A 57671-nucleotide genomic window follows, 5' to 3' on the forward strand; every position below is an offset into this window, starting at 1 on the left:
ATAGTAGGAGTTATTTTATCATTACTTTCTTTCACTGTTATCGAACCTGTAGTTGGTGGAATATCTACTGGCTTAGGAAGTGCTGCTACAGCAATAACTAATATGGGACTACTGCCTGTAATCGCTGTAATAGTAGAACCTGCAAAAATACTATTTTTAAATAATGCAATAAACCATGGGGTATTCTCTCCATTAGGTATTCAACAAGTACAGGATTTAGGTAAATCAATATTCTTCTTACTTGAATCTAATCCAGGTCCAGGACTTGGAGTGCTTTTAGCTTATATGCTATATAGTAAGGGATCAGCTAAACAATCTGCACCGGGTGCTGTTATAATACACTTCCTTGGTGGAATACATGAAATATACTTCCCTTATGTTTTAATGAAGCCTCTTTTAATATTAGCTGTTATAGCTGGTGGAGTAGCTGCAGATTTAACCTTTGTTCTAACTAATGCGGGATTAGTTGCTACACCTTCACCAGGAAGTATAATTGCTCTCATGGCTATGGCTCCAAAGGGTGGTCAGTTACCTGTATTAGCAGGGGTTGTTGTTGGTGCAGCAGTATCATTCCTAGTTGCAGCAGTTATTATTAAGAGAAGTCCTAATAGCGAAGAAAGCTCAGATGATTTAGTAGAAGCTCAAACTAAAATGAAACAAATGAAAGCTGAAAGTAAAGGTAAGAATGATAGTGAAGCTAAGAATATTGATAAGTCTGATATCAAATTAATAGTTTTTGCTTGTGATGCTGGTATGGGATCGTCAGCAATGGGAGAGACTATACTCAGAAAAGCATTAAAGGATGCGGGAATAAACGATATCACAGTAAAACATTCTCCAGTAGATAGTGTACCTTCTGAAGTTGATGTGGTATTTACGCAAGAAAATTTATATGAAAGAGCTAAAAAATCAGCTGCAAACGCTCATATAATAACTGTAAAGAATTTCTTAGATCGCTCAAGATATGATCAGTTTATAAATGAATTAAAAAAATAGATTAGTAAGCTAGGTGAGTATAATGGATAATTTAACTCCTAGACAACAGTTTATATTAAGTAAAGTATTAAATGAAGGCCCTTTTAACATAAAGGGCCTGGACAAACAACTTGATATAAGCACAAGGACTATTTTAAGGGAAATTTCTTCTATTAATAAGTATCTAAAAAAATACAATGTAAGCATATATAATGATGAAGATATGAATCTTATAATTTCTGGTAATAAGGAAGGGATAGAGGAAATTAAAGTATCTCTTAATTCAGTTCCAATTCAATGGTTGTTTAGTAAAGAGCAAAGACAAATAGTAATTGGTTGTGAATTGTTGACTGCAAAGGAACCTTTAAAAGCTTCTTACTTTGGTCATAAATTTAATGTAGTAATGGGAAGTATAAGTCTTGATTTAGATAGCATTGGAAAGATATTTGTTACTAAAAACTTATGTTTAATTAGAAAGAGAACTCATGGTATAAGTGTTGAGGGGTCTGAATGGAATAAAAGAAATGCTTTAGTAGAATTACTTTTCAACTTTAAGCCCTTTGAAGAGTTAGTAGGATTTCTCTATGATGAAAAGATTGATCAAACAGTTAACTCACTTTTCAATATAGTATTTGGAACTCAGATTATAAGTATGGTAAAAGCTATATTAAATGAACCAGAGCTTAGCTGTTTTAAGGCAAATGATGTAAAATATTTTAGTCTATTCCTACAAATACTTTTAGCTATAAAAAAGACTGAAAATTATGATAACTTATCCTTGCCGGACAAGATTAAAGATGAAATATCATCATTAGAAGACTATAAAAAAATAAAAGTTCTTGATGAAATGTTAAGAGAAAATGGTGTAAATTTACCGGATGATGAATTAGCCTATTTGTGCTTACACTTAGGAGATTATAGATATCTATTAAACAAAAATAATAATTTTACAGAGCCAGACATTGACTTTCGAGATATGGCAATAGAAATCATCTCAGAAGTATCGAAAAAAATGAAGATTGATATTTCAAAGGATACTCAACTGATAAAAGATTTATCACAGCATATTAGGCAATCATTTTATATGTTAAACCTAGGAATAAAGGTTATTAATCCATTAATTAATGAAATACAAGAACATTACCCTAAATTGTATAAGGTTATAAATAAAACCTGTAGGTTAATATTTTCAAGGTATAATCTTAAAATTCCACCTGAAGAGGTGGGTTATATAACCATGCATATAGATGTTGCGATGCAAAGGCAGCAGGCTATTTTAAGAAAAATAAAGGTGCTTATTGTATGTCCAGGAGGAATAGGCACTGCAAGAATATTATGTAGCAAGATACAATCACTTTTTCCTGACATAGGTAGCCTTACTGTAGGCTCATTAAATGACGTAAGTCCTAAAAGTGATAATGATAAATATGATTTAATTTTATCAACTGTACCTATAAGTTTAAAAAACTATAGTAACACACTTCAGGTATCTCCTTTTGTGACTAAGAATGATATAGAAAAAATAAATGACTTCATATTTAACTTTAAAGTTGCTAATCAGGAGATGTTTATGAATTCAACCTATGAATCAAATTCTGAAAATATTACAGATGATGAGTATGAATTAGTGAATACTATGCTTAAAAATTTTGAACTGAAAAAAACAAAAGTTAACTCTTTTGTTGATTTAATAGACTTTATTGTAGATGACATTTACAACATTAATGTTACTAATAATAAAGAAGTAATAAGAGATCTTATATTTAAAAGAGAAGAGAAGGGAAATGTAGTTGTTCCAGGAACAAATATAGCATTAATACACACTAGAAGTGATGAAATGTTTACTCCTTTCGTAGGGGTATATCGTATAGAGAAACCTCTGCGTATGGAAAGTATAGGTTTTACAACTGAAGATGTAGATACTTTTATTGTAATAATTGCACGTAGTAATGAAAGCAATTATATACTCCAAAGCTTAGGAAAAATAAGTATTGCATTAATTGAAAAAGAAGAATTTATTGAAGTATTAAAATTAGGTAGTGTGACAGAAATTAGAAATTATTTAGTAGAAATTATTGATAAATTGGAGGAAGATTAAAATGGCAAAAGAAGTTTTATGTAAAGAAAATATTGTATTAAATGTTGATAGAGAATCTAAGGAAAAGGCTATAGAGAGAGTTGGCAGGATGTTAGTTTCCAGAGGATATGTAAATGAAAATTATATAGAAGGTATGATGGCTAGAGAAAACGAAGTTACGACATATATGGGAAATGGAATTGCTATCCCTCATGGAATGAATGAATATAAGAAACAAATAATAGAATCTGGGATTACTATAGCACAATATCCTAATGGAGTTGATTTCGGTGATGGTAATATCGCCTATATAGTAATAGGTATTGCTGGAAAAGGTGATGATCATATAGAAATATTATCAAAAATAGCTTTAACAATTCAGTATGAAGCAAATGTTGAAAGACTTAAAAATGCAAAAACTCCTGAAGAAATTATAGAAATAATAGAAGAAGGTGAAATGTAAATGAAAGCTATTCATTTTGGTGCTGGAAATATAGGAAGAGGTTTTATCGGATATTTGTTATCGAAATCAGGATATGAGGTTACTTTTGTAGATATTGCAGATTCTTTAGTAGATGCAATTAATAAATATAAGGAATATACGGTTATAACGTTAAATACTTCAGCAGTTAAAGAAAAAGTAAGAAACGTAAATGCAATTCATCTGAAAAATGTAGAAGAGTTAAAAAATGCGGTAAGGGATGCTGATCTAATTACTACATCCATAGGGGCTAATAATTTAAAGAGTACTGGTAGTTTGCTAAGAGAATTGCTAAAGGAAAGGATGGCAAGCAGTACAAAAAAACTTGATATAATTGCTTGTGAAAATGCATTATTCGCTACTAGTATGCTTAAAGAGGCAATAATGGAAAATTCAAATTCAGAATTTACAGAATATTTGGAAAATAATGTAGGGTTTCCTAATAGTGCAGTAGATAGAATTGTACCTAATGTAAATATTGAAAAAGAACTACCGATTGATGTTGCAGTTGAGGATTTTTATGAATGGGACATAGAAAAAGGAGCTATTAAAATTAATAATAATATACAGGGTGCAGAATTTGTTGATAACTTAGAGCCTTACCTTGAAAGAAAGCTATTTTTACTTAATGGAGCACACGCTACAATAGCATATTTAGGATATCTTAAAGGATATAAATTTATACATGAGGCAATAAATGATGAATTTATAAGAAATACTGTTATAGATTTTCACTTAGAGGCAGTGAATGCATTAAGTATCAAGCATAAAATAAGTGTACAAGCACTGAAGGACTATTCTAAAAAGTTAATAGGCAGATTTGAAAATGCTTATTTGCAGGACGAGCTATTCCGTGTAGGACGAGATCCAATGAGAAAGTTATCATTTAACGATAGATTAATTACTCCATTAAGAATATGTAATGAATTAGATATAGAGCCTAAAAACATACTCTGTGGTATAGGTGCTGGATTTTTATTTAACTATATAGATGATGATAAAGCACAGGAAATCCAAAATAGAATAAAAAATAATGGGATTAAAAATGCAATTTCCGTTGTATCAGGTTTAGCTGAAGATGATTCTTTAGTTAGCAAAATAGCGGATAAATATGAAGAATTAAAGAACTTATTAGTTAGTTAACTAATCATTTTGAAGGGGAATTAATCCAATTTCCCTTCATTTATATGTGTTATATACTAAAAATTATCATATTCAATTTTAAATTAAGAAAAATAAATATAATAAGTGATCACATGCACAAATTATTTGACTTGTAATATAATATAAAATATAATGTTATGGAAGCTTGTAGCCGAAGTATTTATTGCACGCAAATTTGAAATTTTAGAAAGGAGTGAGCAGTGAAGAGAGATTTAGTACTGAATTAAAATTAAATATTTAATTTATAGTTTAAAGCGCTAGAGGTTAAGAAAATCTCAGGTTTAGAGATACTTAACTTGACGAGGGTGGGGAGTATCGAAGTTTTCAGCGGATGCCCCACGGTATGAGTACTACCGTTAAAGACTGACAAACCTAAAAAGTGATTTTTAGAACAAATTCAGTTGGGTACTCTTGCACAAGCTTCCTTTAATAAAAGGCGTGTAGGATGATTACAATAATAAATAATTAGATTGAAAGGAAGATTAATATGTGTGGAATAGTAGGATATTTAGGAAAGAAAAAAGCAGTGTCAATTCTGATAGAGGGATTAAGTAAACTTGAATATAGAGGATATGATTCAGCAGGAATAGCACTAATAGAAGATGGGGTTGTAAAAGTTCAAAAGCGTAAAGGTAGACTTGCTAACCTTGGAGAAACACTTAAAGATACCGAACTTAATTCAAAAATAGGAATTGGACATACTAGATGGGCTACACATGGAGAGCCATCAGATTTAAATTCACATCCTCATGTAAATGGAGATGGTACAATAGCAGTAGTTCATAATGGAATTATTGAAAACTATATTGTATTAAAAGAATGGTTAGTATCAGAAGGATATAAGTTTGTGTCAGAGACAGATACAGAAGTTATACCTCATCTTGTTGATTACTACTACAATGGAAACCTTGAGGATGCGGTTATAAAAGCAACTCAAAAGATGGAAGGTAGTTATGCATTAGGAGTTATTTCAGAAAAAGAGCCAGGCAAAATTGTAGCAGTAAGAAAAGACAGTCCACTAATAGTAGGGGTTGGAGAAAATGAAGGCTTTATAGCATCCGATATTCCAGCAGTTTTAAATCATACGAGAGACGTGTATTTATTGGAAGATAAAGAATATGTAGTAATTACAGAAGATGGAATAAAGATTATGAACTCTAAAAAAGAGGAAATTAAGAAGGAAATATTCCACGTTACATGGGATGTAGATGCTGCGGAAAAAGGTGGATATGAGCATTTCATGTTGAAAGAAATACACGAACAACCTAAGGCAATTAAAGATACTTTAACTTCTAGAATAGTTAAAGGAGAAAAAATAAAATTAGACAGTATAAGTCTTACAAAAGAACAGTTGGAGAATATAGATAGAATCTATATAGTAGCATGTGGAACAGCGTATCACTCAGGTGTTGTTGGAAAATATGTAATTGAAAGATTAGCAAAAGTACCAGTTGAGATTGATATTGCTTCTGAATTTAGATATAGAAATCCACTTATAAATGAAAGAACACTTATGATAGCAATAAGCCAATCCGGTGAAACGGCTGATACTTTAGGAGCACTTAGATTAGCAAAAGAAAAGGGTGCAAGAATTATTGCTATAACAAATGTAGTTGGAAGTTCAATATCAAGAGAAGCAGATGATGTACTTTATACATGGGCAGGACCAGAAATAGCAGTAGCATCAACTAAAGCATATACAACAATGCTAATAGCATTATATATAATCTCATTATACATGGCTGAAATCAAAGGAACTGTAAAACAAAGTGAAATAGAAAAAGTAAAAGATGGACTACTAAATCTTTCAGAAAAAACAGTAGAAATATTAAATAATACTGAAAAAATAAAGAACTTTGTTGAAAAAGTATATGATCAAAGAGATGTATACTATTTAGGAAGAGGCTTAGACTACGCAATCGCAATGGAAGGTTCCCTAAAGCTAAAGGAAATATCATATATTCACTCAGAAGCTTATGCTGGTGGAGAACTTAAACATGGAACAATAGCGTTGATAGAAGAAGGAACAACAGTAATAGCACTTGCAACTCAAGAAGACTTATTTGAAAAGATGGTAAGTAACATTAAAGAAGTAAAAACAAGAGGAGCAAATGTGTTAGGAATTGCAATGGAAGGACATGACTATATAGAGAAAACTGTAGATGAAGCAGTTTATATTCCAAGAGTTATGCCAATACTTGCACCAGTGTTATCAGTTATACCGCTACAAGTTTTAGCTTACTATACAGCAGTTAGAAAAGGCTGTGACGTAGATAAGCCAAGAAACTTAGCAAAATCAGTTACTGTTGAATAATTATATATAACTGGGGTTATAAATGTGACGTTGCTTAAAAAAGTCTTAAACTGTTTAAAAAACTTTTAAACTAGCACGAGATAGATTTTCTAAAAAAGTCTTAAAATATAGAGACAAATTAAATATCTATGTAGTGATGTTTATAAATATTCATAAAGTAAAAAGTCAGATTAAACTAAGGTATAAATTAGTTTAATCTGACTTTTGTTTTATGGTTAAAGTATAAATAAACTAAAGTAAAAAGATATTATAACCTATAGGCCTAAAATAAGGCATAAGCTATTAATTACTTTGACCCTATAATCAATATATTTATTTCATTGAATACAGTATTTAATATTTGATAATAATAGAAGTTATATTGAGTTAAGTTTTAGGAAATGGAGTGAAATTAGATGTCTGAAGATTTAGAAGTAATTTTAATAACTATAGGTGGGGGGAATCGCAATGGGAGTTATAGCATTTGTATTCATAAAAATTATGATTAATACAATTAAGCATACAAATTGAAAAGATGTGTGGGTTATATCACTAATTATAATTAATATTGGCATCGAATTATAATTAATAATGACAAAGATTATAAGTATCTTCTATAATAATGAAGAAGGAGAATCCTCTGATGATGGGGGGACTTCTTCTTTTATTTTGTTTACTATTAAGATTTAAATATAAAAAATTAAGGGAATTTAGTTTATGGAGGCATTTGCATTAAATCCATATTATGGTGAGATGCATTCTAAAACAGAAGGTATCAGAGATATATTTACAGATGTCATTGCAGGACAAATTAAAGAAATAGACATTCCGGATGTAGTAATTAAAAATGAAACCGGAAATCGGAAATGTACCTGTAGAGATTGATTTTTGTAATATCCAAACCACTATTTTGTTATCTATGGATATTTTAGGATATCAGAGAAATTTAAAGCAATTTTGAAATAAATTAATAGTAGTTTAGGATAAAGCACATATAAAGTCGTATATGAAGAAAGAAAGGTTGAAAACATATTTGATGGTATTATATACTATATTATATAATTTAGGTGAGTATTAAATCTGTATTAGATAATTGTAAAGGGGGAAAAATATGAGCACAATTCATTTTTTAAATGTAAAACAAGGTGATTGCACTTGGATAAGGCACAATTCAGGCAACATAACTGTTATTGATGTAAACAATGCGCAAAAGGTACAAGCTGAGAAAAGCTATGGAAGTATTGTGGAATCTGCAGAATATAAAGCTATTCAAGGAAATTATAACAGAAAAGCGTATCCTGTAAACCCTATAGAATATCTCAGTAAGCTTGGAGTTTCTAGTGTATTTAGGTTTGTAGTAACACATCCAGATATGGACCATATGGGAGGGATAAAAGAGTTTTTTAATACCTTTAAAGTTACAAATTTATGGGATACAAATAATAATAAAGAAATAGGCAGCTTTGAAGGAAGCCCTTATTCAGAAGATGATTGGAATTTTTATAAACAATTAAGAGATGATACAAATAATGATTTAACAAGGCTTACTCTTTATTCAGGGGCAAGAGGTAAGTTTTATAATATAAATGAAAATGATGAATCTGGTGGAGATGGATTATATATATTAGCTCCAACAGAAGATCTTGTGAAAGAAGCTAATGAAAAAAAGGATTACAATGATTGTTCATATGTTATTTTATACCGTACTGGTAATGGGAAAAAGATAGTATTTGGTGGAGATTCTGATAATAAGACGTGGGAACACATACTAAATACTTATAAAGACGATGTAACAGATGTTGATATCTTAATCGCTCCACATCATGGAAGAGATTCTGGAAGAAGCTATGAATTTTTGGATGTTTTAAAACCTAAGATGACTTACTTTGGTAATGCAAAATGTGAACATTTGGCCTATGATGCATGGAATAATAGAGGACTTCCTAAGATAACTAATAATCAAGCTGATTGTATTATAACTGATATAGTAGGAGATACAATTAATATTTATGCTACTTATGAAACTTTTGCAAAGGGCTATAATGAACACACTTATTATGATAGTAATTTTAAAGCATGGTTTTTGTGCTCAATATAAGGAGGGGAGCTTATGGCAGAAAATAAAAATTTAAAGGATTATGATAAGCAATTAGTAACCTTTTTCATTGTAAATATTGTTATATTCTTGTGTTTTGTTATAAATAAAAATATTAGCATTGATGCTTTAAATCAAGGATATAAGAATATTAATTTAAGTGAGGGTATAATAGCTGGTGGGGCAGGCTCTATTGCTGTATTTATATTAAGAGGAATATTATCAACTAATTTTAAAGCAATTTTGGTATTTTGGCGTATAAAAAATCCATTGCCAGGTTGCAGGATCTTCACGGAAATAGGTAAAAAGGATTGTAGAATTGATTTTGATGCTTTAGAGAATGAACATGGAGAATTGCCTAAAGATCCACAGGAACAGAATGTTTTATGGTACAGACTTTCACAAAAGCATAAGGATGAGGAAATGGTACATAAATCACATCGAGACTTCTTATTTTCAAGAGATTTAACGGCATTATCCTTTTTATTTCTTATATTTTATTCAGCTGCAGCTATTTTTGTAAGTAGAGATTTAAAAAGCATATGGTATTACTTGATGCTTTTGGTTCTTCAATATGTAATTTTTTCCATAGTAAGCCGTAATTATGGAGTACGTTTTGCTTGCAATGTATTAGCTAAAGAATCATCAAGCTTAAAATAAAATGTAAACTACATTTTATTTTTACTAACATTTATTTCAATATTTTAAGGAGGGTAAAAAGACATGGCAAAGGTTTCAAAAATCAACCAGATAGCATTTTTTCACGTGGGTAATGGTGACACCATTCTACTTTCGCTTAAGGACGATACCAACATACTTATAGACTGTAATATTACAAAGGATTCCTGTGATCCTGATGTAGAAGAAAAGTATGATATAGTAGGGTATTTGCTAGAGAAGTTACCTAGAGATAGTAACGATAGACCTCATTTAGATGTATTTATTCTTTCACACCCGGACATAGATCACTGTAGAAGTATAGCAAAGTATTTCTATATGGGTGATCCTGATAAATATGGAGAGAAAGATAAAGACAAGATAATAATAGACGAGCTATGGTTTGCTCCAAGGGTATTTAATGAGCATAAGAATGACTTAAATAATGATGCTAAAGATTTTAGAAAAGAAACTGAAAGAAGAATCAAATTATATAAAAAGGAAGAAGGAGATGAGGATGTACACGATACTGGAGTAGGTAATAGGGTGAGAATAATAGGATCTACTGATAATGAAAAATTAGAAGATTTAAAGAATGTTACTACACCAGCTGGTCAGTATGTAAGTATTTTTAACAGTAAAGAACAGGAAGAGTTTAAGTTCTTTGTACTTGGCCCTGTAAAAGCAGAATCAGATGATACAGAGGCAGAAAGAAATGAATGCTCAATAATATTAAAAGCTGAATTTAATATTAACTCAAAGGAAACTAATAACGTGGTAATCCTTGCAGGTGATAGCCGAATTGAAAATTGGAGGAGAATTATGAATTTAAACTCAGAAGAGGATTTGAGATTTGATATATTTTTAGCTCCACATCATTGCTCATGGTATTTCTTTAGTATGGAGGATTATAAGAAGAAACCTGCTCCAAATGCAGAGAAAGACATGGTTTCCTTTATTGATTATGGCAAGGATAGCGAAGATATAAGAGTAATTATAGCTTCTTGTAAGGAGATTAAAAGAAATGAGGATAACCCTCCTCATTATAGAGCTGCTAATCTTTACAAGGAGGCAGTTGGTGAAGAAAACTTCTATTGCTTAGCGACTTATCCAGATGCAGATGCTCCTAAACCTCTAATATTTACATTTACTGAAAATGGTCCTGTCAAGCAAGATATAGAAGAAACTAAGAAGGAGAGTGCGGCGGTGCCGTTAATTAAAACTGCTAGCACACCAAAGACTTATGGCTAAAATTAATGACAGCATCTCAAGAAAGCAAATATATGATACAAACATTTATGGAGCAGAATTTCATAAGTTCTGTAATTCAGTTAAAAGTTGCCCAAGCGTTTCAGAGGTAAAGGTGTTTAGTTTTACCTCTGAAAAACAAGTGATTGTTACCTTTAATATTAAGGTAAACCTTCCTCTAAGAAGAGGTAAAATGAAAGCAAAAATCAATGAGATAGAAAAGGTACTTTTATTATGCTCAATTAATGAAATTTCCTACAAAGCACCAGTCGTATTTAGTGGAAGGAAAGACTTCCCTGTTGAAAAATTACCACATACCTTTGTTTTTGGTAATATGTACCCTTATATATGCTTGCACAGAGGTAGTATGGATGACTGGTATATAGAGCATTCTACAGAAGAGTTTATTAGTAGAATAAGATCCTGGTTTAGTGATGCAGCAAGTGGGCAGTTAATAAGAATAGGTGATGAGTTCGAACCAATGCTTATTGATTTTGAAACTGGAACTATCACATATGATTATGGTGAAGTAACAAAGTTTATAGAGTCTTATTGGGAACGACATAATGGGCATAGTGGCTATGCATTTATAACATTTAGCTTTAATACAATCGAAGATAAAGCTTACTTAGATTCTGATAATGATTTGGTATCAATACAAGTAACAGGTATATATGAGAAAAGCAATTTAAAGAGTCTAATAAGAGAAAATGAATTAATGAATACAAAGGAAATAAATAAGTTTATAGGGATACTAACTTGGGGTTCTAGAGATAATGTGTATTCTGATTACTTTAAGTTACCAGGAGGAATATTAGGAGATTTAAACGAACTAGATAATACTTTAGGTACTGATTTTCAGCGAGCTCTGAGAGTATTGCTAAATAGCAATATAAAAAGAGAGGTTTCCTTAGTACTTTCTGCAGTTAAAAGACCAACGAAATTAATAGGTTATGAGAGCAATATAGAGATTTTAAACTTCATAGTTCAGCTGAAAAAAAAGTCTATAGGTAGAGTTAAAAACTATGATGTTAATGGTCATGTAGCTGCACTTAAGCACCTAGAGTCCTTTAGTTCTAAGCTTGCTTCTAAAATGTCCGGATTTGATACAACAAATATGAATAAAAAGATTTTAGTTGTAGGTGCTGGAGCGCTTGGTTCAAAAATAATTGTTCATCTCGCAAGGAACGGATTTACTGATATAACGATAGTAGATAACGATACATTATCTCCTCATAATCTGGCAAGACATATACTGTTCGCTGATTCAATTGGAAAAAACAAAGGTTCTGAGATCGTAAATAGGTTAAATGCCATATATCAAAGAGATACCTCTAAATCATACAATTACTATGATGAAAGATTTATAGAGTATGCTAAGACTAATGATATTAACAATTATGATGTGCTTTTAGATTTCTCAGCATCAAAGTCTGTATTTGCTTATCTTTCTTCACCAGACTTTAAGTTTAAAGGTTTATTAATAAGAGGTGAGATTGCAGATAACGGAAAATTAGGATTGCTAATGAGAGAAGGAGATAATCAAACTCCTAAGATTAGTGAGACTGCAATGGCACTATTCTCTAGTTCAATCGAGAATCCTCAAGTATCAAACTGGTTAAAGATGTATAATTATCTTAGAAAAACTGTTGGGGAAGCCCAGTTCGAAGACATAGTTATTGGTTTAGGCTGTAATACAAATACCATGGTGCTTTCCGATGATGTAATATCTTATCATGCTGCTATATTTGCAAACTATATAAAGCGAAGTATAAAAGAAACTCAGAATAAAGGATCTGTTTCTATATCCTTCTTTGATGAAGATGATTATTCCCAAAATTACTTTAAAACACTAGATATTGAGGAGTTTTCTTCTTTATATTTAGAGATAAGTGGCTGGACAATAAAGTTATATAACAATGCGTGGAAAAAAATACAATCTGAGTTAGAAAAGAGTAGTCCTAATGAGACTGGAGGTATACTCCTAGGCCATATGGATGTAAATGAAAAATCTATATATATTATGGATATTTTTATTCCAGAGGATAGCATAGGTAGTCCATTTCTCTTCAATAAAGGTTCTGCGGGAACTGAAGAATATCTAAAGGATATCCTATATAAAACAGGTGAAATAATAACATATGTAGGTGATTGGCATACTCATCCTAACATGGGAACTGGAATGAGTTCTAAAGATATTGCATCTCTAAATGAAATAAAGGAAAACCTTAAAGAAACTCCTTATCCAGCACATATAATGATATTTAATAATGACAGCTTTAATTCCTATATACTTTAAAGCTGCATATAAAAAAGAGGTATTGAAAGTTATCATGCCTCTTTTTTAGCGTAAGATTGTAACAACTATCAAGCTTTCTGCAACTAAATATAAATGTATGAAAAAAATGTTAGATTATATAATTTGTATATGTTTTTTATAAAGGATGGTTGAATAGAACTTAAGGTATTGGTGTTAAAGTTTCTTTTTTTGTAGGCAGTATAAAAACTATAGATACTTCTTCTATTTTGTATCTAAGAAAGAAGACAGATTGAAACATATTGCTGAAATAAAGGATTTAATTAATCCCAAAAGCAACGTTTTAATACTCCATGATAAGAACCTTACAGCAGATCCTAGTTGCATAGATAAACTAAATGAAATAAGAGATAGAAAACTTGCAGTGCATATAAATCAAAGCTGTGATGTAAGACTAGTAAATGAGAATATAACTAATTTATGGACTAGGTTAGAGATTATATAGGTATGAAATTGACTAGTCACCCCAAATTTATTGTATCAAATGATATAGAGTAAGCATTTATTTACAGCTATAAATAGCAAGTTCACTATTAAATTAATAATGTAGCTCGTTTAGTAATAAGATTTGAGAGTGAGAGACTGAAGCAGTGAATTCTTAAAACTTTGTATTTAATGGAAAAATTTACAACGTATAATATATGCCCTATTTTAAAAATACTAAGCCTTAATAAGTTGTTAAGGAGTGGTATAATTGTTTAATATAGTATTAGAGCCATATCCAGATGAGATATTTTATAGTTGGATAGCTAGACTTTGCAAAATTAATTTATCTAGCAATAACCTAAATTTATCTAGTGAAATGTTTGGAAAAAGTTATATTAATCCAAGCATACTTTATCCTACGAATTTAAACTCTTTTATAAGTCATCCAGCAATACAGTCAATTTATAAAAAAGAAACGGTAGGGGTACTAATTAAAGAACATACATTAGTACCTTTTTTTACTTTTTTTATGAGAAATGAGGATATAAACACACTATACAAAGCAATACGTGGAGAGCTAAGAATAAAAATTGATAATCTTCTTGGAATAAGCAAAGATGCTAGTAATACTAGAGAAATAAGGTTTTGTGATGAATGCGTTGAGGAAGATAAATTAAAATATGGAGAGTCCTACATACATAGGTTCCATCAAATACCAGGTAATCATGTCTGCTTAAGACATATGAAAATGCTAAATAGAGTTTCTATTCTTAGTAAATCAAATAAAAATAAATTCTTATGCTTAGATGATATATTGGATGAAGCAGAAGGTGAGGATAACATATCTTTAACACAAGAGATGATTAATTTAGCCATAGACATGAAATATATTGTGTCTGAAGATTTCGTCAGTTTCAATCTTATAAAAATTATAGAAAAATATGATAATGCATTAAAATTAAAGGGATATAAATCAGCTAAAGGTTTAGTATTTGGAAATAAATTAACTGAAGACTTGAAAAGATACTATTCAATAGACTTTTTAAGTAAATTAGATTGTAACTTAAATTATTATAATAGATGTAATTGGATAAATGACATCACAAGAAATAAAAAAGCTGTTCATCCAGCCAAACATTTATTATTTATAAGATTCTTATTTGGAAGCGTGGAACGGCTAATGCACTTTGAGAATAAATATGAACCATTTGGAAATGGACCTTGGCCATGTATGAATCCAATTGCAAGTCATTATAAGGAAAATGTAATTTCAGAGTGCATAGTATATAAGAATAGGCATACCGGAAAAGCCAATGGAAAGTTTATATGTAAATGTGGTTTTATTTATACTAGAAAAGAAACTGACGATTACGAAAGAGATAAATATGAGATAAGCCAATATGTTGAAGTTGGCGAACAATGGAATAATAAACTTAAAGAACTACTAATGCAAGAGAAACCATCAATCCTAAAAATTGCAAGAATAATGAAATGCAATGAAAGTACAATAGTTAGGCATGCGGTAAAATTAGGATTTAAACATAAAATCAACAGAAAATTGGAAAGCAACGAGTACAATCTTAAATCCCAAACTTTTCTAATAGAGAAATATAGAAATAGAATAAAAGAATATATCAACGAAAATCCTGATAAATCTAGAAATGAAATTCTTAAAAATGAAAGTACAGCATATAAATATCTCTTAAAATATGATAAGGAGTGGATGTATAATAACTTAAATATAACAGTAAAAAGTAGCAGCTGTGGTTTTAACTATGACAAAAGAGATAAAGAGATAAGTAAAAAGATTAAAGTAGCAATTGACTATTTATTACACCTTATACCTCCAATTCAAATAACCTTAGCTAGTATTTCTAGACAAATTGATTATCATATGTTAGGAAATAAAGCATTTATAAATAAATTACCATTAACTAAAAGAATCCTAGAGGAAAATGTTGAATCAAAGGAAGAATTTAGATTAAGAAAGAATAAATATATAGCAGTCAAATTGTTGAAAAGTGGAGTCAATCCAAATTTTACGAATATTGCTAGGCATACTAGTATAAATAAAGAAGAGTATACTCAATTAAAATTATATATTGATTCTATAGATATTGAAATATAAAATAATGAGCGTGTTTTAGTAAGTAAAAAGTCAATTTCTTAAGAGAATAGAAAATGGATTTATACCAAATATTTTAGAATATTTAATTATGATTAAGAAGAAGGTTTAAACTAACTGCAAATACACTAAATGACTTTATTCTTTTATGAATAATTATTCCTATATTTGGTAAAAGTAATTAATATAAAAAGATAACAAAAATGTGAATTTGTAATGGAACATTTACTAGTTAATAAAATATGTATACTAAATGAAAGTGTCTTATAAATAGAATTTAGAGGGCACTTTCAGTTCTGTCAAAAAACGAAAAGATATTACAAAAAATCAAACTATACGATTTAAGATCTAATCTTAAGGAGGCATAAATTGAAACAGAGAAAAAGTGACAAATACAGGATAATCGAGGATAGAGGGGTAGGAAGAGGGATACATTATAAACCTTTTATAAAAGTACATGAGGTCTCTTCGGAAGGATTATCTAGTAGAGTACTTGGATGGAAAGTTAACCGTATATACCATTTATTATCTAATTTAGAGAGAGATTATCTTTTTAATACTCAGTGGGAGGATTCTGTAATTGACATAAGGGAGCAATACCCGTTACTTCCTAAAGAAGAAACTATACTAATAGCGAAGGAATATGGACTTAGGCATCCATTAATAAATAAGCCTGATAAAGATGAAATTGTAATGACGTCAGACTTTGTTATTACTATTAATGATGGCAAAATGATTAGGGATATAGTTAGAACTATTAAGCCATCATCAAAAATAACTAAAAGAGTTAAGGAAAAATTCAAGATTGAAGAGATGTTTTGGAAACGGAAAAATATAGATTGGGGTGTTGTTACAGAAAAAGAAATTGATCACATTAAGGCTAGAAATATTAGATTCTTATATCAATATTACTTTTGGGATAGATATAGGATGTTGGAGAGAAAACAAATTAGAGAACTGTTTTTATTATTTTGGGATATATTTCAAAGAAATAATTTTGATGTTAAAAGAACAGTTGAGACATTTGATTGTGTGCAGGGCTGGGAGCAAGGTGAGAGCCTAAGTTTTTTTAAATATCTTATATGTCATAAGAGTGTAAAGACAGATATAACTAAAGATATTACAAATCTAAGAAATCCCAACATTAGTTTTTGGATGTAATTGGAGGAATATTAATATGCAATTTTTCAAAGTAAATGATGTTTATGAACTTACTGAAACTAAAGTTAAGGAAAGAATTCTTTGGGTTGATGCAGAGTACACACAGTGTTACACAATAGAACTGAATATTGAAAGACTAAATCTTCACCTGAGGGATATTAAGGAACTAGATGATAAATTTGATTCTAGAAAACTAATTTTTTCTATAGAAGATGATATAGTAAAGTATTTGAATTCTATAGATATGAGTGAATGTCAAAAAGATTTATTAGAAAAGTCTTGGCAAGTAATTAAAAGAATTGCATTGACATACAATGAACCGGATATCTTCAATGAGAAAACTAGGAGTGAGCTTATTAAAAAAGTTATAAATGAATTACATATTTGTAAGGCGAGTGTATATAAATACCTTAGACAATACTGGCAAGGTGGAAAAATAAAAATAGCATTAGCGTCAGAACTATATAAGTGTGGAGGTAAGGGAAAAGAGAAAAATCTTGGAACACAAAAAGTGGGAAGGAAAAATTATCTTTCTTATGTTGAGCCTGATAAAGTAGGGAGAAATGTAAGTAGCGAATGGAAGGATATATTTAAAGCATACATAAAAAAGTATTATTTTAATCATAAAGAGACATCGCTACAAAAGGTATATAAGATAATGTTAGCAGAAGAATTTGGTAAAAAGTGTATAAATGATAATGGTGAATTGATATTCAAAACAATACCTGCACATGAATGTCCAACATTTTCTCAGTTTAGGTATTGGTATTATAAGAGAAGGAATATAGAGAAGGAAATCATAGGTAGAAAAGGAGAGAAAGAATATAAACTCAATAACTCTCCATTACTATCAAATGCAAAGTATCATGCGTTTGGGCCTGGGTACATATATGAAATAGATTCTACTCCTTATCCTGTCTATTTACTAAATAGAATTAAAAGTGAAAATATTGGAAGACCTATTGTTTATCATGTTAGTGATGTTTTTACAACAGAAATTGTTGGAGTTTATATTGGAACAGGGAATGCATGCTATGAAGGTGCAGTGTCTGCTTTATATAACTGTACTGAGAATAAAGTTGAATTCTGCGAAAAATATGGAATTAAAATAGGGTATAATGATTGGCCAACTGGGGGGTTGCCGAATAGTTTGAGGGCAGACAGAGGAGAATTGGCTGGAAAACTCCCGGAAAAAATAGTCAGTAATTTAGGAATTAGTATTGAAACAACTGCTAGTTTTATGGGTAAATCCAAAGGAACAGTTGAAGGAAGCTTTAATATAATTCAATCAACCTTAAAACCCTATCTAAATGGAGTAATTGAACGTGATTTTAGAAAACGAGGGGGAAGTGACGCTAGGAAACATGCTGCTATGACTATATATGAGTTTACTAGGCATGTGATTAATGCAGTAATTCTACATAATAAAAGTATCATCGGAAATTATCCATTAACCCAAGAGATGATTAATGATGGTGTTAGATCAATACCTAATGAAATATGGAATTGGGGTATTAAAAACATTTCAGGTAATCTAAGAACTGTATCAGATACATATTTAAAATTAAATTTGCTGCGTGATGGTGTTGCTAAGGTAACGGAAAAGGGTATTGAATTTGTTGGTAGAATATTCAGATGCGATATAGGAACAGTTGAAAATTGGTATCCTAAAGCGAGGAATAGTGGTTATTGGAATGTTAATATACGATATGACTCTAGAAATTTAAACATTATTTATGTAATCGACAGTAAGGGTAATAGGTTTATAACTTGCTATTTAAGTGCAGAAGAAAATCTTTATCGTGATAAAACATATGAGGAGATTACTGCATATCTAAATGATATGAAAGTAGAACTTCAATCCTTGAGAGATTATCAAAATCAATGTTATTTAGACTTTCATCAAAATGAGAAGGATAACGTTCAGAATGCAAATGACCTTAACTTATCAAATAAAGATGTTTTAACTAGGAATATTAAGGAAAATAGAAAAATTGAAAATGAAGTTTATGGAAAAGAGCAGGCGATTACGTTAGGAGAGAGAAAAGAGGAAATTATAGAAAATCCAACAAAAGATCAACAAAACACAAATCTTAAAATAAACATATTTAATAAAATAAAGAGTATCAGAAAGGAGAGGAACAATGCTGGATAACAGATACATAGTATACACTAAAGATGGGGTTCAGGAAGGATCTTATATAGATAATCAGTATGAAGAATATAACAATGGAAAGTTCTTATATAAAGAGCAAGTTAATGCTCGATATATAGAACAATGTGAACCTACTTATAGAGGGAACATGCTTATAGAGGCATTACCAACCCTTTGTACAATTGAGCAACTTGTATATAAATTAGTAGATGAGCCTGTATATTCGGAATTAGAGCGTGATAAGAATATTGAGTATAGGATTCAAGCAATTACCAGACTTAAGAATTATGTAACAGTATTAGCTAGACATATAGAAATAGAAAAAAAGTTTTCAGCTGTGATTAGAAGGGGATATACGTCAAAGCACATAGGAACTCCAGAATTTATAAGAGGTATAAATTTTACCTCAAAATTGATTCATAATAAATGGATAGAAGATAAGCTAAAACAAATTCAATGCTTTTATAATAACACAGTTACTTCAATGCCTGGATTCGCTGTAATCGGTATAAGTGGTGGAGGAAAAAGTACGGCTTTAAATAAGATACTTTCACTGTATCCACAATGTATTGTTCACACCAGATATAAAGAAGATAAGTTTTTATTCAAGCAGTTAGTATGGATAAAGATAGATTGTTCTTATAATGGAGGACTAAAGGGTATATGCTTAAAGTTTTTTAAGGAAGTTGACTCAGTTTTAGGAAGTGACTATTTACAGAGATTTGGTAATCAGAGAAATAACACAGATACAATGATGGCAGCAATGGTTCATATATCGCAAATACATGCTCTGGGCACTTTAGTTATTGATGAGATTCAACATTTAGCAAATATAAAAGAGGGTGCTGATAAGGTATTAAATTTTTTAGTAACACTAGAGAATGAATTGAAAATACCTATTATTTATATAGGTACTTATAAAGCAATTTCGAAAGTACTGAATAAGGATCTTCGCCAAGCTAGGAGAGCTTCTGGAATTGGAGAAGTTGAATGGACTCGTATGGATGAGGATGAAGAGTGGGATGATTTTATAGAAGGTTTATGGAGATATCAATGGACTAAAAATGCTATTCCGTTGACAGATGATATTAGAAAAGCATTTTATAAAAATACTATGGGTATAACTGAAAGAGTGGTTAACTTATATATAGCAGTACAAATAGAGGCAATATTAAATGGAATTGAAAAAGTTACAATTGAGTTGATAAATAGTGTAACAAAAGAACATATGATGCTGACAGCTCCAATGATTACTGCATTGCAGACAAATAATAGAGAGTTATTAGCGAACTTTGATGATATAGCAGCTTTTAATCTGGATAAATATATTGAGGATATTAAAGAAGGTACTGAATATAAAAATCAATTAAAAAATATTTATGAAAGTGACAAATATAAAGTAGTGATAAAAGAAAAAGAAATAACAGACACGATTTCTATTATCTTAGACAGGTTAGGGTTTTCACAGGATGAAACCAGGTCAATCGTAAAAAGTATTATTAATGAACATGGACTAGGAAACAATATGGATTTTTATATGAAGGAAGTCGGAAAAATTATCAAGGAGCAAATGCAAATAAATAAAGAGGCAAAAACTTTAGGAAGAAAGAGTGTAAGAAGGACTAAAGAAGTTGAAAAACAAAATTTTTATAAAGAGTTTGAAGAATTAGGCAAGATAAAGAAGCCGGAAGATGATTTTGGGGTATAGGTAAATGATAAATGACCTATTTAGATTATATGACGATGAACTATTATATAGTGCTATAGGAAGATATCATATTGTATCTGGTTCACTAAACTACAAAAAAACATTACAGGAGCTATTTGAAACTGATTCTGTGGTAGCATCATTAGAGTTTACTGGGTATCTAGATAATTTATCTAATATGTTACCAAATGAACTCAATATAGATAGTAATTATCTGATATATAATCATACAATTTTGCCTATTTATTTACCCTTTTTACCTGAAAGTCGGAAATATATTATTTTACAAAAGATAAAAAGCTGTTGTGCAAAAGATTTAAAAACTCAAACTGGTTTTATTGCGGGTTCTATTATGAGAAACAATGGAATAATGTATTGCCCATTATGTGCAAAGTTTGAAGTCCAAAAGTTTGGAGAAGCATATGTACATAGGCTACACCAAGTAGAAGGAATATTAACTTGTCCAACGCATAAATGTTTTCTTAACACATACAAAATACATCAGAATAAAGTTAGTAGGTTACAATTTATTACCTTTCATACTGATATTTTAGAATTTGATAGGTGCAATTTCATAGATAATTCTTTGAGTATTCTAACAGAGATTTCAAATGGAATGAGTTATTTATTAAAAAATGAGTTAGACAACTTTGATCAGAATAAAATTCACCACTTATACATTCAGTTATTGAGAAACAAAGGACTTGTAACTAATAGTCAAAGAATAGAGCAGAGAAAGCTATATGAAAAATTTATTAGTTACTATGGAATAGATATCTTAAAATTGTTAAAATGTCTACCTGACTCAGGTAATGAATATAATTGGCTTAAAGTTATAACTAGAAAGCCCAAAAGAGTAGTGAATCCACTAAGACAAGTTTTATTTATGATATTTTTGGTACAAAGTGTGGAGGAATTTTTCAAAATACCAAATAACTTTAATATAAGTAGGAAGAAGTTCCCCTGTCTAAATCCAGTATGCGATAAATATAAAAAATACGTAATAAATAGGTACAATATAAAGAAGGATTGTAAAACAAATGATGAAATTGGAACATTTTATTGCAAATGTGGATTTGTTTACTCAAGGAATATGAATAGAAATAATTTTTCTATAGGTAGGGTAGTATGCTATGGAGAACTGTGGGAGAAAAACTTAAGGGATTTGATTTTAAAAGGAGGATACTCTATAAGAAATATAGCATTATTAATGAAATGTGATTCTAAAACTATAGTGAAGTATGCTGAGAAAATGGGTTTAAAGCACTTACTCCCTACAAAACAAAAGGTTAACAAAACCATGAATATTATTAAGACTAATGTTAATCCAGAGCAGTATAAGCAGGATATGATAAATATAATACAAAAGTTTCCGCAATATAATCGAACACAGGTAAGAGGTCTAGTAAAAAAGCAATATATGTGGTTATATAGGCATGATAAAAAGTGGCTAGATGAAAATTTAAATACTAAGAAATTATGCGATAAATCAGAAAAAAATGTTTTAAGAGTAGATTGGAATAATCGAGACGAGAAACTACTGGATATGTTGCAATCTGAATATAAAATATTGATTCAATTAAGTAAGCGTCCCAGAATAACAAAAAGCTTAATCGGGAGAAGAATAAATTATTTATCACTTTTAGAGAAACACTTAGATAAATTACCAAAAACAAAAAGATATTTAAATAAAATATTAGAAAGTGTAGAAGAATTTCAAAGATATAGAATTATTGAAGTCTTAAATGGTATAACTCCAGATAAAGAAGAAATAGTTATATGGAAGGTATTAAGAAAAGCGGGACTAAGAGGTAGCTTTAAAGATAAAGTAAAGAAAATTATAGAAAATAAAGCATAAGAATTTATGGTGTAAATTTCAATCTAAAAATACATAAATATTTGATACTAGAACGTTTCAAAATAAATGCATCAATATTTCAACATGATATATTAAAAGAAGTAAGCTATTCACACTGAGCCTCTGCATATATAATGGCTTCCCTTGGTATAGACTCATATACTACTGTGGTTGATTTCAAGGGAAACTATCATATATGCGCAGAGGCTCAATGTAAATGCCTAATATGTCTACCGTGGAATATTAGTACATTGGGATGTTGGAGATTATATACGTCTCCTTGTTGTCATAAACATATGGAAATTGCAAAATTCATCTTGATGTTTAGGATTTTTTATTTACGCTATAATTTTTTTAGGTACTAAATAGATTAAAAGAACAGTTAACATAGGTATTATAGCTTTTAATTTATTTTGCTCTATAATTTTATGTGACAAGAGCTAGTATGTAATTTGGTAGAGGGGATTTATTGGAATTTTATTCGAGATTAGTGCCATAATTAAATTTTCATAAAGGTCAACGGGGGCTAAATAAATTTTAATAAGATATAACACATATTTAAGTAAATTGTTTAATAATTATAGATAAATAAAAAAATATTTGTTTAGTAGCTATGAGTATATACTCTATTTTGAAAATAGAAATGATGTATTTTTAAGATAATACCTATTAACTAATAGCAATATTTAAAATTCACACTTTTTACATACTTAATGTATAAATTTGATAAAAATATTTAATTTTTGAAGGGATTATTAAATTTATATAGAAATAATATATATATATTTATTAGAGGGGTATGGGGAATGGATAATGAATTTAGATTAACTTCAGAAGATGGATTTTTTTTAACATTTTTAGGAGCATGGTGTAGTGCTCGACAGCAACTATGGAATGGAGATGCAAAGAATATTCTAATATTAATATTAACGATACTATGTTTTGCATCACTTGTATGTCAAATTAGAATTTGGGCTAATGTTAAGGATGAAAAAATTATAAAATATTCATCTGTAACATGTTTAATTGTTTTAGCAGTGAGTGTGTGTTATTTCATGTGGGCTAATCCTACATATTTATCACCATATGATGTTAAAGTACTAGCAGGTTGTTGCACTGGTTGGATATTATTTCCTGTGTTAGACATGATTGATAATAGGAGCTATTTAACAAATCGAAACGCACAAGGTATGGCTGCCTGATTAATAAATTTAGAGAGGCGATTTTTATGAGTAATATAGTTATAGCATTACTATTGGTAGGGTTGATATTTTCTCATGTGGCTAGAAAAAAAGTTTTAAAGAAAAAAAATATAAGAGAGAATCATAATCTATATAATAATGATTACGAAATTATGCAACTGAATAAACAATTAGAAGAACTAAAAAATAACATTGATGAAATAAGAGAAGAAGTAGTTAAGAGTAAAATAAAAGATAAACACAAAAATGGGGTAAGTTCATTGAATAGAAGAAAAGATAATAGTTTAGTTTATCTTGAACCTTATGAAGATGAGAGGTTGTGGGCATAATGAGTATGGTAATAAGAATAACTTATCCTTTAGTATTAAAATATGAGGATAAGGTAAGTCGTCTAGGAAATTTATTAATACAAAAAATATTTGCTAAATATGAGGAATTAGATGACAAAAATGATGAACTAAAAGTAGATGATAATTGTACTAGTGCTTTACAAATAGAGGGCGAAAAAATAAGCATATCTATAGGACAAAAATCTTCTACAATTGGTATGTCAGAAAAACTAGAAATTGATCAATGGAAAGATGCATTACAGATGTATACAAAGCAGCTAGTCTCATGTTTAGAATTAGAAAGTATTATAGGAATTGGTTTTCAATTTAAAAAAACGTATGAATTAAAAAACATAAAAAGTTTAGAATTTATGAAAAAGTATTTTTACCATGATCATGATAACTCACCATTTACAGGTTTAGTTAAAGATATAGATAACTTAAGTCGACTTCAATTCAGATCTTCTTTTAAAGAAGAAGACTATACATTTACCTTTATTATTAATTCATTTGATAATGAAAAGAATGAGATTAGCGTAACAATGCAGTTTCAATTAAGTCTAAAAGAGTTAGATATAAATAAGGTATTAGAATTTGAAAAATATAAGAACATATTCGATGAAAAATTTAATAACTTCATATCTAAATTAGATATTCTATAAAGAGTTTGGTAAGTATAGCTTTTATTATAAGAAACAGCAAGCAAAATTACATATGAGGCGTTTTAAATTAAAAAGGTGAGGACTATAATTTTAGAAAAAGATAAATTCCTTTGATTAGGCTATTGTATGAGATTCAAGAATATAAATATCCTAGCAAAGGTTTTTTGCTTTAAAGATAAATTTTCAGTTCATGTAGAGTTGAATTGTAGGCATAATCGTAATATATATAACATAGTGTGTAAAATAGTCCTATATGTGGTTATTGAGTAATAATTCATTTAAATACTAATGAATTATTACTAATTTTATACTAAATACAAAAGTTGTAATAATAGAGGTTGAAGTTGTAAGTTGAATATAAATGAGTTAATTATAAATTTTAGTTCAAAACTTTTTTAAACAAAAATCAATAAGCATATTTCATATTAATGCCTCAGTTTAAGGCTTTTTTAAATCGGTAAAAGAAAATTAACTTGAATATCTCTGGCGTAATTACTTTAACGAGTTTAAAGATTTTTTAGACAACCACAAAATGTTGTGAGTTATAATTAATATTGTCACTAATTATAAGTAATAAGTGTCACAGAACTTTATAATCTTGATAATATATTTAAATAAAAACTCACTTCGTAGCAATAAAATAGTCATATTAAACATGGAGCTAATGCAGTAATTTTTTCTGCATCAGTTCCATGTTTTTGTTTTAGAAGAAAAGTTAACGTTTTTCTTTTGTAATAGTGAAGTTTGCCCATTTTACAAAAACATCAAAAAAGTCTATAGAACATGTATAGAGCTTGTCCTTTTGGCAATAATACAAATAGAAGTTGATATTTAATGGGGGAATAATCATGGAACAAAAAACAATTGCACTTGAAAACATAGATTTTAAAGAAATTGAATGTGAGGACAGCGTATATTCTAAAATAGAGCATCCTGTGGCAAAGATGCTATATTTGTATTTGAAAGAGGCAAGGCCCAATAAGATAACTATTGATTCTTTGCAGGAACAGATAATCAGAAGTAAAAATGCTGCCTTTAGAATACTTATGATTATAGCTACATTGGAGCTTGAGAATATAGGATTTCTAAAAGATTCAATACATAAGAATGATAGGATTGAGTTTATATATGCGTAGCAGAAAATAAGGGATGCGAATACTATGACGGTACTTGCATCCCTTTAATATTTGAGGTTTATCAAGGCTTAGAGTGGGGGTATCTAGTATGTATATAACATCTATAACGTACATAACGCATTTGCGTATGAGTTTCGCTTAATTGTTGTAGATACAGTAAATATACATTGTATTTACAAAAAATGTAAAATTACACAAGTAATAATTGTGATGTATCTACAATATATCTATATTGTAGATACATAGTTAATCTAAATCCAATACTTTGATGAATTGAAGAGAAAGTTGTAGTATACTATTATTGGAATTAATTAATGAAAATTAAGAATAAGACTACAGAAAAAGATATATTTTAGAAGAGAAAAGCACATGAAGGGAAAGAGTACTAAATGAAAAAGTTAAAGCAGATTCTTATAGTTGTAATTTGTACAAGCATAGCATCCCAGATTTATTTTAATTTTTTAATCCAAGGGTTCACTATAGCCTTTTCAGTTGTTGTATTTTCTATATTTCTATATAATTATGTTGAATTAAACCCAATAAAAACAGCAATAATCACTGGAGTAATTACGCCAGTTTATAAATCATTATGGCTTTATCCTAGTATTGGAAATTTTACTGAAAGCCTTAAAACCACCGCACCAGAGATAGCATTTTATACTACCTACGGAATTATGTTTTATTTTTTATATTACAACAACAAGAAAAAAGATCTCACAAAGTTTATGGTTTTAATATTTTGTTGCGACTTTTTTTCAAATATTGTTGAAATAAGCATTCGAACAAAGATAATTGGTATAAACAGTAATATGATTAAGGATCTTTTAATCATAGCTTGTGCTAGAACCTTAATGGCTCTAATTATATTAATAGCGATGAAATATTATAAGTCCTTTCTTATAAAAGAAGAACATGAAGAACGGTATAGAAGATTAATGTTAATGACTTCTAGTTTTAAAAGTGAAATATATTTTATGAATAAAAATGCTGCTGAAATAGAAGATGTAATGAGAAAATCTTTTTCAGTGTATGAGATTGTTTCAAAGAATCATTACTCTGATGAACTGAAGAATCTTACACTTGATATTGCTAAAGATGTTCACGAAATTAAAAAGGATTATATTAGAGTTATGAGAGGACTTGAAGAGATAGCTAATGATAAAATAGATGTTGAACATATGAGAATAAGAGATATTATAAATATTTTAGAAATAGATATAAAAGATTATATAGTAACGAAAAATTTAGACGTGGAACTTGACTTTAAAGTTCACTGCAATTTTTATGTTTCAGAGCACTTTTATTTGATGTCAGCAATAAGGAATCTTATTTTTAACAGTATAGAAGCTATGGATAACAAAAAAAGGGGATTGGTTAAATTGAAAATTGAGGAATGTAGAGATGAATATGTATTTACTGTATCTGACAATGGAATAGGCATAAGTGAAAGTAATTTGGGCTTCATATTCAATCCTGGCTTTTCTACTAAGTATGATAAAGAAACTGGCAGTATATGCAGAGGAATAGGTCTTACGTTGGTAAGGGATTTAGTTCAGGACATTTTTAAAGGGAACATATTTGTAAAATCTATGAAAAATAAGGGAACAACCTTTACGGTAAAAATACCAAGAAATTTATTTAGGAGGTAAGCATTATGAGATATTACATTATTGATGATGATGTTAATATTGTTAAGATACTGACTAATCTGATTGAAGAGAATGAGTCAAATGAAGTAATAGGTAGCTCCAATGATGGAGAAACGGCTCTTAATGAGATATTGATTTGTAATCCAGATATTGTACTAGTTGATTTGCTTTTGCCTAAATTAGATGGTAATAGTTTAGTTAGAGAAGTAAAGCTATTGAAACCAAGGATTAAATTTATTATGATTTCTCAGGTATCAAACATAAAACTAGTAGAAGACTCTTATAATTCTGGAATCGAGTTTTTTATTAGTAAGCCTATCAATAAAATTGAGGTAGAGAAAGTTACAAGTAAGGTTGCTGAAAAAATTGAAATCGAAAATATGCTCAATGACATAAAAAAAGTATTTAAAGACACCAATACTGAAAAAAAGCCAGAGAATAATAATATGAAAATAATCAAACGTATTTTAAGTAAGTTTGGTATGTTAGGTGAGAAGGGAACAAATGATATTATTAAAATCTGTCTTTATTTATTAGAAACAAATAAATCCTTTGAAGAATGTAATTTTAATGATTTATGTTGTATTATTGGAGATACTCCTAAGACAGTACAACAAAGGATGAGAAGAGCAATTAAGACCGGGTTGACTAATCTTGCGTACATAGGAATAGAAGATTATTATAATGAAAGTTTTCAGGATTTTTCTAAGGGAATGTTTGACTTTACAAGTGTTAAAGCTGAAATGGATTATATTAAGGGGAAGAATAAAACCGGTGGAAAAGTAATAATAGGTAAATTTTTCGAGGGGTTGTTGTTGCACTGTGAAGACTATTAAATGTCTGTTAATCAGCAGACATTTAATTTTATATAACTAAGAATATGATTATAAAAAAGCATATAAAGGATTTAATATTAAACAAAATGTTTTCTGAATTAAGAATTTTGAAAACGGTTTGTTTTTTTTATGAAGAATTGTGAAGCGTTTTGAGTTCATTTGTAGTCAAGCCAGTATAATCAAGTAAATAATAACCAACAACTATTAATTATATTTTATAGGGGGTTTATCATATGAACTCATTTTTTAGAAAAAAAGATGTAAATTCTATCTTAGAACGCAACAAAATCGGGTCTTTAGAAAGATCTTTAAGTGCATTTGATGTAACATTGATGAGCATTGGAGCAACAATTGGAACTGGCGTAATGGTTTTAACAGGGCTTGTTGCAGCAAGAGATGCTGGACCAGCTGTTACATTGTCCTTTATTGGATCTGCAGTTGCATGTATACTTGTAGCTTTATGCTATGCTGAATTTGCATCTTCCATTCCAACATCCGGTAGTGCATATACCTATATTTACACGTCTTTAGGGGAATTGATTGCTCACTTAGTCGGATGGTCACTTTTTATAGGTTATACAGTATGTACTGCAACTGTTGCAGGGGGATGGTCAGCTTATTTTAACAGTTTGCTAAAGGAGTGCGGAATCAATTTACCTAGTATGTTTGTGAATATTCCAAGTCAAGGAGGGTTGCTTAATCTTCCAGCAGTTCTTGTAGTACTTTGTATCACTCTTCTTCTTTCACGAGGAACAAAAGAAAGCAAAAAAGTAAATAACCTTATGGTAGTTATAAAACTTGGTGTTATAATTCTATTTGTAGCAGTAGGTGCGTTTTATGTAAATCCACAGAATTGGCATCCTTTCATGCCCTTTGGTACCAAAGGCGTATTTGCTGGTGCTGCTTCTGTATTCCTTGCGTACGCAGGCTTTGATGCAGTTTCAACTTCTGCTGAAGAAGTAAAAAATCCACAAAAGAACCTGCCTATAGGAATTATAGCTTCTATGATAGGCTGTACATTGATATATATTATAGTCTGTCTAGTTTTAACAGGTGTTGCTCATTATACAAAATTAAACGTTGGGGATGCTATGGCTTATGCATTAAGTTCAGTAGGACAAGGATGGGCAGCCTCTGTACTTTCCGTCGGTGCAGTTATTGGAATTCTAGCAGTTATTCTTGCGTATATATATGGTTCATCACGTATACTCTTTTCTATGAGTCGCGATGGATTATTACCTAAAATATACTCAAAGGTAGATAAGAACACTAATGTACCGGTATTTTCAACTTGGATAGTTGGATGCTTAGCTGCCTTGCTTGCAGGAGTTGTAGATTTAAAGCAGTTAGCTGATCTTGCAAATATGGTTTTTTTAGCGACATTCTCTCTAGTGTCATTATCAGTGATTGTACTTAGAAAAACTCATCCTAAATTAGAAAGAGGATTTAGGGTGCCTCTAGTGCCAATAATACCTTTAATGGCAGTAGCATGTTGCTTATTTCTTATGGTTAGTTTATCAAAGTTAACATGGATATATTTTGGAGCATGGACTGTTCTTGGAGTGATTGTCTATTTTGTATATTCACATAAACATAGTTCATTACAGAGCAGAGATATTTCTAGCCTATTATTGGAGAAAAATGGCGCATAGATGTGCCAATAAAAAATAGGAGTTCTTATGATTGCTACAACATAAGGACTCCTATTTTTTATTATTTATTTGTAAGGTTTACTTATAATATTATGGGTTAACCTTCTTAACGAATGTTTGTTTTCCGTCTTCAACCTTTATCATAACAGCACTCTTTACAGGGTTTCTCTTTTCGTCGAAAGAAACCTTACCTGATACTACATCAACGCTTAATGATTTCATAGCATCTTTAATTTTATCAGGCTCTGTGCTTCCAGCTTTTTCGATGGCTTTTATAAGAAGTGATCCTGCATCATATGTTAAGCCTGAAGTTGCATCTGGAGTAGAGTTAAATTTAGCTTTATAGTCTTTATTAAATTGAACAACTGCTGGTGCTGTATCATCTGGTGAGAAGTGGTTTGCGAAGTATGATCCATTTACTGAATCTCCACCGATCTTAAATAAGTCTGGTGAATCCCATCCATCACCGCCAAGGAATACAGATTTAATTCCTAGTGCTCTTGCTTGTTTTGTAATAAGACCAACATTACTATACATATCTGGTAATACTAATACATCTGGATTTAATGCTTTTATTTTTGTAAGCTGTGCATTAAAGTCTTGATCACCATTTGCATAAGTTTCAACTCCTACAACATTACCGCCAGCTTTTTTGAATCCGTCTTGGAAGAATTCTGCTAAGCCTTTTGAATAGTCATTACCTACATCGTAAAGAACAGCAGCTGTTTTAGCTTTTAAGTCTTCAGAAGCAAATTTAGCTATAACTGTACCTTGGAAAGGATCGATGAAGCAAGCTCTAAATACATATTCTCCAGCTTCAGTAACCTTAGGGTTTGTTGAAGTACCTGTAATCATTGGAAGTTTTGCTGAGTTTACAACAGGTCCCATTGCTATACTACATTTACTTGAATAGGAACCTACAATACCAACAACTTTTTGTGTAATGAGTTTTTGTGCTACATTGGCTGAATTGGCAGGTTTATTTTCATCATCTTCAATTATAAATTTAACTTTTTTACCTAATACTCCGCCCTTGCTGTTAACTTGTTCTTCTAAAAGTTGAAGAGCGTTCTTAGAAGATTGTCCTAGAGCAGCTATATCACCACTTAAGGGTAGTACGGCTCCAATTTGAATTTCGTTACTATCTGCCTTTTTTGTTTGGCATCCAGTAAATACAGTTCCAGCCATTGCAATGCAAACTGCTAAAGATACTAATTTTTTAATCATAGTAATAATCCCCCTCTTATTTTTCTGATTTTTATCTTTGAGCTATAAAATTTATATGAACTTTGCTTTTCGTCCAATCAACATAACAATATAGTAAAAGGAAAGGCGAGAAAAACAATGAACATGCAAAATAACAAAACTTGAAAGTTATTAAGAAAAACTTATATTATTCACCTAAGTAGGCACTTCTTATAGAATCATCGTTTAATAAATCCTTTGGATTGCCTTCCATAGTTATACTTCCAGTTTCTAGTACATAGGCCTTATGAGCAATAGATAGAGCCATATGTGCATTTTGTTCAACTAAAAGAACTGTTGTTCCGCTTTTGTTTATTTCTTGTATTATGCTAAATATGCCTTGAACTACAATAGGTGCAAGACCCATAGATGGTTCGTCCATAAGTAAAAGTTCAGGTCGTACCATAAGGGCTCTACCTATAGCAAGCATTTGTTGCTCTCCACCACTTAATGTTCCAGCAGCTTGCTTCATTCTTTCCTTTAACCTAGGAAATTTATCAAATACCATTTCATAATCGTCTTTTATGCCCTTTTTATCCTTTCTAAGATACGCACCTAATTCTAAGTTTTCCATAACTGTAAGGTTAGCAAAAACTCTTCTTCCTTCTGGTACATGGGAAAGTCCTTTAGAAACAATTTTATTTGCTGGTACTTTACTTAAAGGTTCATTTTTAAAGGTTACTTCTCCGGATTTAATAGGCTCTAGGCCTGAAATTGCTCTAAGAGTAGAGGTTTTACCAGCGCCATTAGCTCCTATTAGAGTTACTATCTGACCTTGTTCTACTTCTATGGATATATCCCTTAGTGCGTGAATTCCGCCATAAAATAAATTTAAGTTATCAACTTTTAGCATGCTATACTGCAACCTCCTCTCCTAGGTATGCCTTTATTACCTTAGGATCTTTCTTTATTTTTTCAGGAGTTCCTTCTGCTAACACTTGACCATGATCTAATACTACAAGTCTTTGGCAGATTCCCATAACAAGTTTCATATCATGTTCTATTAAAAGTATTGATATTTTAAATTCTTCTCTTATCCAGTTTATAAGGTTCATAAGTTCTGAAGTTTCCTGCGGATTCATACCAGCAGCAGGCTCGTCTAAAAGAAGTATTTTTGGTTCTGCTGCTAGAGCTCTAACTATTTCTAGTTTTCTTTGTTCTCCATAAGGAAGATTCATTGCTAATTCATTTTCTTTGTCTAGTAATCCAAATACCTTTAATAATTCTCTAGATTTCTCTAAAATTCTTTGTTCTTCCTTATAGTAGCCTGGTAATCTGAATATACAATTAAAAACACTATAACCTATTTTATAATTAAAGGATATTTTTACGTTATCAATGACAGATAGCTGTTTAAAAAGTCTTATATTTTGAAAAGTACGAGCTATTTGTTTTTTTGTTAATTCGTAAGGCTTTAGTCCTTTAGTTTTTTCGCCCATAATTTCTATTTCTCCGCTAGTTGGCTGATATACACCTGTCAACATATTGAAAACTGTAGTTTTTCCAGCTCCATTAGGTCCTATTAGTCCTATTAGCTCATTTTCTCTTATATCTAGGTTAAAGCCTGAAACGGCAGTTAATCCTCCAAACTTTATTACTAAATCCTTAGCACTAAGCAGCGACATCTTCACTTCCTCCTTTTTTAAACTTCATTAAGTTATTATTTTTAAAGTTGAAAATCTTCAATGAAGAAAGTTCTTTTGTTCCTAATAATCCTTGAGGTCTAAATATCATAAGTAGTATAAGGGAAGCTGAGTATATAACCATTCTGTATTCAGCTATTGGTCTTAGTGCTTCTGGAAGAATAGTAAGTACTGTTGCTGCCAAAGCAGATCCAGATATACTTCCCATACCTCCAAGTACTACGAAGGTTAATATTTCAGTTGATTTTAAGAAGTCAAAGGATTTTGGATCTAAGAACATAAAGTAATGAGCATATAAACCGCCTGCTATTCCTGCGAAAAACGCTGCCATTACAAAGGCCATAATTTTATATTTAGTAGTATTTATTCCCATAGCCTCAGCAGCAATTTCATCTTCTCTTACGGATAACATTGCACGACCATGAGAGGAGGTCATTAGGTTGCGAATAATCAATATTATGGCAACTGTTATAAAAAAAACTATGGCGAAATTTGTTTCCTTTGGGATTCCGGCAAGTCCTCTTGCTCCACCAAGTGCATCTATATTTATAACAAGAACTCTTATTATTTCACCAAAGCCTAGAGTAGATATAGCTAAATAGTCTCCCTTTAATCTTAGTGTTGGTATACCTATAATTAGCCCGAATAATGCAGCTACTAATCCGCCGGCTAATAAAACTATTGGGAAAGGAAGATGTAATTTTAAAGTTAAAATTGCAGCGGCATAACCTCCTACAGACATAAACCCTGCATGGCCTAATGCTAGCTGTCCGGTGAAACCTATAATCATATTTAACCCAGCAGCTAGTATAATATTTATGCAAATAACTATTAGTATCTGTGTATAATAGTTATTTAATATTTCAAGACTTATAAGACTTTGAAGTACGGTAAATGCTAAAAGTATCGGTATTAAAATAACAATAGCACTCTTAAAGTTTTTATTCATAATTAATCCCCCTTATACTTTCTCACTAACTTTTTTACCCATTAACCCAGATGGTCTTACTAGAAGTACTATTATTAATATAGCAAAAGCGATGGCATCTGAAAGTTTTGTGGATATAAATGCTTTAGTAAAGGTCTCTGCCACTCCTAGCAATATTCCCCCTACCATAGCACCAGGTATGGCTCCTATTCCGCCTAAAACAGCAGCTACGAAAGCTTTAAGACCTGGCATTATTCCCATATAAGGCTCTATTCTAGGATAAGCCATACCAACTAGTACACCTGCAGCTCCTGCTAATGCTGAACCTATAGCGAAAGTCATAGAGATAGTATTGTTAACGTTAATACCCATTAATTGTGCTGCATCTATATCAAAGGAAGCAGCTCGCATAGCTTTTCCAGCTTTAGTTCTATAAACTATATATTGAAGTAATATAACTAAAATTATTGAAACTAATAACATAGAAATTTGAAGATTGTTTATTTGAAAACCGCCTAATTTATATATTTTTGTTTTTAAAAGTTCAGGGAAAGGCTTTGGATTAGGTCCAAATATAAGTCTAAATCCATTTTCTAAAAGAAGTGACATGCCTATTGCAGTGATGAATAAGGTAATTTTTGATGAGCCTCTAAGAGGTTTGTATGCTACCTTTTCAATTAGAACTCCTAACACAGCACATCCTATCATTGAAATTAAAAGTGAGGGTATAAAACTCAACTTTAAATAGAAAGCTACAAGGTATCCAAAAAAAGCTCCTACCATATAAATATCACCATGAGCAAAGTTTATTAATTTTATTATTCCATAAACCATAGTGTATCCAATAGCAATTAAGGCATAAACACTACCTAATGCTAATCCGTTAACTAACTGTTGTGAAAAATCCATATAATTTACCTCCTATTATTATTTCATTAATAATTATGTGTCAGTGAAGCAAACCGTAGTTTTAACTTCACTGACTATAATAAATATAATTAAGGGCTACTGTTAAACAATTTTTTTAGCACCCTTTGAATTTGCTAATTTCCATGTTGCTGCAGATATTTTCTTGTCTTTGCTATAGGTATTACACCTATAATCCATATAAATTTTCTGTCAAACATAATAAAGTCGCCCCCTTTTCTTATATTTATAATTTTTAAAAGTGTAAAAATTATTTGACTATATGAAAGATTATATTACATAAAATTCATATTATCAAGCAATTTATCAATAAAAATATAAAAATATTAATAAATTATCAATTTAAATATACTGTAATTATTAATGTATCAATAATTTCGTAGAGCTGAATAAAATCCGTCGAAACGTATTTATAAAGAAAATATCAATATCTAAGAGATTAAATTTCTTTTTCATAATATAGTTTTTTTATAAGTATGATATTAGTGGCAAAATATTATTGTAAGGAAAAATAAGTTAAAAATACATAAAAGTACTTGAAAATCAATAATTAATATCATATAATATTAAATATCGAGAGAAGATAAATATTTTAATATAAATTTAGGAGGAATTATAAAATGAAAAAGTTTGTTTGTACAATATGCGGGTATATTCATGAAGGAGAAGAGGCACCAGAAAAATGCCCACAGTGTAAAGCTGCAAGTAGCAAGTTTGTTGAAAAAGTTGAAGGCGAATTAGTTTGGGCCGATGAGCATAGAATAGGAATTGCAAAGGATGTAGATCCTGAAGTAATAGAAGGATTAAGAGCAAACTTCACAGGAGAATGTACAGAAGTTGGAATGTACCTAGCTATGAGTCGTCAAGCTGACAGAGAAGGATTCCCAGAAGTAGCAGAAGCATATAAGAGAATAGCTTTTGAAGAAGCAGAACATGCAGCTAAATTTGCAGAATTACTTGGAGAAGTAGTTTTAGCAGATACAAAGAGAAACTTAGAAATGAGAGTGGAAGCTGAACATGGAGCAACTCAAGGAAAGAAAGATTTAGCTACTCTAGCTAAAAAGTTGAACTATGATGCAATACACGATACTGTGCATGAAATGTGTAAAGATGAAGCTAGGCATGGATCAGCATTTAGAGGATTACTAAACAGATATTTCAAATAAACCTATTAAGTGGACCCATTTCAACTATTAAAATAAAGCAATTAGGAACCTATATCTTAGATTTAGATATAGGTTCCTAATTTTTTGAAACAGTATTCAAGTTAGGAGGGGGGATTTAGTAATAATATATTATCATTAGGGGAACAACTTATTTATAGAATATATTTTTTAAAGGAAAGTATACTTAGAAAAGAATGTATTTAATTTAAAAGTAAATTGTAAAGGAGAAATAACTGTGGCGGTACAAATAGTTAAGGATACTAAAAATTTGATATTCAGATTCAGGGATGATGAGGTCTTAGCATTAGCATCGCAACTAGCCTATAGTTTAATTTTTTCTTTTTTTCCATTCTTAATATTTCTTATGACTTTAGTTGGATATAGTCCAATAAGTAGTGGAGAAGTGTTATTAGGATTAAATAGAATCTTACCATACGACACCTTAGAACTTATTAGAAATACCATAGTAGAAGTGGTGGAAACTAAAAATGGACATTTGTTATCTTTAAGCTTAATTATTACATTGTGGACGTCCTCTGGAGGATTTAATGCTGTAATTAGGGGCCTAAATAAGGCTTATGATGAAGCAGAGCATAGGTCAATATTTAAAGTAAGGTTAGTAGCAGTTTTATGTGCTGTAGGGGTGACACTTGTAATAATAATAACGATCCTACTTCTTGTATTTGGGCAAACACTTGGAAGAATTTTAGCAATACGTTTAGGCCTTTCTTACCAGTTTCAAGTTGCGTGGAACGTAGTTAGATATATCATAATATTACTATCTACAGTATTCATATTTGCATCCTTATATCACTATACGCCTTGTAGAAGGTTAACATGGGCTGAGGTCATACCAGGAGCAATTTTTTCTACCATAGGATTAGTTCTAGTTTCTATGGGGTTTGCATTTTATGTAAATAATTTTGGAAACTACTCAAAAATATATGGAAGTATAGGAGCGGTGATAGTTCTGTTAACTTGGCTATTTCTATTAGCAATAATAATAATAATGGGAGGAGAGTTAAATGCAACTTTGGCTTTTGATAGGGAAGGAAAAGAAAAGCCAAAAGGGAAAAAGTTCTAGATTAAAAATACTTAGTATATTTTTCTTTGTTTAAGTAAAAATATAAAATATATACTTGATAATCGAACTCTTTGTGGAAAATGTAATAATTTTATGTAAATGCACAGGTTTCCTAATATTTGTACTTATTGCTAAAAAAGATTTACTAGAGGGTGATATTTTGAGAAGTAAAGATTATATGAAAAAAGTTTATAGAAACTTTTCTGAATTTGTATCAGAATGCTCAAGCAGAGAACTAGAGTATTTTATTTTTGATTCAAAATTTACAACAGCATTTAACGAAAGAATAAAAGAAATAATTGATGAAATTGAGATGCAGGGAAAGAAAAGCGTGGAACTAGCGATAATATTTAATACAGAGGGAGAGATTGCATTAATTGATAGTTTTATTATAGGCAATTACATTGGAAATAGTTACATTAAACACATGGAAGAGTATTATAAAGAAGCTTCTTTGAATAATATAGTAAAGCATGTTGTAAATGGCAGTGAAAAAGCTAAAAGAGATTTTTCTATACTGTCTTATACTATATTATATAGCACATTAAATAGCATATATTGTGACATAAAATGCAGAAAAGAGACTTTGGAAAGCTATGTAAGTTTATATGATTTAAAACATTGTAAGGACGATGATTGTTCTATAGTAGTAGCTAGTATCTTAATAGTGGAAGATATATGTAAGTATATAGGTATAAAAGAGGGGGTTTTATCAGATTCTATTAAGTCTGTGGCTACAAAAAGAAATAGTCAGGATGATTAGAAATTCGACAAACATATATAAATAAAAAGGTATATATTTACATTAAAGTAATATGAAAGTTAATGGATATGGTACTACAGGTTTTTTGATGTCATATAAGAGGGATAAGTTATAATTGGCCTTCTCATAAAGTGACAGATTTCTTTTATTTAATATGTTAAGATATTTTTGAAGTTGATTATGGGGGGAAAAGTGATGGTAGTAGAAAATCTAGTTAGAACTGAGAATGTAGAAAAAATAAGGTATAACTATTTCTACAGACTATTAAAAGGCAAAATTTCTATTCCTTGTGAAATAGATGCCATAGAGGTACAGTCATATGGAATTGAAATTGAAAGACAAGACATACTGAATGGTGAATTGGTGAATATAGAAAGAGATTGTGTTGAAAACATCAGTCCGGACAGAAACAAAGTACATAATTTACTACAATTATTGTACGATCATGCAGTATCTCCAATACACTTAATTGAAGTGCTTGGCGAATATATTGATGAGTATATAATAGATTTTGATAGAGAGCTAAGTTGTATGGCATAATAACCACAAGTAACAAATAATCATATGAGAAGAGGAAAAAATCCTCTTTTTTTCTTTTGGGTATCAGTTTTAGCTTTTAAAAATAAAAGTTTTGTCTTATTATATTAGATACGGGGGTGATATTTTTGATTTTAGGTGTTGGTGTAGACATAGTTGAAATTAGGAGAATTAGTGAGGCTATAGGTAAACATGCTAACTTTATAGACAAAATGTTTAGTAAGAATGAGATTGAATATCTTAAAAGCAGAAATTTAAGAGCAGAGTTTGTAGCAGGAAGATTTGCGGCAAAAGAGGCAGTTTCTAAGGCTTTAGGCACAGGGTTTAGCGGCTTTGAATTTAAAGACATTGAAATAGATAGAACAGCTGCAGGTAAACCTATTGTAGTCTTGAAAGGTAAAGCAAGGCTGATAGCTCAAAAATATGGAAACTATAAGATTCATGTAAGTATATCACATGGTGTAGACAGTGCCATAGCATATGCAATAATGGAGGTTGATGAACTTGAGGATAGCAACTTCAGAAATAATGAGGAAAATAGATAATTATTGTATAAATGAATTAAAAATACCTGGTATCGTATTAATGGAAAATGCAGCTTTAAAAGTTGTAAGTAACTTGCAATTAGATAAATATAGTTCTTTTTGTGTAGTGTGTACTAAAGGAAATAATGGTGGGGATGGATTTGCAGTAGCAAGGCATCTACATGTTTTAAATAAAGAAGTTAACGTATTTTTATTAGGAAATAAAGATGGAATGAGTGATGATTGTAGGATTAATTATAATATACTCAAAGAGATAGGTGTTAATGTAGTTAACATTAATAATATTCAAGAGATTAATATCTTAAGAGATTCTATAGAGAAAAGTCAAGTAATTATAGATGCTATGTTTGGAACAGGACTTTCTAGAAAAATTGAGGGAATATTTGATTCAGTTATATCTATGATAAATGACAAAGGTAAATATGTCATATCTATTGATGTTCCTTCAGGACTTGAGAGTAACACAGGTGAAATTCTGGGAAACTGTGTTAAGGCAAATAAAACTATATCATTTCAATTATATAAAAGAGGTTTCTTGAATTATAATACAAGTAATTTAATAGGAAAGATAGTTGTAGAGGATATTGGAATTCCGGAGATAGCTATAAATAAGTTTTACAACAATGAATGTATTGTGGATGAATCCATGATAAGAGAAAAAATAAAGGTAAGAGATAAATATTCTTATAAAGGTGATTATGGAAGAGTATTTATTGTAGCTGGTTCAGATGGGTTTACTGGAGCAGCATATATATGTGTTCAAGGTGCAGTGAGAAGCGGAGCAGGACTTGTAACTTTATGTTGCAGTGAAAAAATTCAACCAATATTAAGTTCCAAGCTTGTTGAAGCTATGACTATGTCTTTTGATCAAAAGGAAAAAGTAAAAGAAATGATAGAAAAAAGTGATGCGGTTGCAATTGGCCCTGGAATGGGGAATAATGAAGTAACTTACCAGCTTTTACAATATGTTATTAGCAATGCAATAAAACCTGTGGTCATAGATGCAGATGCTATTAATGTTTTAAAGGGTAGAGCGAATATACTAAAAAACAAAAAATGTAAGGTTATAATAACTCCTCACTTAGGAGAAATGGCGCGAGTTACAGGATTGTCTATAGATTACATAAAGGAAAACAGATTAGAGGTTTCAAAAAAGTTTGCAAAAGACTATAATGTTATAGTTCTACTTAAAGGGTATAATACAATAATTACTGATGGATATACAACTTTAGTTAATCCAACAGGAAATAGTGCTATGGCATCAGGGGGAATGGGAGATTGCCTTACTGGAATGATAGCATCCTTTATAGGCCAGGGCCATGAACCAATGGAGGCAACATATATAGCTGCATTTATACATGGATATTGTGGCGAAAAACTATCAAAGGATATGTTTTGTGTAAATGCTAGTCATATATTAGAGAATTTGCCCTTTATAATTAAAAAATTTACAGGTGAATTTATGAAAGATTAAGAATATAAATAGACATAAGAGAATAGTATTAATAGTGAAATTGATGCTTGAGAAAATGCAATTTCAGGGGGAATAACATGAAAAGAAATCTATTAATATTATCTATTATGTCTTTTGTTCTTTTAATTTTAATATCAGGTTGTAACAAAAATGCAAAAGATACTGAAAAGGTCATTGACTATCTAAAAAACTTAGACAGCTATAGTTGTGACATAAATATGAAAATACAAAATGATAAACAAGTAATAAATTATACTGGAAAACACTTCTTTGATAAAAAATATGGATATAGATTTGAATTAGATGAAAATAGAATTCTAATATATAAAGAAGATAAGATATTTGTAAAGGACTTACAAAATGGATTAAGTTATGACACGGATAAGGACTTTGACAGTGTATTTAAGCTTTGTTTTATAGGAGAATACATCGGTCTAATCTATACCAATGAAAAAGTTGAGAATTCATTTAAAAACATAAATAATGAAGAGTACCAAATTATACATTTAGACATTCCGGGTAACAATAAAAACATTAGCAGAGCTGATTTATACGTAAATTTAAGAGATAATTTTCCTAAGTACCTAATTGTATATGATAGTAAAGATAGAGAAAAAATTAATGTTGAATATAGTAATTTTAAGTTTAATCCGGAACTGCAAGAGGAATTATTTGATGTAAAATAGTTAGATGTAAATTTGGCAGGAGCTTTACTATAAGTTCTATGCCATTTTATTTTACATGTAAAAAAATATAAATTATCCAGTTTAAATTAATATGAGCAAATAAATAGACAGAGAATATAGATTTGTTTCATATTATTTCGAAATATATCTATATTTTAATTAATTTTTTAAATTTGAATTTTATAATTTGTTCAAATATTATATAATTGCTTTAAGGGTTGGTAATTAGTATTAAAATATACATTATTTAAGATATGGGGGAATATATCATGTTTAAAAATTTTAGACCTGTATGGGCTGAAGTTAACTTGGACAATCTTGCGTATAATATTCAGCAGATTAGAAGCAAAGCAAAAAGTAAGGAAATAATTGGAGTTGTTAAAGCAGATGCTTATGGACATGGAGCTATAGATGTGGCACCGCTACTGCTTGAGAATGGAGCCACAAGGTTAGCAGTAGCTGTACTAAATGAGGCAATTGAATTGAGAAATAGTGGCATCCAATGCCCTATTATGATTTTAGGAATTACCCCTGAAACTTTAGCGGAGGATTTAATTAAATATAGCATAGAACCAACAGTATCGTCTTATGAACTTGCTTACAAGTTATCTAAAATAGCACAGAGCAAAGATAAAAGTGTTAAAATTCATGTTGCAATAGATACTGGAATGGGCAGAATAGGATTTTTGCCAAATGATGAGAGTATTGAAGAGGTTTATAAGATAAGTAAGCTTCCCAACATAGAAATAGAAGGATTATTTTCTCACTTTTGCACAGCAGATGAAGCTAACAAAGAGTATTCATATATGCAATTTGAAAAATATAACTGGTTCTATAATGAGTTAGTTGAAAGAAATATTAAAATAAATATGAGGGATATAGCAAATAGTGCGGCTATAATGGAATTGCCTGATACCCACTATGATGCAACTAGACCTGGTATAATACTTTATGGATATTATCCTTCAAATGAAGTTGATAGGGATTTGTTAAGTATAAAGACTGCGTTGACTTGGAAAGCTAATATAGTTCATATTAAGACTTTGGCAAAAGATCAGTATATCGGATATGGAAGAAAGTTTAAGACAGAGAGAGATAGTATAATAGCAACTTTACCTGTAGGTTATGCCGATGGTTATAGTAGAATGCTTTCCGGTAAAGCTAAAGTGATAATCAATGGTAAGTTTGCACCAGTAGTAGGAAACATATGTATGGACCAATGTATGATAGATATTACTGATATAGGAGACGTAAAGGTTGGAGATGAGGTTATATTATTAGGAGCTGATGGGGATATAAAATTTGATGCAGAGGATATGGGGTATATACTTGGAACCATTAGCTATGAAATTGTTTGTATGATAAGTAAAAGGGTACCTAGAATTTACACTAAGAATGGTGAAATAATCAAGATAAGAAACTACGTGTAGTGATTTTCTAGATTTAAGAGGCTAAGTAAAAGTATATGAATTCCACCTATATATTCTACAAGTAAAACGACAAATTGATGTATATAAAATTAATACTTTGTATAATATACTAGTATATTGTAGTATATAAGAAAATAATATGGAATGTAAAGCATATATGTGATAAAATATATATAGTGTTTAAATTGGAGTGTGTTTTAAACTATTAATAATTTAGCGAAGTACATATTGAATTAGAATTTAAAGGTAACATACATATAAGATAACAGTTATGTAATAATAAAGAATTATTTGTAAAAAGTAAAGGTAGAAAAATGATGAAATAACAGATAATTTCTTTGACATGATAATAGTTTTATGGCTATAATTGTGTGTACATAACTTTTCGCTTAAGTTAATAGGAGGTATTAATTTTTATATGTCAAATTCAAAGAGATTAGTGGTAAACCTCTCAGAAACACTATATAATGAATTTAATAAGGCACTTCAGGAAGATTGCAAAAAAAGAAGTGAATTTATTAGGGAAGCTATCATATTATATATTAAAGAGAAAAAAAGATTAGATATTATAGAACAGATGGAAAAAGGATATAAAGAAATGGCTCAACTTAATCTTGAGTTTGCAGAAATGGGCTTTGCGAGTGACATGAAAGAATTTAAAGAATATGAAGCGAAGCTTTCGGAGAGTGATTTGGCTGATGACAACAGTAGTGAAAAGAGGAGATATATTTTATGCTGATTTAAGCCCCGTAGTGGGATCGGAGCAGGGCGGAATAAGGCCGGTTATTATTATTCAAAATGATATCGGTAATAAATACAGTCCTACCGTAATTGTAGCAGCGATTACTTCTCAGATAAATAAGGCAAAACTCCCAACTCATGTAGAAATATCTTCTGAAGATTATGGACTCAATAAAGATTCAGTGGTTTTGCTTGAACAGATAAGAACTTTAGATAAAAGAAGACTGAAAGAAAAAATAGGTCATATGACAGATATAGATATGAAAAAAGTAGATGATGCACTTCTGATAAGTGTAGGATTACAGTAACTTTAAATAAGGGTTTTTTTAAACCCTTATTTTTTTATATATAAAAATAAGTTTTTGTGATAAAATAACTAGGAGATTGTTTACCGTGTGTAAGTTTATTAGGAGGTTGAGATTGTGAAGAAAAATGAGGAAGAACTTAAGCAAATAGCTAAAGTTATAAGAAAAGACATAATAAAGATGTTAACTGAATCCGGTTCAGGTCATCCAGGTGGTTCTTTATCAGCTGTTGAAATTTTAACAACTCTTTATTTTAACAAAATGAATGTGGAGCCAGAGAAAGCTAGAAATTTAGATAGAGATAGATTTGTTCTTTCTAAAGGTCATGCTGCACCAGTATTATATAGTACACTTGCAAGAAGAGGTTTTTTTGATGTAGAGGAATTAAAAAATCTTAGAAAAATTGGTTCGATTCTACAGGGTCACCCTAATATGAATGAAGTACCTGGAGTAGATATGTCTACAGGTTCTCTAGGTCAAGGAATATCAGCAGCAGTTGGTATGGCATTGGCAGGTAAAATAGATAAGAAGGATTATATAGTATATGCATTACTTGGAGATGGTGAATTAGAAGAAGGACAGGTTTGGGAAGCTGCTATGTCAGCTGCACATTATAAATTAAATAATTTAATAGCATTTGTTGATTATAATGGTCTTCAAATAGATGGACCATGTGAAGAGGTAATGTCACCAGCGCCTATTACAGATAAATTTGCAGCTTTTAGATGGAATGTAATAGAAGTAGATGGGCATGATTTTGCACAATTAAGCAGTGCTATCGATGCTGGAAAAGCTCAGAAGGATAAACCTACTATGATAGTTTGTAAAACTATAAAAGGTAAGGGAGTATCCTTTATGGAAAATGAAGCAGGTTGGCATGGTAATGCGCCAAATAAAGAACAGTGCGAGCAGGCTTTGGATGAAATCGGAGGTGAAGAGTAATGGCTAATAAAATAGCAACAAGAGAAGCTTATGGAAAAGCGCTAGCAAAATTAGGTCAAGAAAATGAAAAAGTAGTTGTATTTGATGCGGATTTATCTAAATCAACTAAAACTGCTGACTTTAAAAAAGTTTGTCCAGAAAGATTTATAAACATGGGAATAGCTGAAGCAAATATGATGACTGTAGCTGCAGGTATATCAACTTGTGATAAAATACCTTTTGTAAGTACTTTTGCTATGTTTGCTGCAGGAAGAGCCTTTGAGCAAATAAGAAACTCTATATGTTATCCAAATTTAAATGTAAAAATTTGTGCAACTCATGCAGGAATCTCAGTTGGTGAAGACGGTGCGTCACATCAATCAGTTGAAGATATATCTCTAATGAGAAGCATACCTAACATGACAGTTATAAGCCCAAGTGATGCAGTGGAAACAGAAGCTGTAATTAAAGCAATAGCTGAGTATAAGGGTCCTTGTTATGTAAGATTAGGAAGATTAGGTGTACCAGTTATCAATGACAATGCAGAGTATAAATTTGAATTGGGTAAGGCTATTACTTTAAGAGAAGGAAAGGATGCAACTATTATAGCAACAGGACTAATGGTAGATGCGGCTCTTGAAGCATATAATACTCTTTCAGAAGAAGGAATAAAGGTTAGAGTTATAAATATACATACAATTAAACCTATAGATACGGAAGCAATAGTAAAGGCTGCAAGAGAAACTGGTGTTGTAATAACTGCTGAAGAGCACAGTACTATTGGAGGATTAGGTTCTGCAGTTTGTGAAGTGTTAAGTGAAAATCAACCAACACCTGTTATAAGAGTAGGAATTAAAGATACATTTGGTGAAAGTGGAAAGCCAGCAGAACTTCTTAAGGCTTATGGTTTAACAGCAGATGATATTGTTAAGGCTGTTAAGAAGGGACTTACAATAAAATAATTTATTTTAAATTAGTATGGTGGTATATTGTGTTATACCACCATATTTTTTTACTAATATTAAAATTAAAATAGGGCATACTTACCTTTAGTAGTATTAAATTATTTTAAAATAATAGTAGGAGTAAAGAAATTTATGAAAATGGTAAAGGAATATGTTCTTATTACAATAGGGGTTTTACTAGTAGCTTTAAGCATACAGTTTTTTTTAGCACCTAATAAAATAGCAGCAGGAGGAGTTACAGGAATAGCGATAATAGTAAATAGTTATATTCCAAGATTTCAAATAGGGTTAATAGTATTAATTTTAAATATTATATTGTTTATTGTTGGGTTTATTGCTATAGGTAATAAGTTTGGAGCTAAAACTATATACTCAAGCTTAATGTTGTCTGGGATTATTTGGTTTATGGAAAGAACAACTGCTCTTAATATTATAATCACAACAAATCAATTACTTGCATCTATATTTGGAACTTTCCTAGGCGGAATAGGATTAGGGTTGGTATTTAATCAAAACGCATCCACTGGAGGAACAGATATATTAGCTAAAATATTAAATAAGTTTATTCATGTAGATATAGGGAAATCTCTACTTGTTGTGGACTTTATTGTAACACTTTTTGCTGGTATTTCTTTTGGGGCAGAAGCAGGAATGTATGCCCTTTTAAGTGTTATTTTAAATGGGTTTGTAATAGATTCAGTTATAGAAGGTCTTAATATTTCGAGACAAATATTTGTAATTAGTTCAAAAAATGATTTAATAAGTAAGTTTATAATTGAGGAGTTAGAAAGAGGATGTACCATTCTTCATGGCAAGGGGGATATAGCAAAGAAGATACATATATTCTTTACACTGTATTAGGTAGAAAAGAATTTATAAGGCTAAAAGGATATATAAAAGAAGTAGATGCAAAAGCATTTATTTCTATTACTCATGCCCATGAAGTTCTGGGAGAAGGATTTAAAGATATTATTGAAGATGGTTAAGTCACAATTTATTAATAATAATTTAATAAAATTAAATGGCAATTTTAATGGAATTGATTTTTAATTCTATGTCCTATTATGTTATAATAGACGTGGCAATGTAAAAAACATGGGAGTTTATGTATATATTAAGGAGAGATTTAAATGATACAATTTAAAAATGTAACAAAGGTATACAATAATAATATATTTGCATTATCAAATATAAATCTACATATAGAAAAAGGAGAGTTTGTTTTTTTAGTTGGGCCAAGTGGATCTGGAAAATCTACTTTCATAAAGATGCTCTTAAAGGAAGTTCAGCCTACAAACGGCAACATAATAGTAAACAATATGGATATAACAAATCTTAAAAGAAAGGAAATACCCTATTATAGAAGAAAGTTAGGAGTGGTATTTCAAGATTTCAGATTAATACCAACTTTAAACATATATGAAAATGTAGCTTTTGCCATGAGAGTTGTAGAAGCACCTCTAAGGGAAATCAAGAAGAAAGTTCCTGTAGTGCTCTCTTTAGTAGGACTAGCTAATAAGTATAAGGCTTTTCCGCATGAATTATCAGGTGGAGAACAACAAAGGGTGTCTTTGGCAAGAGCCATCGTGAATAACCCATCTATATTGATAGCAGATGAACCAACAGGAAACTTAGATCCAGAAACAGCAATGGATATAATGGACACATTGAATGATATAAATCATGCTGGGACTACAATTGTGATGGCAACACATGCTAAAGATATAGTTGATGAAATGAAAAAAAGAGTTATAGCTATTGAAAAAGGTATTCTAGTTAGAGATGAACAAAGGGGGATGTACGGATATGAGGATTAGTACAGGTAAGTTTTTTGCAATAGATGCTGTAAAAAGCTTCAAACGAAATAAAACAGTGAGTATTGCAGCTGCAGCCACTGTTGCAGCAACACTTTTTATTTTTGGAGTATTTGTCCTTACTTTATTAAATGTTAATAAAGGTATATTAGAAGTTGAATCTAAGGTTGAGGCAAAAGTAATCCTAAAGGATAACATAACAATGACGCAACAAAGAGATTTAGAAAAGAAGATAAAAGAAGTAGATGGAGTAGTTGATGTATCATATGAAAGTAAAGCCCAAGCAATGGAAAATTTTAAGAACCAGCTTGGAGAACAAAATAAAAGTCTTGTGGAAGGTCTAGACAAAGATAATCCTATGCCTAACTCATATATCATAAAAGTAGAAAAGCCTGAAGTAATTTCTAATGTTGTCAGCCATATTAAAGGCTCTGAAGGTATAGAAAGTATTAAAGATGCCAGAGAAGTTGTAGAAAAGCTTATGTCTATAACAAGAACCTTAAAATGGGTAGGTAGTGTTATATTTATTATACTAATAGGCGTTTCTTTGTTCTTAATAGGAAATACTATTAAAATTACTGTTTATTCCAGAAGAAGAGAAATTGGAATAATGAAATATATAGGTGCTACAGATTGGTTCATAAGATGGCCATTTATAATTGAAGGTATAATTATAGGAATTATAGGGGCAGTATTTGCTGATTTAATCCTGTACTATGCATACAGAGTCGCTTATGTTAAAGCTTCGTCAGGGTTAATTATAATGCAGTTAGTTGATCCACAGTATGTACTAACATATGTTTTAGGGATATTTATAATAACAGGTACTCTTATAGGCTCCTTAGGAAGTATCTTATCTATTAGGAAATTCCTGGCGGTTTAAGGTGATAAAGAGCATGCAGTTTATACTGTATGCTCTTTTACTAAATTTTATAAATAGTTTTGCAAATTTATTTTTTTTAATGTTATAATTATTTAAGATTTATATAAATACTATAAAGTATAAGGTTAAAACGAAGAGGTGGAAGAATTGAATAATAAAAAGAAATGGATAACATGGACATTAGTAATTCTGATTGTTACTAATACTCTGACTTTATTTGGAACTAAAATGTATATATCCAAAACAGCTGATTTTGCAAAACTATTTGAAATAAGAAATGAATTATATAAATATTATGATGGAACTATAGATGAGGCTGCGTTAGAAGAAGGAGCTATTAAAGGAATGACATCTGCGCTTAATGATCCATATACTGTATTTATGAACAAAAAAGAGTATGAGCAATTTAATACACAAACAGAAGGAAACTATAGTGGAGTAGGACTCCAAGTTCAAGCTAAGGATGACAGTATCGTAGTAGTAGATGTTTTTGAAGATTCTCCATCGAAAAAGGCTGGTGTGCTTCCTAAAGATATTATAGAAAAAGTTGAAGGCACAGATGTAACAGGAAAAGAACTTGAAAAAGCCGTATCCTTAATGAAAGGAAAAGAAGGAACGGAGGTTACATTAACTTTATATAGAGAAGGCAAGGGTAACTTTGATGTAAAGCTTAAAAGAGCTAAGATAAATTTAGTTACTGTTAAAGGTGAGATTTTAGGTGATAATGTAGGATACATACAGGTTACAATGTTTGATGAAAATACAGCTAAAAACTTTACAAGTAAGCTTAAAGAGCTTCAGGATAAGGGAATAAAATCGTTAATAGTGGATTTAAGAGGTAATCCTGGTGGATTACTTGATGAGTGCGTTGATATGGTTTCAAATTTTGTCCCAAGTAACAAAGTTATAGTTTCAACAGTGGATAAATATAAAAATAAAAAGGAATATAAGTCAAAGGGAGGCATTGCAATAGGATTACCTCTTACTATACTTACAAATGAGGGAACTGCCAGTGCTTCAGAGATATTTTCTGGTGCTGTAAGAGATTATAAGATTGGTACTTTAGTTGGAAAGAAGACCTTTGGTAAGGGAGTTGTTCAGACTATGTTAGATACAGGAGAGGGAACTGCACTGAAGGTTACAGTTTCAAAGTATTATACTCCGAATGGTGAAAATATACATCATACAGGAATTAAACCTGACATAGAAGTTGAATATCCAGATGATTTAAGACAGAAGGCTTATGATAGAAATACAGACCCTCAGTTTAGCAAAGCCTTAGAAATGGCGAAAAGCAAAATTAAATAATTTAAGTCTATATTTTTACAATTAATATTTACTAAGGCATCTGAAAGAAAATAACAAGTCAAAGATGCGACGGATATTTTGCGTCAGAAAAGGAGGCAGTTTCCGCAGATAGCCGACCCTATATAAGGGTTCTGCCAACGCAGTATGACGCAAAATAGACTAGCAGATTGACTAGTTATTTTTTTGAAGATGCCTAAGCGTCAGGTAGAGTTAATTTCTATCTGGCGCGAGTTTCACTTTACGGAGAGGGGAAATCATTCTGATGAATATTTTGATATATACTTTAAAATCGGTTGCCTTTGCATTAACAGAACCTTACCTGGTTACACTTTTGATTATATTAGCATTTATACTTTATAGAAAAAATAAAAAAACAACCATAATGCAAAAGATGATTCTTGGAGAGAGGATCAATTCACCCTTTGAGCTTACTATATCTCAAATTGTAATGGGTATATTTGGAGGAGTGCTTGCAAGTGTTATTATGTCATATTTAGGAATAGTCTTCGATGAGCGTTCAGCGATAGATCTTATATTCTTAGTCTCTGTAATATTTATGTTTTTCAATCCTAGATTCATTTGTTTTGCTTATTCGGGAGCAGTTCTGGGAATCATTAGTATTATATTAAATTTAATAGCAACTGCATTTAATATGCCTAACTTAGATGTTTTAAAGATTGATGTGGCTAGTCTAATGACAATGGTTGCAATTTTGCATTTTGTAGAAGGTATTTTAGTAATGATAGATGGAGGAACTGGATATATCCCCGTGTTCACCAGTAGAGATGAAAAGATAATAGGTGGATTTGCATTACAAAGATATTGGGCTTTTCCGATAGCAATATTTTTTATGCTACACAACAGTTCAACTATAGGTTCTTCATGGCAGGTACCACTACCAAACTGGTGGCCCTTAGTTAAAGGTGGCATTTCTATTGACATATTAAAAGATGCAGTGGTAGCGCTTGTACCTTTTTATGGGATGGTAGGTTATAATACTGTAACTTTTACAAAGGATAGAAAAGAAAAAACTAAGATTTCTGGAACTCTAATAATAGTATATAGTTTAGCTTTATTTGGATTAGCTCAACTTTCTGTTTTAAACATATATCTTAAATTTTTAGTTCTTATATTTGCAGCGGCAGCCCATGAAGCTATGATAGCTTTTCAGCGGTATTTAGAGCTGAAGGGAACGCCTAAGTATATAAGTGGCGATGAGGGAATAATGGTACTAGATGTTGCACCTAATTCTCCAGCTAATGAGATGGGAATCAAAAGTGGAGATATGTTAGTAGAAGTTAACAATGCAAAAATAGAGAATGAAGAGAGAATAGCAGAAGCTATAAGGGAATGTTCGAATTTTATATGGTTTAAAGTAAAAAAAGTAACTGGTAAATTTGAGCAGGTCAGTTATAGTAAATTAAATAGTGAAAAAAGGTTAGGGATTGTTTTTGTGCCAAGAGGAGTTCCTAAAGATAGCATGGTAGTAAAGCTTGATGAAACAAAATTTGGTGAAGTATTAGATAAAATAAAAAATAAAGATAAGGATGAATAGAGAATGGAAACTTTTAAAATACATTCTAAATTTAAACCTACAGGAGATCAGCCTACAGCTATAAACAGTATAGTTAATGGAATGTTAAATGGAGACAAATTTCAAACGCTGCTTGGGGTAACAGGCTCAGGTAAAACATTTACTATGGCAAACATTATTGAAAAAGTTCAGAAACCAACGCTTGTTCTAGCTCATAATAAAACTTTAGCGGCACAACTTTGTTCAGAGTTTAGAGAGTTTTTTCCTGAAAATTGCGTTGAATATTTTGTTTCATACTATGATTATTATCAACCAGAAGCATATGTTGCCCAAACTGATACCTATATAGAAAAGGATGCATCTATTAATGACGAAATAGATAAGTTAAGACATTCAGCCACGTCTGCATTACTGGAAAGAAAGGATGTAATAGTAGTAGCATCCGTATCCTGTATATATGGTTTGGGTAATCCAGAGGAATATAAAAACCTTACTTTGTCATTAAGGCAAGGTATGATTAAAGAGAGAGATGAGATCCTAAAAAAGCTTATAGAAATACAATATGAACGAAACGAGATTAATTTTGTGAGAGGAACCTTTAGAGTAAGGGGAGATGTGCTAGACATATTTCCAGCGTCTTCAACAAATAAGGGGATAAGAATAGAGTTTTTTGGAGATGAAATAGATAGGATAAGGGAATTTGATGTGTTAACTGGTGAGATGATAGGGGCAAGAAAACATGTATCTATATTTCCAGCATCTCACTTTGCAACATCTAAAGAAAGGCTGGAAAAATCTATAGTTAGGATAGAAGAAGAACTAGAGATTAGACTTAAAGAACTCACAGCACAAGATAAGCTTTTAGAGGCTCAGAGATTAAAGCAGAGGACAAACTTTGACATTGAGATGATGAGAGAAGTTGGGTATTGTAGTGGTATTGAAAATTATTCAAGAATACTTGATGGAAGAGATAAAGGCACACCACCACAGACTCTTATTGACTATTTTCCAGAGGATTACTTACTTTTTATAGATGAAAGCCACGTGACTCTTCCACAGGTAAAGGCTATGTATGCAGGTGATAGATCAAGAAAAGAATCTTTAGTGGAGTATGGTTTTAGGCTGCCTTCAGCTTATGACAATAGACCTTTAAAATTTGCTGAATTTGAAGGTAAGCTGAATCAAGTTCTATTTGTTAGTGCTACACCTGCTGATTATGAGTTATCTCATTCCACAAATATAGCAGAACAAATAATAAGACCAACGGGACTACTAGATCCAGAGATTATTATTAAGCCTATAAAAGGACAAATAGATGATTTATATGCTAGCATTAAGGAAACTATAAGTAGAGGATTCAGAATCCTTGTGACAACTCTTACTAAAAAGATGGCAGAGGATTTAACGGATTATTTAAAGGATATGAATATAAAAACTAATTACCTTCATTCCGGTATAGACACTATAGAGAGAATGAAAATAATCAGAGATCTAAGAAAAGGAGAGTTTGATGTTTTAGTAGGTATAAATTTACTGAGAGAAGGTTTGGATATTCCTGAGGTAGCATTAGTTGCAATTCTTGATGCGGATAAGGAAGGTTTCTTAAGGTCTGAAAGATCTTTAATACAGACAATAGGTAGAGCTGCAAGAAATTCTGAGAGCAAGGTTATAATGTATGCAGATAGAGTGACTGACTCAATGAATAAAGCCCTAAGTGAAACAAGTAGAAGAAGAAAGATACAGATAGAATATAATGAACAACATGGTATAACACCAACAACTGTAAAAAAAGAAATTAGAGAAGTAATAGAAGCTACAAAAGTTGCAGAAGAAAAAGCTGAATATGGTAGTTTAGAAGAGGCTATAGAAGCTAATAATGAGAATATAGATGTACTTATAGAAAAATATGAAAAAGAGATGAAGCAAGCTGCTAAAGACTTACAGTTTGAACAAGCAGCACACTTGCGTGATTTGATTTTAAAGCTAAAAAAACAAAAGAAAAAATAAAGTGAAACTTGAATTTAAAATGAAAAAATTAAGGGGTGGAAATAAAACTAATGAAAGATAGCATAATTATAAAAGGTGCTAAGGTTCATAACTTAAAGAATGTAGATTTAGAAATACCTAGAGATAAATTAGTTATTTTTACTGGGCTTTCAGGTTCTGGAAAGTCTTCTTTGGCCTTTGATACCTTATATGCAGAAGGACAAAGAAGATATGTTGAATCCCTCTCCGCATATGCAAGACAATTTTTAGGGCAAATGAATAAACCGGATGTAGAATATATAGAAGGGCTATCACCAGCCATTTCTATTGACCAAAAGACTACAAGTAGAAATCCTCGCTCCACTGTTGGTACAGTAACGGAGATATATGACTATATAAGACTTTTATATGCAAGGATAGGAACACCACACTGTCCTAAGTGCGGGAAGGAAATAACTCAACAGACAGTAGATCAAATGATAGATAAAATTTTATCTATGGAAGAAAGAACTAAAATTCAGATACTGTCTCCAATCATAAGGGGAAGAAAAGGTGAGCATGTAAAGGTATTAGAAAATATTAAGAAAAATGGATTTGTAAGAGCTAGGATTGATGGGGAAACTGTTGATTTAGAGGAAGAAGAAGTAAAGTTAGAAAAGAATATAAAGCACAGTATTGAAGTTGTCATAGATAGACTAATAGTAAAAGATGATATAAGAAGCAGATTAGCAGATTCGCTAGAAACTGCTCTTAAGTTATCAGAGGGGTTGGTAATTGTAAATGTAATAGGCGGAGAGGATATACTCTTCAGTGAAAACTTTGCATGTGTAGATTGCGGCATAAGCATTGGAGAAATTACTCCAAGAATGTTTTCTTTTAATTCGCCTTTTGGTAAATGTGATAGATGTGATGGCTTGGGGACTTTGATGGAAATAGATCCAGATTTAGTTATACCGGATAAAAGTAAGAGTATTTTAGATGGCGCTGTTGTTACTTTCGGTGAAGGAAGTTTAAAGGAAGATTCGTGGACATTTAGTATTTTAAAAGCACTTTCTAAGAAGTATAAGTTTAAACTAGATACACCTATAGAAAAGCTCAGTCCTGAGATTATAGATATACTATTATATGGATTAGGTGGAGATAAAGTAAAAGTAAACTATACCAAGGATAATAGAGTGGTAGAATTTAATCATGCATTTGAAGGTATTATTAATAATTTAAAGAGAAGGTATTTAGAATCTAATTCTGATTACATAAAAGGTGAAATAGAAAATTATATGAGTGATAATCCATGCCCTAAGTGTAAAGGAGCAAGACTTAAAGCAGAGGCATTAGCAGTTATAGTAGGGGGAAAGAACATTGATGAATTTTCTAAGATGTCTATAAGGGATGAATTAAAATTTTTAAATGATCTTCAGTTATCAGAGAAAAATAAAATAATTAGTGAGCAAATATTAAAAGAAATAAAAAGCAGACTTAAGTTCTTAATTGATGTAGGGCTAGATTACCTAAATTTAACTAGAACTGCAGGAACGTTATCTGGAGGGGAAGCACAAAGAATTAGACTTGCTACACAAATAGGATCTAGTTTAGTTGGGGTGTTGTATATATTAGATGAACCGAGTATAGGGCTTCACCAAAGAGATAATGATAAGCTTATAGCTACATTAAAGCACTTAAGGGATTTAGGAAATACATTAGTTGTGGTAGAGCATGATGAAGATACTATGAAGGAAGCTGATTTCATTGTGGACATTGGACCAGGTGCTGGGGAACATGGTGGCGAAATAGTGGCAGCAGGACCCATCGAAGAAATAATTAAGAACGAAAAGTCAATAACAGGACAATACTTAAGTGGTACAAAAAAGATTGAAACTCCTTCCACTAGGAGAGAAGGAAATGGTAACTGCCTTGTTGTAAAAGGAGCTAAGGAGAATAATCTTAAAAATGTAAATGTTAGCTTTCCGTTAGGAACATTAACCTGTGTTACTGGAGTTTCAGGGTCTGGTAAAAGTACTCTTGTAAATGAAATATTATTTAAAGGATTAAATAAAAGGATTAATAAATCAAAGGATAATCCTGGTTTTCATAAGGATATTACTGGAGTAGAAAATATTGATAAAATTATAAATATAGATCAAAGTCCAATAGGTAGAACACCCCGTTCTAATCCGGCAACTTATACAGGTGTATTTGATATTATAAGGGAAGTTTTCTCAAATACCTCAGAAGCAAAGATGAGAGGATATAAACCTGGTAGATTTAGCTTCAATGTTAAAGGTGGAAGATGTGAAGCTTGCTCAGGAGACGGAATAATAAAAATAGAAATGCAGTTCTTATCAGATGTGTATGTCCCTTGTGAGGTTTGTAAGGGAAAAAGATATAATAGAGAAACCCTTGAAGTAAAATATAAAGCTAAAAATATTGATGATGTTCTAAATATGACAGTAGAAGAAGCTTTAGTGTTCTTTGAAAATATACCTAGAATAAAAAATAAACTTCAGACTCTTTTTGATGTAGGCCTTGGATATGTTAGATTAGGTCAACCTTCAACACAGCTGTCAGGTGGTGAGGCTCAGAGAATTAAGCTAGCATATGAGTTATCAAAAAGGAGCACAGGGAAGACATTATATATTTTAGATGAACCAACAACAGGTCTTCATATAGATGATGTAAATAGGCTTATAGATATACTTCAAAGAATTGTAGATACAGGAAATACCGTCATAGTTATAGAGCATAATTTAGATGTTATAAAATGTGCAGATTATATTATTGATCTTGGTCCTGAAGGTGGAGAAAAAGGAGGAACTATCTTATTTTCTGGTAGACCAGAGGAAATAGTTCGAAATAAAAGTTCTTATACAGGACAATATTTGAAAAAGATGCTATAATTTATATGAGGCTAGCATAAATTAAATATGCTAGTCTTTTAATGTATTAGTATATTAAAAGTAAAATATATCAAAAAAGTTTACAAGAAGGTGATTATATGGATCTCAGTAAGTTAAGTCTAATATTTAAAATTATTATTATAGGTATAATTTATATCATAATATTTTTGGCCTTAAGGATAATGTATAAGGATATAAAAAATGGAGGGAAAAGGCCTAGAAATAAGAATAGAAAGTCTTTTGGTCTTGAGATAGTGAGTGCTGGGAATAATTCAAATCTGAGGAAGGGTGGAGTTATCCCAATCCGTGGCGAGATAACCATAGGTAGAAAGAACGATAACTTACTTATATTGGACGACCCATATGCTTCTGGATATCATGCAAGGGTATATATGAAAAATAATGATTGTATTTTAGAAGACTTAGGAAGCACAAATGGTACATTATTGAATGATCAAGGTGTAAAGGGTAGACAATATTTAAATGCAGGAGATGAAATTAGAATAGGAAGTACATCTTTTAAGGTGATTGGGTAAGAAACTATGTATGCAAGGTATGTAAATTTTGCATACATAGGCTTAATAAGTAATTGGTGGTGATTTTGATTGGATGCAAGTAGAGACGAGAAAAAACTTTTGCGATATACGTACCTTTTATGTCTGGTATGTTTTTTTAATTTAGCAATAATTAAACAGCCTTTTGACAAAGGGGCTATGGTTATGGCTATAGTTACATGCCTATTAGTTGGATACTCTTATTTCATAATCAGAAAGTTTTTCAGTGATGGGGATAAGTATATATTTATTTTCTCAAGTATATTGTCTGTTGTAGGAATGGTAATGCTATATAGAATTAATATGGCAAGTTCAATAAAACAGATTATTTGGTTTGCTATAGGCGTAACAGGATTTATATTGATAGTGGTATTGCTCCCTGACTTAAAAAGTTTTAGCAGGCATAAATATTTTTATTTGGTAGTTACTATGATATTTATGGGTATGGCTACTTTGATAGGTAAAGAAATCAATGGATCTAAGAATTGGATTGTGATAGGTAATTACAGTTTTCAGCCATCTGAGTTTGGAAAACTATTTTTTGTAGCATATTTAGCCTCTGAATTAAAGGATTATAAAAATTTTAAGGATTTAATAAAACCAGGACTTGTAGTTATGGTTTGTTTAGGATTTATGGTGCTTCAAAAAGACCTGGGTTCTGCATTAATATTCTTTGGCATATCTATAACTATGCTTTATATAGCTACGTCAAAATTTAGATATGTAGCTACCTGTATAGGATTATTTGTTGCAGGGGCTACAATAAGTTATAGGCTATTTGACCACGTAAAGGTTAGGGTAGAAATATGGAGCAACCCATGGCAATACGCAAATGGCAAAAGTTATCAAGTGGTGCAGTCTATGCTTTCCATAGCATCTGGAGGACTTACAGGGTCTGGTCTAGGACTTGGACATCCAGAGTATGTCCCAGTTAACACAACTGACTTTATTTTTGCAGCCCTATGTGAAGAACTTGGAATATTAATTGGATTTGCCATAATAATACTATATTTCTTGCTGTTTTATAGATGCATGAGAGCTGCTGTATACGGAGAAGATGAATTTTCAAAGTTATTGGTGGTAGGATACAGTGCAATGATAGCAGCACAAGTATTAGTTATAATAGGTGGAG

At 30.7% G+C, this 57671-nt stretch carries 48 protein-coding genes and 1 pseudogene (2 of these 49 cut by a window edge); 44 read left to right on the forward strand and 5 right to left on the reverse strand.

Annotated features, from left to right (window positions below):
* The 23 genes from CLMAG_RS01285 to CLMAG_RS01390 form a co-directional block, all read left to right on the forward strand.
* Positions 1 to 996, forward strand: the 3' portion of a protein-coding gene (locus CLMAG_RS01285; RefSeq protein WP_066616795.1) for a PTS mannitol transporter subunit IIBC. Its footprint begins 429 nt before the window's first position; 996 of the gene's 1425 nt are visible here — the last part of the coding sequence; the start codon falls outside the window, past its left edge; it ends in the stop codon at positions 994 to 996.
* A gap of 22 nt (positions 997 to 1018) precedes the next feature.
* Positions 1019 to 3073 carry a BglG family transcription antiterminator gene (locus tag CLMAG_RS01290; protein ID WP_066616797.1) on the forward strand — a complete coding sequence of 685 codons (2055 nt, stop codon included), beginning with the start codon at positions 1019 to 1021 and terminating at the stop codon, positions 3071 to 3073.
* Position 3074: 1 nt separating this feature from the next.
* Positions 3075 to 3515: a PTS mannitol transporter subunit IIA gene (locus CLMAG_RS01295; protein WP_066616799.1), complete on the forward strand. Its 441-nt coding sequence runs from the start codon at positions 3075 to 3077 to the stop codon at positions 3513 to 3515.
* Positions 3516 to 4676 carry a mannitol-1-phosphate 5-dehydrogenase gene (locus CLMAG_RS01300; RefSeq protein ID WP_066616802.1) on the forward strand — a complete coding sequence of 387 codons (1161 nt, stop codon included), beginning with the start codon at positions 3516 to 3518 and terminating at the stop codon, positions 4674 to 4676. It abuts the gene before it with no gap.
* Between the two features lie 508 nt (positions 4677 to 5184).
* Entirely contained in the window at positions 5185 to 7011 is a 1827-nt protein-coding gene (glmS, locus tag CLMAG_RS01305) for a glutamine--fructose-6-phosphate transaminase (isomerizing) (protein ID WP_066616805.1), read from the forward strand.
* Positions 7012 to 7707: 696 nt separating this feature from the next.
* Positions 7708 to 7875: a hypothetical protein gene (locus CLMAG_RS32180; RefSeq protein ID WP_161486910.1), complete on the forward strand. Its 168-nt coding sequence runs from the start codon at positions 7708 to 7710 to the stop codon at positions 7873 to 7875.
* A 226-nt stretch (positions 7876 to 8101) separates the two neighbouring features.
* Entirely contained in the window at positions 8102 to 9088 is a 987-nt protein-coding gene (locus CLMAG_RS01310; protein ID WP_066616808.1) for a ComEC/Rec2 family competence protein, read from the forward strand.
* A 12-nt stretch (positions 9089 to 9100) separates the two neighbouring features.
* On the forward strand, positions 9101 to 9745 hold the full coding sequence (locus tag CLMAG_RS01315) for a hypothetical protein (RefSeq protein WP_066616810.1): 645 nt from the start codon (positions 9101 to 9103) through the stop codon (positions 9743 to 9745).
* Between the two features lie 63 nt (positions 9746 to 9808).
* The gene (locus CLMAG_RS01320) at positions 9809 to 10993 is read left to right on the forward strand and encodes a ComEC/Rec2 family competence protein (RefSeq protein ID WP_066616812.1); all 1185 of its coding nucleotides are present in this window, start codon (positions 9809 to 9811) and stop codon (positions 10991 to 10993) included.
* Entirely contained in the window at positions 10986 to 13289 is a 2304-nt protein-coding gene (locus CLMAG_RS01325; RefSeq protein WP_066616814.1) for a ThiF family adenylyltransferase, read from the forward strand. Before CLMAG_RS01320 ends, CLMAG_RS01325 begins: the two co-directional genes overlap by 8 nt.
* 250 nt (positions 13290 to 13539) lie before the next feature.
* On the forward strand, positions 13540 to 13752 hold the full coding sequence (locus CLMAG_RS01330; protein WP_066616817.1) for a hypothetical protein: 213 nt from the start codon (positions 13540 to 13542) through the stop codon (positions 13750 to 13752).
* A 249-nt stretch (positions 13753 to 14001) separates the two neighbouring features.
* The gene (locus CLMAG_RS01335; protein ID WP_066616820.1) at positions 14002 to 15861 is read left to right on the forward strand and encodes a TnsD family Tn7-like transposition protein; all 1860 of its coding nucleotides are present in this window, start codon (positions 14002 to 14004) and stop codon (positions 15859 to 15861) included.
* A 366-nt stretch (positions 15862 to 16227) separates the two neighbouring features.
* Complete coding sequence (locus CLMAG_RS01340) at positions 16228 to 17019, forward strand: heteromeric transposase endonuclease subunit TnsA (protein WP_066616823.1); 792 nt, start codon at positions 16228 to 16230, stop codon at positions 17017 to 17019.
* Positions 17020 to 17035: 16 nt separating this feature from the next.
* The gene (locus CLMAG_RS01345; protein ID WP_066616826.1) at positions 17036 to 19174 is read left to right on the forward strand and encodes a Mu transposase C-terminal domain-containing protein; all 2139 of its coding nucleotides are present in this window, start codon (positions 17036 to 17038) and stop codon (positions 19172 to 19174) included.
* Positions 19164 to 20882 carry an AAA family ATPase gene (locus tag CLMAG_RS01350; RefSeq protein ID WP_066616830.1) on the forward strand — a complete coding sequence of 573 codons (1719 nt, stop codon included), beginning with the start codon at positions 19164 to 19166 and terminating at the stop codon, positions 20880 to 20882. The genes CLMAG_RS01345 and CLMAG_RS01350 overlap by 11 nt, the downstream gene beginning before the upstream one ends.
* 4 nt (positions 20883 to 20886) lie before the next feature.
* A complete protein-coding gene (locus CLMAG_RS01355; protein WP_066616833.1) occupies positions 20887 to 22740 on the forward strand; it encodes a TnsD family Tn7-like transposition protein in 1854 nt (617 codons plus the stop codon).
* 806 nt (positions 22741 to 23546) lie between these two features.
* Entirely contained in the window at positions 23547 to 23942 is a 396-nt protein-coding gene (locus CLMAG_RS01360; RefSeq protein ID WP_066616836.1) for a hypothetical protein, read from the forward strand.
* A gap of 26 nt (positions 23943 to 23968) precedes the next feature.
* A complete protein-coding gene (locus tag CLMAG_RS01365) occupies positions 23969 to 24271 on the forward strand; it encodes a hypothetical protein (protein WP_066616839.1) in 303 nt (100 codons plus the stop codon).
* Positions 24271 to 24933, forward strand: a complete 663-nt coding sequence (locus CLMAG_RS01370; RefSeq protein ID WP_066616842.1) for a hypothetical protein — start codon at positions 24271 to 24273, stop codon at positions 24931 to 24933. Before CLMAG_RS01365 ends, CLMAG_RS01370 begins: the two co-directional genes overlap by 1 nt.
* An 848-nt stretch (positions 24934 to 25781) precedes the next feature.
* Positions 25782 to 26069 carry a hypothetical protein gene (locus tag CLMAG_RS01375; RefSeq protein ID WP_066616845.1) on the forward strand — a complete coding sequence of 96 codons (288 nt, stop codon included), beginning with the start codon at positions 25782 to 25784 and terminating at the stop codon, positions 26067 to 26069.
* Between the two features lie 389 nt (positions 26070 to 26458).
* Complete coding sequence (locus tag CLMAG_RS01380) at positions 26459 to 27718, forward strand: ATP-binding protein (RefSeq protein WP_066616848.1); 1260 nt, start codon at positions 26459 to 26461, stop codon at positions 27716 to 27718.
* A 5-nt stretch (positions 27719 to 27723) separates the two neighbouring features.
* On the forward strand, positions 27724 to 28554 hold the full coding sequence (locus CLMAG_RS01385) for a DNA-binding domain-containing protein (protein ID WP_066616851.1): 831 nt from the start codon (positions 27724 to 27726) through the stop codon (positions 28552 to 28554).
* Positions 28555 to 28787: 233 nt separating this feature from the next.
* A complete protein-coding gene (locus tag CLMAG_RS01390) occupies positions 28788 to 30206 on the forward strand; it encodes an amino acid permease (protein ID WP_066616854.1) in 1419 nt (472 codons plus the stop codon).
* 90 nt (positions 30207 to 30296) lie between these two features.
* Here the strand turns inward: CLMAG_RS01390 and CLMAG_RS01395 are convergent, their stop codons facing one another.
* The 5 genes from CLMAG_RS01395 to CLMAG_RS01415 all read right to left on the reverse strand — a co-directional run bounded on the left by CLMAG_RS01395 (position 30297) and on the right by CLMAG_RS01415 (position 34931).
* Positions 30297 to 31433 carry an ABC transporter substrate-binding protein gene (locus tag CLMAG_RS01395; protein WP_066616857.1) on the reverse strand — a complete coding sequence of 379 codons (1137 nt, stop codon included), beginning with the start codon at positions 31431 to 31433 and terminating at the stop codon, positions 30297 to 30299.
* A gap of 166 nt (positions 31434 to 31599) precedes the next feature.
* Positions 31600 to 32304: an ABC transporter ATP-binding protein gene (locus tag CLMAG_RS01400; RefSeq protein ID WP_066616859.1), complete on the reverse strand. Its 705-nt coding sequence runs from the start codon at positions 32302 to 32304 to the stop codon at positions 31600 to 31602.
* A 1-nt stretch (position 32305) separates the two neighbouring features.
* On the reverse strand, positions 32306 to 33076 hold the full coding sequence (locus tag CLMAG_RS01405) for an ABC transporter ATP-binding protein (protein ID WP_066616861.1): 771 nt from the start codon (positions 33074 to 33076) through the stop codon (positions 32306 to 32308).
* Positions 33063 to 34043, reverse strand: coding sequence for a branched-chain amino acid ABC transporter permease (locus CLMAG_RS01410; protein WP_066616863.1), 981 nt, complete (start codon positions 34041 to 34043; stop codon positions 33063 to 33065). Before CLMAG_RS01410 ends, CLMAG_RS01405 begins: the two co-directional genes overlap by 14 nt.
* A gap of 12 nt (positions 34044 to 34055) precedes the next feature.
* The gene (locus CLMAG_RS01415) at positions 34056 to 34931 is read right to left on the reverse strand and encodes a branched-chain amino acid ABC transporter permease (protein ID WP_066616865.1); all 876 of its coding nucleotides are present in this window, start codon (positions 34929 to 34931) and stop codon (positions 34056 to 34058) included.
* Positions 34932 to 35569: 638 nt separating this feature from the next.
* On the opposite strand from CLMAG_RS01415, the gene CLMAG_RS01420 reads away from it, so the two are divergent.
* The 21 genes and pseudogenes from CLMAG_RS01420 to CLMAG_RS01520 all read left to right on the forward strand — a co-directional run.
* On the forward strand, positions 35570 to 36115 hold the full coding sequence (locus tag CLMAG_RS01420; protein WP_066616868.1) for an NADH peroxidase: 546 nt from the start codon (positions 35570 to 35572) through the stop codon (positions 36113 to 36115).
* Positions 36116 to 36350: 235 nt separating this feature from the next.
* Positions 36351 to 37199 carry a YihY/virulence factor BrkB family protein gene (locus CLMAG_RS01425; RefSeq protein WP_066616871.1) on the forward strand — a complete coding sequence of 283 codons (849 nt, stop codon included), beginning with the start codon at positions 36351 to 36353 and terminating at the stop codon, positions 37197 to 37199.
* Positions 37200 to 37272: 73 nt separating this feature from the next.
* Positions 37273 to 37962 carry a hypothetical protein gene (locus CLMAG_RS01430; protein WP_242872909.1) on the forward strand — a complete coding sequence of 230 codons (690 nt, stop codon included), beginning with the start codon at positions 37273 to 37275 and terminating at the stop codon, positions 37960 to 37962.
* Positions 37963 to 38157: 195 nt separating this feature from the next.
* Positions 38158 to 38502, forward strand: a complete 345-nt coding sequence (locus tag CLMAG_RS01435) for a DUF6514 family protein (RefSeq protein WP_066616875.1) — start codon at positions 38158 to 38160, stop codon at positions 38500 to 38502.
* Positions 38503 to 38627: 125 nt separating this feature from the next.
* Positions 38628 to 39044, forward strand: coding sequence for a holo-ACP synthase (gene acpS, locus CLMAG_RS01440; RefSeq protein WP_066616877.1), 417 nt, complete (start codon positions 38628 to 38630; stop codon positions 39042 to 39044).
* Positions 39004 to 40518: a bifunctional ADP-dependent NAD(P)H-hydrate dehydratase/NAD(P)H-hydrate epimerase gene (locus CLMAG_RS01445; protein ID WP_066616880.1), complete on the forward strand. Its 1515-nt coding sequence runs from the start codon at positions 39004 to 39006 to the stop codon at positions 40516 to 40518. The genes acpS and CLMAG_RS01445 overlap by 41 nt, the downstream gene beginning before the upstream one ends.
* A gap of 77 nt (positions 40519 to 40595) precedes the next feature.
* Complete coding sequence (locus CLMAG_RS01450; protein ID WP_066616891.1) at positions 40596 to 41204, forward strand: germination lipoprotein GerS-related protein; 609 nt, start codon at positions 40596 to 40598, stop codon at positions 41202 to 41204.
* A gap of 269 nt (positions 41205 to 41473) precedes the next feature.
* Positions 41474 to 42634, forward strand: coding sequence for an alanine racemase (gene alr, locus CLMAG_RS01455; protein ID WP_066616893.1), 1161 nt, complete (start codon positions 41474 to 41476; stop codon positions 42632 to 42634).
* Positions 42635 to 43052: 418 nt separating this feature from the next.
* Positions 43053 to 43373 (forward strand): CopG family ribbon-helix-helix protein, encoded by a 321-nt coding sequence (locus CLMAG_RS01460; RefSeq protein ID WP_066616895.1) that lies wholly within the window; start codon positions 43053 to 43055, stop codon positions 43371 to 43373.
* Entirely contained in the window at positions 43333 to 43683 is a 351-nt protein-coding gene (locus CLMAG_RS01465; protein WP_066616896.1) for a type II toxin-antitoxin system PemK/MazF family toxin, read from the forward strand. The genes CLMAG_RS01460 and CLMAG_RS01465 overlap by 41 nt, the downstream gene beginning before the upstream one ends.
* A gap of 114 nt (positions 43684 to 43797) precedes the next feature.
* A complete protein-coding gene (locus tag CLMAG_RS01470; protein WP_066616898.1) occupies positions 43798 to 44622 on the forward strand; it encodes a transketolase in 825 nt (274 codons plus the stop codon).
* Positions 44622 to 45563 (forward strand): transketolase family protein, encoded by a 942-nt coding sequence (locus CLMAG_RS01475; protein WP_066616902.1) that lies wholly within the window; start codon positions 44622 to 44624, stop codon positions 45561 to 45563. Before CLMAG_RS01470 ends, CLMAG_RS01475 begins: the two co-directional genes overlap by 1 nt.
* 135 nt (positions 45564 to 45698) lie before the next feature.
* Positions 45699 to 46552 (forward strand): annotated as a pseudogene (locus CLMAG_RS01480) (YitT family protein).
* Between the two features lie 144 nt (positions 46553 to 46696).
* Positions 46697 to 47383: a cell division ATP-binding protein FtsE gene (gene ftsE / locus CLMAG_RS01485; RefSeq protein ID WP_066616905.1), complete on the forward strand. Its 687-nt coding sequence runs from the start codon at positions 46697 to 46699 to the stop codon at positions 47381 to 47383.
* Complete coding sequence (gene ftsX / locus CLMAG_RS01490) at positions 47373 to 48263, forward strand: permease-like cell division protein FtsX (protein ID WP_066616908.1); 891 nt, start codon at positions 47373 to 47375, stop codon at positions 48261 to 48263. Before ftsE ends, ftsX begins: the two co-directional genes overlap by 11 nt.
* A 147-nt stretch (positions 48264 to 48410) precedes the next feature.
* Positions 48411 to 49571 (forward strand): S41 family peptidase, encoded by a 1161-nt coding sequence (locus tag CLMAG_RS01495; RefSeq protein WP_066616911.1) that lies wholly within the window; start codon positions 48411 to 48413, stop codon positions 49569 to 49571.
* A gap of 262 nt (positions 49572 to 49833) precedes the next feature.
* Positions 49834 to 51126, forward strand: coding sequence for a PDZ domain-containing protein (locus CLMAG_RS01500; protein WP_066616914.1), 1293 nt, complete (start codon positions 49834 to 49836; stop codon positions 51124 to 51126).
* A 3-nt stretch (positions 51127 to 51129) separates the two neighbouring features.
* Positions 51130 to 53112 carry an excinuclease ABC subunit UvrB gene (gene uvrB / locus CLMAG_RS01505; RefSeq protein WP_066616917.1) on the forward strand — a complete coding sequence of 661 codons (1983 nt, stop codon included), beginning with the start codon at positions 51130 to 51132 and terminating at the stop codon, positions 53110 to 53112.
* A gap of 50 nt (positions 53113 to 53162) precedes the next feature.
* A complete protein-coding gene (gene uvrA / locus CLMAG_RS01510) occupies positions 53163 to 55985 on the forward strand; it encodes an excinuclease ABC subunit UvrA (RefSeq protein ID WP_066616924.1) in 2823 nt (940 codons plus the stop codon).
* 98 nt (positions 55986 to 56083) lie between these two features.
* Entirely contained in the window at positions 56084 to 56521 is a 438-nt protein-coding gene (locus CLMAG_RS01515) for an FHA domain-containing protein (RefSeq protein ID WP_066616929.1), read from the forward strand.
* Positions 56522 to 56590: 69 nt separating this feature from the next.
* Positions 56591 to 57671 carry the 5' portion of an FtsW/RodA/SpoVE family cell cycle protein gene (locus tag CLMAG_RS01520; RefSeq protein WP_066616932.1) on the forward strand. 122 nt of this gene lie beyond the right edge of the window, so only the first 1081 of its 1203 coding nucleotides appear in the window; the start codon lies at positions 56591 to 56593; its stop codon lies off the right edge, out of view.

Source organism: Clostridium magnum DSM 2767 (genome assembly GCF_001623875.1).
GTDB classification, from domain to species: Bacteria; Bacillota; Clostridia; order Clostridiales; family Clostridiaceae; genus Clostridium_AM; species Clostridium_AM magnum.

Coding starts and splice junctions, on each gene's coding strand:
- CLMAG_RS01385 (WP_066616851.1), top strand. CDS start 27,724: ATGAGATATTACATTATTGATGATGATGTTAATATTGTTAAGATACTG.
- CLMAG_RS01290 (WP_066616797.1), top strand. CDS start 1,019: ATGGATAATTTAACTCCTAGACAACAGTTTATATTAAGTAAAGTATTA.
- CLMAG_RS01465 (WP_066616896.1), top strand. CDS start 43,333: ATGACAACAGTAGTGAAAAGAGGAGATATATTTTATGCTGATTTAAGC.
- CLMAG_RS01365 (WP_066616839.1), top strand. CDS start 23,969: ATGAGTAATATAGTTATAGCATTACTATTGGTAGGGTTGATATTTTCT.
- CLMAG_RS01420 (WP_066616868.1), top strand. CDS start 35,570: ATGAAAAAGTTTGTTTGTACAATATGCGGGTATATTCATGAAGGAGAA.
- CLMAG_RS01295 (WP_066616799.1), top strand. CDS start 3,075: ATGGCAAAAGAAGTTTTATGTAAAGAAAATATTGTATTAAATGTTGAT.
- CLMAG_RS01315 (WP_066616810.1), top strand. CDS start 9,101: ATGGCAGAAAATAAAAATTTAAAGGATTATGATAAGCAATTAGTAACC.
- CLMAG_RS01350 (WP_066616830.1), top strand. CDS start 19,164: ATGCTGGATAACAGATACATAGTATACACTAAAGATGGGGTTCAGGAA.
- CLMAG_RS01475 (WP_066616902.1), top strand. CDS start 44,622: ATGGCTAATAAAATAGCAACAAGAGAAGCTTATGGAAAAGCGCTAGCA.
- CLMAG_RS01415 (WP_066616865.1), bottom strand. CDS start 34,931: ATGGATTTTTCACAACAGTTAGTTAACGGATTAGCATTAGGTAGTGTT.
- ftsX (WP_066616908.1), top strand. CDS start 47,373: ATGAGGATTAGTACAGGTAAGTTTTTTGCAATAGATGCTGTAAAAAGC.
- uvrB (WP_066616917.1), top strand. CDS start 51,130: ATGGAAACTTTTAAAATACATTCTAAATTTAAACCTACAGGAGATCAG.
- CLMAG_RS01310 (WP_066616808.1), top strand. CDS start 8,102: ATGAGCACAATTCATTTTTTAAATGTAAAACAAGGTGATTGCACTTGG.
- CLMAG_RS01405 (WP_066616861.1), bottom strand. CDS start 33,076: ATGTCGCTGCTTAGTGCTAAGGATTTAGTAATAAAGTTTGGAGGATTA.
- CLMAG_RS32180 (WP_161486910.1), top strand. CDS start 7,708: ATGGAGGCATTTGCATTAAATCCATATTATGGTGAGATGCATTCTAAA.
- CLMAG_RS01450 (WP_066616891.1), top strand. CDS start 40,596: ATGAAAAGAAATCTATTAATATTATCTATTATGTCTTTTGTTCTTTTA.
- CLMAG_RS01435 (WP_066616875.1), top strand. CDS start 38,158: ATGGTAGTAGAAAATCTAGTTAGAACTGAGAATGTAGAAAAAATAAGG.
- CLMAG_RS01515 (WP_066616929.1), top strand. CDS start 56,084: ATGGATCTCAGTAAGTTAAGTCTAATATTTAAAATTATTATTATAGGT.
- CLMAG_RS01360 (WP_066616836.1), top strand. CDS start 23,547: ATGGATAATGAATTTAGATTAACTTCAGAAGATGGATTTTTTTTAACA.
- alr (WP_066616893.1), top strand. CDS start 41,474: ATGTTTAAAAATTTTAGACCTGTATGGGCTGAAGTTAACTTGGACAAT.
- CLMAG_RS01355 (WP_066616833.1), top strand. CDS start 20,887: ATGATAAATGACCTATTTAGATTATATGACGATGAACTATTATATAGT.
- CLMAG_RS01390 (WP_066616854.1), top strand. CDS start 28,788: ATGAACTCATTTTTTAGAAAAAAAGATGTAAATTCTATCTTAGAACGC.
- CLMAG_RS01460 (WP_066616895.1), top strand. CDS start 43,053: ATGTCAAATTCAAAGAGATTAGTGGTAAACCTCTCAGAAACACTATAT.
- CLMAG_RS01300 (WP_066616802.1), top strand. CDS start 3,516: ATGAAAGCTATTCATTTTGGTGCTGGAAATATAGGAAGAGGTTTTATC.
- CLMAG_RS01400 (WP_066616859.1), bottom strand. CDS start 32,304: ATGCTAAAAGTTGATAACTTAAATTTATTTTATGGCGGAATTCACGCA.
- CLMAG_RS01500 (WP_066616914.1), top strand. CDS start 49,834: ATGAATATTTTGATATATACTTTAAAATCGGTTGCCTTTGCATTAACA.
- ftsE (WP_066616905.1), top strand. CDS start 46,697: ATGATACAATTTAAAAATGTAACAAAGGTATACAATAATAATATATTT.
- CLMAG_RS01370 (WP_066616842.1), top strand. CDS start 24,271: ATGAGTATGGTAATAAGAATAACTTATCCTTTAGTATTAAAATATGAG.
- CLMAG_RS01380 (WP_066616848.1), top strand. CDS start 26,459: ATGAAAAAGTTAAAGCAGATTCTTATAGTTGTAATTTGTACAAGCATA.
- CLMAG_RS01375 (WP_066616845.1), top strand. CDS start 25,782: ATGGAACAAAAAACAATTGCACTTGAAAACATAGATTTTAAAGAAATT.
- CLMAG_RS01325 (WP_066616814.1), top strand. CDS start 10,986: ATGGCTAAAATTAATGACAGCATCTCAAGAAAGCAAATATATGATACA.
- CLMAG_RS01395 (WP_066616857.1), bottom strand. CDS start 31,433: ATGATTAAAAAATTAGTATCTTTAGCAGTTTGCATTGCAATGGCTGGA.
- glmS (WP_066616805.1), top strand. CDS start 5,185: ATGTGTGGAATAGTAGGATATTTAGGAAAGAAAAAAGCAGTGTCAATT.
- CLMAG_RS01320 (WP_066616812.1), top strand. CDS start 9,809: ATGGCAAAGGTTTCAAAAATCAACCAGATAGCATTTTTTCACGTGGGT.
- CLMAG_RS01410 (WP_066616863.1), bottom strand. CDS start 34,043: ATGAATAAAAACTTTAAGAGTGCTATTGTTATTTTAATACCGATACTT.
- CLMAG_RS01345 (WP_066616826.1), top strand. CDS start 17,036: ATGCAATTTTTCAAAGTAAATGATGTTTATGAACTTACTGAAACTAAA.
- uvrA (WP_066616924.1), top strand. CDS start 53,163: ATGAAAGATAGCATAATTATAAAAGGTGCTAAGGTTCATAACTTAAAG.